The following is a 57,067-nucleotide window of genomic DNA, read 5'->3' as shown; positions in this document are numbered from 1 at the left end:
GGCCGTCCCCACCAGTTCGGCCACGGCGCGTCGTCCGAGCGAAGGGCTCACGCGGTCACCCCGACGGGCTCGGGAGTGGTCAGAAACGCGCCCAGCCGGCCCAGGGCGCCAGGCACCACCCAGTAGTAGACCCAGGTCCCACGCCGCTCGCAGTCGATGAGTCCGGCCTGGCGGAGCAGCTTGAGATGGTGGGAGATCGTCGGTTGCGACAGCTCGAACGCGGGCGTCAGCTCACACACGCACACCTCGCCGCCCTCCCGCGAAGCGATCATCGAGAGCAGCCTCAGCCGCACCGGGTCCCCGAGCGCCTTGAACGCCTTCGCCAGTTCGACGGCCTGGTTCTCGGTCAGCGGGGCGGAGGCAAGCCCTTGGCAGCAGGCGCCGTCCGCCTCCCGACCGATCACCTCAAGCTCTTGTTTCGACATGCCTCTATGTTGACGTTCCTCGATCCAAGGCGCAAGGTTGTATTGATGGACGTCAATGCAAGAACGTCAATGCAAGAACGTTGATGCAAGCCGTTCCGGGGCCTGACATGCCCCGTCATCCAGGAGTGAGTCAGGAGTGAGTCATGAGTGAGCAGTCCACCGAACTGCGCGAGACCGTCCGTCGGCGGTACGCCGCCGCAGCCGTGAAGGTGACCGAGGGTGGTACCGCGTGTTGCGGGCCGCAGCCGGTCGAGACGGACGAGAACTTCGGCTCCACCCTCTACGCTTCCGACGAGCGCGACGCCCTGCCCGCCGAAGCCGTCGCCGCCTCACTGGGCTGCGGCACCCCGACCGCCGTGGCCGATCTCCACGAAGGCGAACGCGTCCTCGACCTCGGCTCCGGCGGCGGCATCGACGTTCTGCTCTCCGCCCGCCGTGTCGGCCCCACGGGCAAGGCGTACGGCCTCGACATGACGGAGGAGATGCTCGAACTCGCCCTGGCCAACGCCGAGAAGGCGGGCGCGACGAACGTCGAGTTCCTCAAGGGCACCATCGAGGCCATCCCGCTCCCCGCGAACACCATCGACGTGGTGATCTCCAACTGTGTGATCAACCTGTCGACCGACAAGGCGGCGGTGTTCGCCGAGACCTTCCGTGTCCTGACGCCGGGCGGCCGCATCGGCGTCTCCGACGTGGTCGCCGACGACAACCTGACATCCCGGCAGCGAGCGGAGCGCGGCGACCACGTCGGGTGCGTCGCCGGCGCCCTGTCCTTCGCCGAGTACCGCGAAGGCCTTGAGGCGGCGGGGTTCGTGAACGTCGAGATCACCCCCACGCACCCGGTGGCCGACGGCATGCACTCCGCCGTCGTCCGCGCCACCAAGCCCCGGACCGGGGGGCGGCCGTCCCGTGCGACCGGTTCGGCCGACACGTGCTGCGGCGCCAACGCCTGCTGCACACCCGCCGAAACCTCGGTCGACCCCGGCGTCCCGGTCGCGGAGGCCAAGTCCGCTTCAGGCTGCGGTTGCGGGAGCTGAAGAACCGCACCCTGCCGCGGCCGTCGGCTGCTGATCCGTAGGAGCGGGCATTTACCGACCGCGGGTCACCCGTCGGCCGGCCTACGCCACTTCCCGTTCCCGCCTGGGGCCCGAGCGGATGCAGCCCTCACGGGGAGCGCGCAGCATGAGGGCAGGAACGAGTCGGCGGCTGCCCGCGGGGTCTTCGCGGCGCGGCCGCGCCCATTCGCCGTGGTCCGCCGAGCATGGCGAGCGCAGACGGGAGAAATGTCATGGCCAAGCCCGACGCAGTCTTCATCTACATCGGCACGTACCCGAGCGAAGCCGCGGCGCGAGCCGACTACGAGGTCGTCAAGGACCTTCACACAGCCGGTGCGGTCGGCACCTACGACGCCTCCGTGGTGACCAAGGACGAGGCCGGCAAGGTCCATGTGAACAAGGACGAGACGGCCACTCGGCACGGGGCATGGGGCGGAGCCGCCGCCGGGGCGGTCGTCGGCCTGCTGTTCCCGCCGGCGGTCATCGGCACCGCCCTCGTCGGCGCCGCCGTGGGAGGTGTGAGCGGCCACCTGTGGCGTGGCATGTCGCGGGCCGACGTCAAGGAGTTCGGCGAGATCATCGACGAGGGACAGGCCGCCCTCGTCATTGTCGGTGCGAGCACGCTCTCGCACGCCCTGGAGAAGGCCGAACTCAAGGCGGAGAAGCAGATCGCCAAGGAACTCGACGTGAGCACGAACGACGTCGACAAGGCCGTCCAGCAGGCAGCTGCCGAGGTCGCCTGATCCGCCCGGTTCCGGACCGCGGAGCCGGGTCGGCAGGGCGTGCCGCACCACGTGGAGCTGCGGCGATCCGCGTTGCCGTGCGGGGTGCCCCGGGCGGATCTAGGGTTGAGGGGACGCCGGCGCTCGCGGAGACCGGATGCTCCGCCACCCTCGCGCTCTCGGCGTCGAAAGCACACGGGAAGGCACCCGAACATGGCCACTGCGTCGGAAACCCCTGTTCTGGACACTCTCGCCGCGATGACGATCGACTCGATCGAACGGTGCGGGCTGGCCCCGGACATGCTTCTGCTCACGCGTATCGCAGCCCTCGCCGCCTCGGACGCTCCGCCGGTCTCCTATGCCGCCCATATCGGCCCCGCCGTCGAGACAGGTGTCACCGCCGAGCAGTTGCAGGACGTCCTGGTCGCCATCGCGCCCATCGTCGGTACAGCCCGCGTCATGACGGCGGCGGGCAACATCGCCGCGGCGCTGGGCATCGCCATCGCTGTCGCCGACGCCGAGATCGAGGCCCAGGGCTGAGGACGGACTGCCACCAGGAACGACGATCGGCGCGGCCCGCACAGAACACAGGAAGGGGACACGGCAGCACTCCGGCTGCCGTGTCCCCGGGCGAACCCGGGGGCCGCAGGGCCAGGCAGGAGAGCCTTCGATGCCCCAGTACGCGACCACCGCGATGCGCACGTCACCCCACGCGACACCCGAGGAGCGCGTGGCGCTCGGCAAGGAGGCGCGGCGCCGCTCTCCACGGTCGGGACACGCGGTGTACAAGCCCGGTCAGAAGAGACCGGACCCGCTGGCGATCCTGGAGGAGCAGTCCGCGGCCCGGGTGCAGGAGTTGGTGCCGATCCGGTACAGCCGGATGACCGAGTCCCCGTTCCGGTTCTACCGGGGCGCCGCGGCGATCATGGCGTCCGACCTGGCAGGAAGTCCCGACTCGGGCATCGCCGCCCAACTGTGCGGGGACGCCCATCTGCTCAACTTCCGGCTGCTGGCCTCGCCGGAGCGGAAGTTGATGTTCGACATCAACGACTTCGACGAGACCTTGCCGGGCCCGTGGGAGTGGGACGTCAAGCGACTGTCGGCGAGTTTCGTCATCGCCGCGCGGGCGAACGGCTTCGACGACGCCGAGCGCGCCCGCATCGTGAGCGGCACCGTGCGCTCGTACCGAGAAGCGATGATCCGCTTCGCCGGCATGAGCAACCTCGATGTCTGGTACGCGAAGATCGACGCCGAGCGCCTCAAGGATCTCACCACGGGCCGGCTCCGCAAGGGTGGGCAGAAGAAACTGGACCAGGCCCTGACCAAGGCCCGCTCGCGCGACACCTTGCAGGTGTTCGAGAAGCTCACGCGCCGGGTCGACGGACGACCGGTGATCGCGGCGGACCCCCCGTTGCTCGTACCCCTCGCCGACCTGCTGCCCAAGACCGAACGGACCACGCTGGAGCGCCAGTTCCGAGGGCTCATCGAGCGGTACGGGATCACGTTGCCGTCCGACCGGCGCGCACTCCTGGACGACTACCGGCTCGGGGACGTCGCCCGCAAGGTGGTCGGGGTCGGCAGCGTCGGCACCCGCTGCTGGATCATCCTGCTCCTCGGCCGCGACGGCCGCGACCCGCTGTTCCTGCAGGCCAAGGAAGCCGACACCTCGGTCCTCGCCGACCACATCGGAGCCAGCCAGTACCGCAACCAGGGCGAACGCGTCGTCGCGGGGCAGCGGTTGATGCAGGCGGCCAGCGACATGTTCCTCGGCTGGGAACGGGTGGACGGTATCGACGGCAAGCGTCGCGACTTCTACGTCCGGCAACTGCGCGACTGGAAGGGCATCGCGATGCCGGAGACGATGTCGCCCGGTCAGCTGGAGACATTCGGCGCTCTCTGCGGCGGGACCCTCGCCCGCGCGCACGCACGGTCCGGCGACCGGATCGCGATCGCCTCCTACCTGGGCAACAAGGACTCCTTCGACCGTGCCCTCGTGACTTTCGCGGAGGGGTACGCCGACCAGAACGAGCGCGACCACCAGGCGCTCGTCGACGCGGTGAGGGCGGGGCGGCTGCCCGCGGAGGACGTTCCCGCTGACTGACCGGCCCAGCCCCTCGGACGCCCGGCGTGTCAGGTCGGGCGGCTGTTCCGCCCGCCCTGCGCTCGCCGGCGCCGGCCCTCTTGGACCGCGTTCACCAGGACCCGGGCGGCCACACCGAGCAGCAGAAGGTTGGCTGTGATCTGTCCCGTGACAAGCAGCCGGGCCGTCTGGCTGCGCGGGCTGATGTCGCCGAATCCGACCGTGCTGAACACGGTCATCGTGAAGTACAGGGCGTCGGTCCTCGACATCGCCTCACTGAAACTGCCGGGGGCGCTGCGGTCGAGCAGGTAGTCGGTCGTGGCGAAGAGCAGCAGAAACAACGGAACCGCCGTCGCCAGAGCCGCCATCGCGCGCAGCCCGGGGCGCTCGGAACTCAGGATCCCGCGAACGTGCCACCCGAGAAGGAGCGTCACCGCCACCAACCCGCCGATGAGTACGAGGACGGACGTCGCCGTGAACGCCGAGTCCAGCGGCAGCAGGTAATAGGCGGCGACCAGGGCGGTCACGACAAGGAGGCAGCGGACCGTGGTGAGGACGACCGCCCGACGTCCAACGCGCGGCTCTCCGTCCACCGTCCCCGCCCCTCTCGGACGCACCGCTGCCGTGACGACCCCGCTGCCGTGCCCGCTCGTGGACAGTCACTCTCCCCGAGCGGTCCCGGGGTCGTACGGACGGCGCACCACAAACTCACCGAAATGGCTCGCGCGGTGAGCTCAGTGCGACAGTGTCGCCGGGCTTCCGCCGTTCGCCTCGTATCCCGCCACCGCCAGGGCGCGGTATATCGCGTAGTCAGCGGCCGGGTCGTGGGTCAGGGTCCAGGGCAGGGCGCCCACGTGCCCGTCGACGTGCACGAGCTGGTCCATGGCCTCGGACCAGCGCTCGCCGCGGACGAGGAAGAAGACCAGCAGGTGACGTACGTGGGCGAGCATCGGGTCGTCGGGGCGGGCCGCGTGCACCGCGTACAGCGCACCGTGGACGGCCTTGGTCACGACCTCGCTCTGGTAGAAGCTGCGGACCAGGTTCACCTCGGGGAGGTGCTCGAAGACCGCGAAGAGCGGCATCGCGGCGAGGAGGGAGCCCCGCGGCGCGCGGGCCGCCGCGGCCTCGGCGAAGGCGTACGACGTCTCCCGCGAGCCGTGCCACTTCTCGCACCAGTAGTGCAGGGCCGTCAGATGCGCGCCCATGTGGGCGGGCGCGCGGTCCAGGATCTTCAGCCAGAGCTTCTCGAACTCCGGCTGGGAGTAGGCCAGTCCACGGGCCACCGACAGCTCGACGATGTACGGGATCGGGTCACCGGGGGACAGCAGCGCCGCCTCGCCGCACGCGGCCCGCGCCTCCTCCATGATGATCCGGAAGTCGTCGGTCCCCGGCGTCGACGTCCGCCACGCCTGCTGCACCAGGAACTCGGCGTGCACCGCCGCGCCGCCCGCGTCCTTGGGGGCCTCGGCGCGCCACACCCGCAGCCACTGCCCGCCGGGGGTCTCGCTGACCCCGCCGGGGCGCTGCTGAAGCTCCAGCGACGCGGCGCCCGCGAAAGCCTGCACCCGCTGCCAGCGGGTCTCGCCCTCGATCTCCGTGCCGGCCAGCAGCTGCGAGGCCGCGCGGTAGTCCTGGGTCCGCTGCACCACGTCCAGGACGTTCAGCAGGTCCGCGTCCGGGCCGGGCATGCGGATGTCCAGCTCTTCCTGGCGCAGGAAACCGTAGTTCGCCGGGTCCGCGGCGTCCGGGTCACCGGGCGAGACCAGCTGTACACCGGTGCGCCGGCGCCGGAACACCGGCAGCAGGACCAGGCTGAACATGGCCAGCGCCATCAGGACCCAGAGAATTTCCATGCCTCAAGCGAACCAGACGGGTCCGACAATTGGCCAACCGGTCCCGTATCCGCTCCCGCCACGGCCCGTATCCGCTCCCGCCACGGCCCCGAAATCGCTCCCGCCACGGGCCGGCCCCGTCCCTCCCTGCCCGGGCCGCGGCCCCCGCTTCCGCCGGTTCGGGCGTGCCCGGTGAGGGGTGTGCGCCGTCATGAACCCCGGCGGAGCACTACGCTCGGGACTCATGAGCGACAGGCACATCAGTCAGCATTTCGAGACGCTCGCGATCCACGCGGGCAACACCGCCGATCCCCTCACCGGCGCGGTCGTCCCGCCGATCTACCAGGTCTCGACCTACAAGCAGGACGGCGTCGGAGGGCTGCGCGGCGGCTACGAGTACAGCCGCAGCGCCAATCCCACCAGGACCGCTCTGGAGGAGAACCTCGCCGCCCTGGAGGGCGGTCGCCGCGGCCTCGCGTTCGCGTCCGGACTGGCGGCCGAGGACTGCCTGTTGCGTACGCTGCTCAGCCCCGGTGACCACGTGGTGATCCCCAACGACGCGTACGGCGGCACCTTCCGACTCTTCGCGAAGGTCGTCTCCCGCTGGGGCGTGGAGTGGTCGGTGGCCGACACCAGCGACCCCGATTCGGTACGGGCCGCACTCACCCCGAAGACCAAGGCGGTCTGGGTCGAGACCCCCTCCAACCCCCTCCTCGGCATCACGGACATCGCCGCGGTCGCGCAGATCGCGCGCGAGGCGGGCGCCCGGCTCGTCGTCGACAACACCTTCGCGACGCCGTACCTCCAGCAGCCGCTCGCGCTCGGCGCGGACGTCGTCGTGCACTCCCTGACCAAGTACATGGGCGGCCACTCGGACGTCGTGGGCGGTGCTCTGATCGTCGGTGATGAGGAACTCGGCGAGGAGCTGGCGTACCACCAGAACGCGATGGGCGCGGTCGCCGGGCCCTTCGACTCCTGGCTGGTGCTGCGCGGCACCAAGACGCTCTCCGTGCGCATGGACCGGCACAGCGAGAACGCGGGCCGGGTCGCCGAGATGCTCACCCGGCACGCGCGCGTGACGCGTGTGCTGTACCCGGGTCTCCCGGAGCACCCCGGTCACGAGATCGCCGCCAAGCAGATGAGGGCGTTCGGCGGCATGGTCTCCTTCCAGGTCGAGGGTGGCGAGGAGGCGGCCGTCGAGGTCTGCAACCGCGCCAAGGTGTTCACGCTCGGTGAGTCGCTGGGCGGTGTGGAGTCCCTGATCGAGCACCCGGGACGCATGACGCACGCCTCGGCGGCCGGTTCCGCCCTGGAGGTCCCCGCCGACCTCGTCCGCATCTCCGTGGGCATCGAGAACATCGAGGACCTGCTCGAGGACCTTCAGCAAGCCCTGGGTTAGGAAGAGCCGTCGTCCGGCCGGAGGGGCACGCCTCTCCGGCCGGAGGTGCATGGCCGCAGCAGGCCCGCGGGCAGGCGAGAACCGGCGGTCGGTCGGCGAAGCACCAGGCCGACCACCAGCCCGATCACCAGCCCGATCACCAGCCCGTGAGCGGTGGAGTCGTCTCCGACGGCGGCTCCACCCACGGACGGGCCATCGTCGCCCAGACGACGAAGGCGACGGCCGCGGCGAACAACAGCAGCCACAGCAGCCGCCGGGCCGCGGTCCTGCGGCGCAGCATGCGCCCGCCGCGGCGTACGACCTCGGCGTACAGGTCGGGCGGCACCGGGGGCGGCGCCTGCTCCAGCAGCCGTCGTACGGCCGCCTCGCGCTCCGGCAGGTTCATGACGGCGCCACCTCCACCCTGGTCGGCGCCGGGCCGCGTGGCGGGTGCAGCAGCGTCGCCATCGCCCGGGCGCAGATCGCCCGTACGCGTTCTGTGGGGAGCCCGAGCAGGGCCGCCGTCTGCTCCTCGGCGACCCCCTCGTACAGCCTGAGGACGAGGATCAGCCGTTCCTGGGGTGTGAGCCGGGCCAGGACGCTGTCCGGGGAGGGGCGCAGCCGCCCGAAGCTCCCGTACTGGTGCCAGGCGGAGCGCTGGAAGCGCACGGCCAGTTGCCGGCGGGCGCTGTCGTAGGGATCCTCGCCCTGCAGCCGGTCCCAGGAGGCGTACGTGTGGGCGAGGGCCAGCGTCAGCAGCCGCCGCGCGCGCGGGTTGGCGTCCCGGGGTTCCGCCGTGAGCAGCGTGGCGGCGTGCAGCAGCCGTCCTGCCGCGCCCGCGACGAACGCCTTGAACTCCCGGGCCCGGCGGACGCCTTGGGACGCACGCCGTTCTCGCACCACGCCTCCCGCCTGAGCGACCCTGAGTGAACGGGCCCGCGGCCGCGGTGCGACCCGTCGCACCGTGTACGACGAGGACCCGGTCTCATATGAGGCCAGGTGCCGCCTTCCGGTCAAGAGCCCGGCGCACATGCACGCGCGCGTGGAGGCACACGGAGGGCCGGGGCACCAGGGACGGAACGCGGGAGCGACCAGGGACGGACCCGGGACGGACCCGGGACGGACCAGGGTCGGACCCGGGACGGTGAGGGAGCGAGGAGAGTCCCCGTTCGGCTCAGGAGGCCTGCTCGGACTCCGTCACCGGCATGCCCTGGGCCGCCTGGCGGGCGGAGAGCGCGCCGTTGAAGCGCGTGAGGAGCGCGCAGAACACCTCGCGCTCCTCCGGCGCCCATTCGTGTGTCAGCTCGGCCATCAACTGACGCCGGGAGGCGCGCACTTCATCCAGGCGGGACTGACCGCGCGGGGACAGCTGGAGCACGACCGCGCGTCCGTCCTCGGGGTGCGAGGTGCGCTTGACGAGCCCGGTGTCGACCAGCGGCGCGACCTGCCGGGTGACCGTCGAGGAGTCGATCCCCATGCTCGCCGCAAGCGCCTTGACGCCCATCGGGCCTTCCTTGTCGAGGCGGTTGAGCAGCAGGTAGGCGGCACGGTCCATGGAGTTGCGCACCTGCCCCACCCCGCCGAGCCGGGTCTGTTCCGCACGGCGCGCGAAGACCGCGACCTCGTGCTGAAGGGCTTCGAGAAGACCGGTGTCACCGACGGTCGTGTCCATCGACATTTCTGGTGTTGTGGGCATGGCCGGGGGCTCAATTCATGCGTGGGGAGCTGGGTTGGGGGACAGGTTACGCGGCCGGGGCGCGGGCCGTACCGGCGCTGCGCAAACCCGGTCTCGGAGCGTGGTCACGACGGGAGTGCGCCCGCGTGAACTGCGAGACTGGTGGTCATGAGCTACAGCACGGCTGACTCCTTTCCCAGCGTGACACTCGACGACGTACGCGGCGCGCAGAAGATGCTCACGGGTGTGGCGCGGGTGACCGCGATGGAGGGCAGCAGGTATCTGTCCCAGCTGGTGGGCGCGCCGGTGCAGTTCAAATGCGAGAACCTCCAGCGGACCGGCTCGTTCAAACTGCGCGGCGCGTACGTGCGGATCGCGGGCCTGCTGCCGGAGGAGCGTGCCGCGGGTGTCGTCGCCGCGAGCGCCGGCAACCACGCGCAGGGCGTCGCGCTGGCCTCCGCGCTGCTCGGCGTGCGGTCCACGGTGTTCATGCCGAACGGCGCCCCGCTGCCCAAGGTCGCGGCCACCCGCGACTACGGGGCCGAGGTGAGGCTGCACGGGCAGGTGGTCGACGAGACCCTGGCCGCCGCGCAGGAGTACGCGGAGAAGACGGGCGCCGTGTTCATCCACCCCTTCGACCACCCCGACATCATCGCGGGCCAGGGCACGGTCGGCCTGGAGATCCTGGAGCAGTGCCCCGAGGTGCGCACGATCGTCCTGGGGATCGGCGGTGGCGGGCTGGCGGCGGGCGTCGCCCTCGCGGTGAAGTCGCTGCGGCCTGACGTACGGATCATCGGGGTGCAGGCGGAGGGCGCGGCGGCGTACCCGCCCTCGCTGGCGGCCGGGCGGCCGGTGTCGATCGAGAACCCGGCCACGATGGCCGACGGCATCAAGGTCGGCCGACCCGGCGACGTGCCGTTCCGCCTGGTCGAGGAACTGGTCGACGAGGTCCGTACCGTCTCCGAGAACAACCTGTCCAGCGCGCTGCTGCTGTGCCTGGAGCGCGCCAAGCTGGTCGTCGAACCGGCCGGCGCGAGCTCCGTCGCGGCGCTGCTGCGCTCTCCCGGGTCCTTCGAGGGCCCGGTGGTGGCACTTCTGTCGGGCGGGAACGTGGATCCGCTGCTGATGCAGCGCATCCTGCGGCACGGCATGGCGGCGGGCGGCCGCTACCTCGCGGTCACCCTGCGGCTGACCGACCGGCCCGGGGCCCTGGCCACACTTCTCGGGGTGTTGTCAGTGGCGGACGCTAACGTCCTCGATGTGAGCCACGTACGGACCGATCCACGGCTCGGGCTCACGGAGGTGGAGGTCGAGCTGCACCTGGAGACGAAGGGGCCCGAGCACTGCGCCGAGGTGAATCTGGCGCTGCGCGAGGCGGGTTACACGGTCATCGACTGAGGTCGGAGCCGCCGTCACAGCCCGGTCGTCCCGTGCAGGGATAATCCATTGAGCAACGCGATACATCGCGTTATGGTGTGTGCGTCTCGGTCGGCGCCCGAGTGGGGTCGAACCGGAAAACTATGCTCTTTGCGTGAAAATCCGAAAATTCCCCAACGACGTGGAGAACTCTCATGCCAGGCGCCATCTACGCCGAAGGCCTGGTGAAGACCTTCGGTGACGTAAGGGCTCTGGACGGCGTCGACCTCGATGTCCCGGAAGGCACCGTGCTCGGCCTGCTCGGGCCGAACGGCGCGGGCAAGACGACCGCGGTCCGCTGTCTGACGACCCTGCTGCGCCCCGACAGCGGCAAGGCCGTCGTCGCGGGCATCGACGTGATCAAGGACCCCGACGCGGTACGCCGCAGGGTCGGCCTCTCCGGACAGTTCGCGGCGGTCGACGAGTACCTGACCGGCCGCGAGAACCTTCAGATGGTCGGTCAGCTCTACCAGATGAAGGCCAAGGCCGCGAAGGTCCGCGCGGAACAGCTCCTGGAGCAGTTCCACCTCACCGACGCCGCCGACCGCACCGCGAAGACCTACTCGGGCGGTATGCGCCGCCGCCTCGACCTGGCGGCGGCCCTGGTCGTGTCACCCCCGGTGATGTTCATGGACGAGCCGACGACCGGCCTCGACCCGCGCAACCGCCAGCAGCTGTGGGACGTCATCAAGCAGCTCGTCTCCGGCGGTACGACGCTGCTGCTGACCACCCAGTACCTCGAAGAGGCCGACCACCTCGCGCACGACATCTGCGTGGTCGACCACGGCCGCGTCATCGCCCGCGGCACCGCCGACGAGCTCAAGGCGCAGACCGGCGGCGAGCGTGTCGAGGTCGTCGTGCACGAGCGTGAGCACATGGCGACCGCCTCCGAGGTGCTGCGCGGCTTCGGCAAGGGCGAGACCACCGTCGAGGAGCACACCCGCAAGCTCACCGTGCCGGTCACCGGCGGCGCGAAGCTCCTCGCGGAGGTGATCCGCGAGCTGGACACCCGCGGCATCGAGATCGACGACATCGGCCTGCGCCGCCCCACCCTCGACGATGTCTTCCTCTCCCTCACCGGCCACGTGGCCGAGGAGAGGGCCGAGGAGAACGGCCTGATCGCGGACGCCAAGACCGACAAGCGCAAGAAGGAGGCCGCGAAGTGAGCGCCGTCACCGACGCCGTGCAGGTCACGGCGCCCTCGAACCCCGTCTACCAGTCCATCCGGGATTCCCTGGTCATCGCCAAGCGGAACCTGATCAGGATGTCCCGGATCCCCGAGATGGTGATCTTCGGACTGATCCAGCCGATCATGTTCGTGGTGCTGTTCACCTATGTGTTCGGCGGGTCCATGAAGATCGGCGGCAGCACCAGCGCCGAGGCCTACACCAACTTCCTGATGGCCGGCATCTTCGCGCAGACGGTCACCTTCGCCACCGCGGGCGCCGGCGCGGGCATCGCCGACGACATGCACAAGGGCCTCATCGACCGCTTCCGCTCGCTGCCCATGGCGCGCGGCGCGGTGCTGACCGGCCGCACCCTGGCCGACCTCGTGCAGACCGCGCTGACCCTGCTGGTCCTCGCGGTGGTCGCCCTGATGGTCGGCTGGCGGGTCGGCACGACCGGCAGCACCAACGGTCTCCGCGTCCTCGGAGCCTTCGGGCTGCTGCTCCTGCTGGGGTACGCGTTCACCTGGATCGGCGCGCTCATCGGCCTGTCCGTGCGGACGCCCGAGGCGGCCACCTCCGGCGGGCTGATCTGGCTCTTCCCGGTCACCTTCATCTCGAACGCGTTCGTGGACACCGCGAACATGACTCCCTGGCTGCGGCACGTCGCGGACTGGAACCCGTTCAGCGCCACCGTGCAGGCCTGCCGTGTGCTGTTCGCCAACCCCGGGGTGTCGCAATCCGAAGCCTGGCCCATGCGGCACTCGATCTGGGCCTCGGTGATCTACTCCGTCCTGATCGTGCTGATCTTCCGGACGCTCGCGGTCCGCAAGTACCGCTCGGCGACGGCGTGAGCACGGACAGGGCCTGACCAGGGCAGGTCCGGATCCGACGAAGACCCGGACCTGGCGAAGGCCCGGACCTGACGAAGATCCAGACATGACGATGCCCCCGGCGCTCGGCCGGGGGCATCGTCGTCGGCTGGTCCTGGGCTCAGCCCTGGTACGGCACGGCCTTGAGGATCTTCACCGAGGCGAGCTTGCCGTTCGGCAGCTCGTACTGGGCGTCCTCGCCGACCTTCTTGCCGTTCACGCCGGAGCCCAGCGGGGACTGCGGAGAGTACGTCTCGATGTCGGAGCTCGCGTACTCCCGCGAGCCGAGCAGGAAGTCCAGGGTGTCGTCCTCGTCGCCGTCGAAGGCGATGGTGACGAGGCTGCCCGGTGCGACCACGCCGTCCGCCGCGGGAGCCTCGCCGACCTTGGCGTTCTCCAGGAGCTGGGTCAGCTGGCGCACACGGAGCTCCTGCTTGCCCTGCTCTTCCTTGGCCGCGTGGTACCCGCCGTTCTCGCGCAGGTCGCCTTCCTCGCGTGCGGCGGCGATCTTGGCGGCGATCTCCGTGCGCGCAGGACCAGACAGGTACTCCAGCTCGGCCCTGAGCTGGTTGTACGCCTCCTGGGTCAGCCAGGTGACGTTCTCGCTGGTCTGGGTCACAGGTGCTCCTCGTAGGTACTGGGATACAAAGCATCGCCCTACCCAGAAGCATGTTCTCTCACGGGTGGGCGAAACCACGAGCCTAACAATTCAGCGGCTCGGAGGGGAGGACATAAGGCATCAGAATTACATCAATGCAGGTCAGTCACCGGTTGCTGAGGGTGATGCCGACGGTGTCGATGCCATCAGGCCCGGGCGGGCGGTGTCGCTCAGCCCGAGTGACAGCCGAGGAGTTCCGCCGTGGAACCCCGGGCCGTCGTACGCAGGGTAACCACCTTGTCGACGCGGGAGGAGTCCTGGTCGAAGCGGAAGTCGGCGCGGCCCACCTCGGCGCCCTCGGCGCTCTGGGAACGCAGCGTGCAGTAGCCGCTCGCGCCCGAGTCCTTGTGCACTTCCAGGTGCACCTCGACCGCGCCGTCCGAGACCGCCTTGAAGGTGATCACCTGGGCGCTGATCTTGGTCCCGCCGATGTAGTCGTAGCCGAACCAGCCGGTCAGGGTGATCAGGGCGACGCCCAGGACGCCACCGATGATCTTGAGCTTCCGGTCGGCGCGCTCGTCCGCGGAGCGGCCGTACCGGCCCTCGGGCAGCTGAGTGCTCGCCGTACTCATGATCGTCCTCTCGGCTGGGGCCCGTAAGGGAGGACCCCGGAATTATTCGCCCCCCGATTCCGTCACTATAGAAGCCGCCCATCGCGCTGATTCACGCCGGGCGCCGACAGCCGACTTACTGAGGCGACAGCCGACTGACCGAGGATTGAGTCTTGACTGACCAGCTGCGACTGATGGCCGTTCACGCCCACCCCGACGACGAGTCGAGCAAGGGCGCGGCCACCATGGCGAAGTACGTGTCCGAGGGGGTGGACGTGCTGGTCGTGACCTGCACGGGCGGGGAGCGCGGCTCCATCCTCAATCCCAAGCTTCAGGGCGACAAGTACATCGAGGAGCACATCCACGAGGTACGCAAGAAGGAGATGGACGAGGCCCGCGAGATCCTCGGCGTCAAGCAGGAGTGGCTCGGCTTCGTCGACTCGGGCCTGCCCGAGGGCGACCCGCTGCCCCCGCTCCCCGAGGGGTGCTTCGCCCTGGAGGACGTCGACAAGGCGGCCGGCGAGCTGGTCAGGCAGATCCGCTCGTTCCGCCCGCAGGTGATCACCACGTACGACGAGAACGGTGGCTACCCGCACCCCGACCACATCATGACCCACCAGATCTCGATGGTGGCGTTCGAGGGCGCGACGGACACCGAGAAGTACCCGGAGTCGGAGTTCGGCACCGCGTTCCAGCCGCAGAAGCTCTACTACAACCAGGGCTTCAACCGCCCGCGCACCGAGGCACTGCACCACGCGCTCCTGGACCGCGGCCTGGAGTCGCCGTACGGGGACTGGCTGAAGCGCTGGAGCGAGTTCGAGCGCACCGAGCGGACGCTGACCACGCACGTTCCGTGCGCGGACTTCTTCGAGATCCGTGACAAGGCGCTCATCGCGCACGCCACGCAGATCGACCCCGACGGCGGCTGGTTCAAGGTCCCCATGGACATCCAGCGGGAGGTCTGGCCGACCGAGGAGTACGAGCTCGCCAAGTCCCTCGTCGACACATCCCTCCCCGAGGACGACCTCTTTGCGGGCATCCGCGACAATGCCTGACATGAGCGCAAGCCTGGCACTGACGCACCTCGTCCCCCTCGCCAAGGAGGTCGACGAGAACAAGGTCACCCCCGGCGTCCTCGGCTTCATCGTCTTCGCGGTGATGGCCCTGGCCGTCTGGGGTCTGATGAAGTCCATGAACCGCCACATGGGCAAGGTCACCTTCGAGGAGGACCCCGAGAACAAGGCGGCTGCCTCCGGCGGCGCGGAGCGGTCCGTCTCCGGCACGACGGCGCCGGGCTCCGGCACCGGCTCCGGTGGGAAGGCCGCCCCCGCGAAGGGCTGAGCGAGCGCCCGCGGGGGGCCCCGGTCCGCACCGGCCCCCCGCGGGAACGTCAGCCGCGGCCGAGCCCCGGCGTGAGCCCCTTCACACCCCTCACGCCACGGCCGCACGCCACCACCCTCAGGTCGCCACCGTCACGCCCATCACATCGCGCGCGTGGCGTCCCGGCACCATGCCCAGGCGCCAGGCCTGCCAGCCGGCGTCCAGGTCCACTCCCCGCTCCAGCAGCAGCTGGTACGCCTCGATGAAGTCGTCGAGCCTGCCGTCGCGGGTGCGGTGACCGGAGCGCGAGAGCTGCGACAGTTCCTCCTGGGCCACCGCGGCACCCACCTCGTGGCCGCCCGGGGCCGCGTAGGGGAGCAGGGTGCAGCGCAGGAAACGGGCCCAGTCCTCCCCGCGATGGTCGCCGTACGAGGCGAACAGGTCGACAGCCTCGTCGCACAGGGACAGAGCCTGCCGGCTACGGGCGTTTCCGGCGTCGACGACGGCGAGCTCCAGGCACGTCCACGCCTCGCCGTGAGCCACCCCGATGCGCTGGAAGTCCGCGCGGGCGTCGACCAGGAGCTGGCGGGCGAAGCCCGAGTTCCGCAGCGAGCCCGTCTGCGCGGCGCGCTGGTCGCGGGTCACACGGGCCGAGTGGTGGCGGGCGCAGGCCAGACCGTAGACGTCCCTCATACGGGAGAACATCGTCCGGGACCGCTCCAGCTCGCGCACCGCCTGGTCCAGGTTGCCGGTCTCCTCCAGGGCCTGGCCGAGGTAGTAGACCGTCCAGGCCTCGCCGCGCGCGTCCTCGTTCTCGCGGTGGCGCGAGGCCGCCTGGCGCAGCCCGTCGACCGCGGAGGACGGGTCGCCCTCGACGAGCCGGGCGCGGGCCAGCTGGGTGAGCGCCCAGGCCTCACCGCGGGCGTCGCGCGTACGGCCGTACAGATCGAGCGCCTCGCGCAGTTCACGCTCCGCGCGCGGCACGTCGCCCATCCGCAGGCCCAGCTGGCCGAGCTGGAAGTGGGCCCAGGCCTCGCCGTGCACCGAGCCGCTCTCGCGGTGCAGGACCAGGGCATCGGTGAGGAGGTCGAGGGCCTGGGCGAGCCGGGACCTGTCGCGCTCCACCGCCGCCAGCGCGTGCATCGTCCAGGCGCGGTCGGCCGCCAGCTCGGGGGAGGCCTGGAGGTCCATGGCCTCCTGGAGCTTGGCCGACGCCTCGATGAGGTTGCCCTGATGGTGCAGCGTGATGCCGAGGGAGCACAGCGCCCTCGCAGCGCCCGCGTCGTGGTGGGCCTCGAAATAGAGGTCCACCACCGAGGCCAGGGTCGTCCGCGCCTTGTCCAGCTCGCCCAGCTGGCGGGCCGCGATACCGGTACGCCACTGCACCGAGCGGACGAGGAGGCCCTGGTCGACAGCCTGGGTCAGTTCGCTGATCTCGCCCAGGCGGTAGAGGTCACCGCGCAGCAGGCAGTAGTCGCACAGCGCGCCCAGGAGGTGCAGCACCGCGGCCTGGTTCACCCCCTCCGCGTGCCGCAGCGCCGCCGTGATGAAGCTCGACTCGTCGTCCAGCCAGCGGAGCGCGGCGTCCAGGGAGGTGAAGCCGTGCGGCCCGAACTGGTCGGCGCGCGTCGACGTCTTGCCGTCCACCAGACGGATCACCGAGTCGGCGAGCTCCGCGTAGTTCACGATCAGGCGTTCCTGCGCCGCCGTGCGCTCCGAGGGTTCCTCCTCGTCCAGGAGGCGGGCCGTGGCGAAGGCCCGTACGAGATCGTGCAGGCGATAGCGGCTGCCGCGCACATGGTCGATCAGGCCCGCCTGGGAGAGGGCGGTCAGATGACGGGTGGCCTCGGGTTCGTCCGTCGCGAGGAGGGACGCCGCCGCGGCCGCGCCCAGCGAGGCACGACCGGCCAGTGCCAGCCGGCGCAGCAGCCGGCGCGCCATGTCCGACTGGTCCGTGTAGCGCAGCCACAGGACCCGCTCGACGGGTTCCACGGGGCCGTACGCCGCGAGGTCGGTGGCGAGCCCGCGCGGGGTGCGTGAGCCGAGCGAGGAGCCCGCGACGCGCAGGGCCAGTGGCAGGCCGCCGCACAACTCCCGCACCCGGTCGGCGGATTCGGCGTCGTAGGGGCCGGAGGCGTCCTGGGCCGCCGCGGTCAGCAGCTCCTCGGAGCCCGCCGCGTCCAGCGCCTCGACGGGGAGCTGGTGCACCCAGGCGGGGAGGTCGGCGGGCAGGTCGAGGGGTTTGCGCGCGGTGACCAGGACCAGGCTGTCCGAGCGCTCGGGGACCAGGGTTCGGACCTGCTCGGCGTCGCTCGCGTCGTCCAGCACGATCGTCACGGGCAGGCCCGTCAGATGCTGGTGGTACAGCTCGCTCAGCCGTCTGACCTGCTGGTCCTGTGAGGCGCGCTCCCGGAAGAGGAGCTGTTCGCGCGGGGCGCCGAGCCGGTTCAGCAGGTGGAGCAGCGCGTCGCGGGTGGTGAGCGGCGGGTCGTCCGGGCTGTCGCCCCGCAGGTCCACCACGCACGCGCCGCGGAACTGGTCCTTGAGGGCGTGCGCCGCCCGGACCGCGAGCGTGCTGCGGCCGGAGCCGGGCGCGCCGTGCAGCACCACGACCGTCGGCTTCGTCTCCGTGCTCGCCCGGGCCGCGTGCACCCACTGCGCGACCCGCGACAGCTCGGTTCTGCGCCCGGTGAACGGGCCGTCCGGCTCCGGCAGTTGCCCGAAGGACTGCTCAAGGACACTGCGCCTGCGGGCCGCCGCGCTCTTGTCGGTGCGCCGCAACTGGGGCGCGCCCGGCTTGGCTCCGGTCGAGGCGTTGAGAACACGCTGCTGATCGAGGAACGGGCGGATGCCCCGTACCTCCAGGGCCGTCAGCCATTGCAGACGCAGTTGCTCGGGACCCCCGGGCTGCCCCAGGGCTCCGGCCCGGCGGCTCGCGGCGGGCACGTGCGAGGCCGTCACCTTCAGGACGGTGGCGACGGCGCCCGCCACGGCGACCGTCGCGCCGGTGCCGACGGCCGTGCCTGCGCCGGTGCCGAGGGCCAGGTCGGCGGCGACGGCCGCGAGTGCGCCGACAGCCGCCACCAGCAGGGGAGTTCCGGATCCCTCGCGCGCGAACCGCTGCCCGAAGGTCTGCCGCCCCGCCTCCGACTCGTCCCGGGCCAGGGTGTACGCCGTGTACTCCTCGGCGGCGGTCTCCGCCATCGCGTCGAGCGCGCCCCGCGCCCGCGACAGCAGCACACCCCCGTCCAGGCGCCCTCCGGACCGCCGCACCTCCTCCTCGACGGCCCGGGCCAACAGCCGCTCGGCCTCCGCCCGATGGCTGTCCCGCATGTCACGTCCCCCTCCGGCAGCAACTCCTTGGCCTATGAGTGTCCTTCGGCGAGGACGCGAACGCGAGAGGGCAGACGATCAATCCAGTCGTACGGGACGCGCGACGGCCCGGGCGGGTCCGTTGCTTCCGCCGCCCCTGCCCCCTCGGGCGGCGCGGGAGGCGCGCGCACGCCGGCGTGCGGCATCGACGATGTACATCAGGACCGCACCCCGCCCGGCCGTACCGCCGCCCTCGTGAAGCTGTCCCGAAGGGGCACGCCCGGTGCACCTGCGCTTCTACGCCGTCCCGGACACCGTGGCAGAGTGGAAGGGTGAACCGACTGGCCCATGAGACGTCCCCGTATCTGCTCCAGCACGCCGACAACCCCGTCCACTGGTGGCCCTGGTCGGCCGAGGCCTTCGACGAGGCCCGTCGGAGCAACCGACCCGTTCTGCTGAGCGTCGGGTACAGCAGTTGCCACTGGTGCCATGTCATGGCCCACGAATCCTTCGAGGACGACGCGACAGCCGCGTACCTGAACGACCATTTCGTCAGCATCAAGGTCGACCGGGAGGAGCGGCCCGACGTCGATGCCGTCTACATGGAGGCGGTGCAGGCGGCGACCGGGCAGGGCGGCTGGCCGATGACCGTGTTCCTCACGCCGGACGCCGAGCCCTTCTACTTCGGCACCTACTTCCCGCCCGAGGCCCGCCACGGCATGCCGTCGTTCCGGCAGGTGCTGGAGGGTGTGTCCGGTGCCTGGACCGACCGGCGGGACGAGGTCGCCGAGGTCGCGGGGAAGATCACGCGGGATCTCGCCGAGCGGGAGCTGTCCTTCGGGGACAGCGAGGTGCCGGGCGAGGAGGAGCTGGCCGGCGCGCTGCTCGGCCTCACCCGGGAGTACGACGCCACGCGCGGCGGATTCGGCGGGGCGCCCAAGTTCCCGCCGTCCATGGTGATCGAGTTCCTGCTGCGCCACCACGCGCGGACCGGCTCCGAGGGCGCTCTCCAGATGGCGGTCGACACCTGCGAGCGGATGGCGCGCGGCGGCCTCTACGACCAGCTCGGCGGCGGCTTCGCCCGGTACTCCGTCGACCGCGAGTGGGTCGTGCCCCACTTCGAGAAGATGCTTTACGACAACGCCCTCCTCTGCCGGGTCTACGCCCATCTCTGGCGTTCCACCGGGTCCGAGCTCGCCCGGCGGGTGGCTCTGGAGACCGCGGACTTCCTGGTGCGCGAACTCCGTACGAACGAGGGCGGGTTCGCCTCCGCTCTCGACGCGGACAGCGACGACGGCACCGGCAGGCACGTCGAGGGCGCGTACTACGTGTGGACGCCCGCGCAGTTGCGTGAGGTTCTCGGGGACGCGGACGCCGAGCTCGCCGCCCAGTACTTCGGGGTCACCGAGGAGGGCACCTTCGAGGAGGGCGCCTCCGTGCTGCAACTCCCGCAGCAGGAAGGTGTCTTCGATGCCGAGAAGGTGGCCTCCCTGCGGGAGCGGCTGCTCGCGGCGCGGGCCGGGCGGCCCGCGCCCGGGCGCGACGACAAGGTGGTCGCCGCCTGGAACGGTCTCGCGGTGGCCGCCCTCGCGGAGACCGGCGCCTACTTCGACCGCCCCGATCTGGTGGAGGCCGCGATCGGCGCCGCCGACCTCCTCGTACGGCTGCACATGGACGACCGGGCGCGGCTGGCCCGCACCAGCAAGGACGGCCGAGTCGGCGCCCACGCCGGAGTGTTGGAGGACTACGCGGATGTCGCCGAGGGCTTCCTCGCGCTGACGTCCGTCACCGGGGAAGGGGTCTGGCTGGAGTTCGCCGGGTTCCTGCTCGACCATGTCCTGGCCCAGTTCACGGACGACGGGTCGGGTGCGCTGTACGACACGGCGGCCGATGCCGAACGGTTGATCCGCCGTCCGCAGGACCCCACCGACAACGCCACGCCCTCGGGCTGGAGCGCCGCGGCCGGAGCCCTGCTGTCGTATGCCGCGCAGACTGGTGCGGAGCCCCATCGCACCGCCGCCGAACGGGCGTTGGGCGTCGTGAAGGCGCTGGGGCCGCGGGCGCCCCGCTTCATCGGGTGGGGGCTCGCGGTGGCCGAGGCGCTGCTCGACGGCCCCCGGGAGGTTGCGGTGGTGGGGGAGGGGAGAGATCCGGCCACAACGGCCTTGCGGCGCGCGGCACTTCTGGGGACCGCACCGGGTGCCGTGGTGGCGGTGGGAACGCCGGAGAGTGACGAGCTCCCGCTGCTTTCCGGCCGACCTCTGGTCGACGGCAAGCCGGCCGCGTACGTCTGCCGTAACTTTGCGTGCGACGCCCCGACGACCGATCCTGACCGACTTCGTACGGCCCTGAACGGCCGAAACGTGTGATCCCCAACCGGTCCAAACGCCCCTAGAGTGCGGATTGTTCAGGAAGTCGACCGAGTGTGATGAAACACGCTCTTCACCAGAACAACCTGTGGGCTTCACAGATCACCCATAGCCTCTGCACGGTGACGCGACAGCGGTAACACGCTGTCGCGACTGGGGGTTTTTGGGGATCTGGGGGGATCTGTTGCTCACGTCTGTCTTCATCGCTGCCGTTTCACTGGCGCTCTTCTGGATGGCGGCCTTCACTCTGTGGTGGCAGATGCACGCGTGGCGTACGCCCGAAGTGCTGGCCTCCACCCGGTTCAGCAGTCCGGACGGGGGTGAGAGCCTGTCCTTCTCGCTGCTGCTGCCCGCGCGGCACGAGCAGGCGGTGCTCGACCACACCATTCAGCGACTGCTGGAATCCAGCCACACCGACTTCGAGATCATCGTCATCGTGGGGCACGACGACCCGGAGACCACCGAGGTGGCCCGGAGCGCCGAAGCGCGCGATCCACGGGTGCGGGTCGTCGTCGACCACCACGAGAAGAAGAACAAGCCGAAGGCCATGAACACGGCCCTGCCGCACTGCCGCGGTGATGTGGTCGGGGTCTTCGACGCCGAGGACCAGGTCCATCCGGAACTGCTCGCCCACGTCGACCACGCGTTCCGCACGACGGAGGCGGATGTCGTCCAGGGCGGGGTGCAGCTCATCAACTTCCACTCCAGCTGGTACAGCCTGCGCAACTGCCTGGAGTACTTCTTCTGGTTCCGCTCGCGCCTTCATCTGCATGCGCAGAAAGGGTTCATCCCGCTCGGCGGCAACACCGTCTTCGTCCGGACGACGGTCCTGCGGGAGGCCGACGGCTGGGATCCCAACTGCCTCGCGGAGGACTGCGACCTCGGCGTGCGGCTGTCCAGTGTCGGCAAGAAGGTCGTCGTCGCGTACGACTCCGACATGGTGACCAAGGAGGAGACGCCCGGCTCCCTGATGTCGCTGCTCAAGCAGCGCACCCGGTGGAACCAGGGCTTCCTGCAGGTCTACCGCAAGCGCGACTGGAAGCAACTGCCGGGCTTCGGACAGCGGTTGCTCGCCCGGTACACGCTGATGACGCCGTATCTCCAGGCGATCTCCGGTGTGATCATCCCGCTCAACGTGGCGGTCGCGCTCTTCCTCGACGTGCCCGTCGGGATCGCCTTCATCACGTTCCTGCCGGCCGTGACCGCTCTGGTCACCTTCGTGTTCGAGCTTGTCGGACTGCACGACTTCGGTAAGCAGTACGGGCTTCGGGTCCGCCCGGTGCACTACCTGAAGCTGGTCGTCGGCGGTCCCTTCTATCAGGTGCTGCTCGCGGGTGCCGCCGTGCGCGCCGTCTGGCGCGAGCAACGGGGGCGCAACGACTGGGAGTTGACCAGTCATGTCGGCGCGCATCTCACCGAAGTGATCCGAGAGGACGTTCCTGCGTGACCTCCACCCTTCCCGCGGCGACCACACCCACGGTCCCCGCGCAGCGGCCTCGTGCGCCCAAAATCGTCCCGACGACCCGTCCGGTCTTGCGTTTTCGCAGCTCGCGCTCCGATCTGATCCTCTGCGCGGTCCTGCTCACGGCGATCCTCGTCGTGCAGGGCTGGAACATCGCCGCCTACCCGACCCTCAGCGACGACGAGGGCACCTACCTCGCCCAGGCCTGGGCCGTCCAGCAGGGCAAGGGCCTGGCCCACTACACGTACTGGTACGACCATCCGCCGCTCGGCTGGATCCAGATAGCCCTGCTGACCTGGATTCCCGCGCACTTCAGCCCGTCGCTGATGACCGTCGGCTCGATGCGCGGCGCGATGCTCGTGGTCAGCGCGGCGAGCGCGGTCCTGCTGTACGTCCTCGCGCGCCGGCTGTCGCTGCCGCGGTGGGCGGCCGGCCTCGCGATGGTCCTCTTCGGGCTCTCCCCGCTCTCGGTCGTGCTCCAGCGGGAGATCTTCCTCGACAACATCGCGGTGATGTGGACGCTGCTCGCGTTCTGCCTGGCCGCGTCGCCGAGCCGTCACCTGTGGCACCACTTCGGCGCGGGCCTCGCGGCCGCCACCGCGGTGCTGACCAAGGAGACGATGCTGGTCATCCTGCCCGCGCTGTTCATCACGATGTGGCGGCACAGCCATCGGGACACGCGCAAGTTCGCGATCACCGGCGCCGTCACCGCGTGCGTCCTGATCGGCACCGCGTACCCGCTCTTCGCCCTGCTGAAGGGCGAGTTGTTCCCGGGCGGCGGACATGTCTCGCTCTGGGAGGGCATCACCTACCAGATGAGCCGCCCCGGCTCCGGCTTCATCCTGGAGCGGGGCACCGGCTCGTACGGCGTGCTCCAGTCCTGGCTGTACTACGACCGGGTCCTGCCGATCGGCGGACTCGCGGGCGCCCTGCTGCTCCTGGTCACCTTCCGCTGGTCGGTGACCGCGCGCGCCCTGGCCGGACCCGCGCTGACGGTGGCGATCCTCGCCGTGGTGGCCCTGCGCCCGAACGGCTACCTGCCCGCGATGTACGTCATCCAGGCACTCCCCTTCCTCGCCCTCGTCCTCGCCGGAGGCACCGCGAGCGTCGCCCACGCGGTACTGCGCAGACGGCGGACCGACGAGGAGAGGACGTATGTGACGTGGGGGCGCCGCGGGCTGGCGGCGGTGCTCGTGGTGGCCGCCGGTGCCTATGTCGTGCCCCGCTGGTACGACGGTGATCACACGGCCGTGACCGCCGACGCCAACGCTCCCTACCGGGCGGTCTCTTCATGGCTGAAGACCGAGGTCCAGGACCCGAAGGACACCCGTGTCCTGGTCGACGACGCGCTCTGGCTCGACCTCGTGCACGACGGCTACCGGCCGGGCCTCGGCGCCATCTGGTTCTACAAGGCCGACCTCGACCCCGCGGTCACCAAGACGATGCCGCGGGGCTGGAAGGACCTCGACTACGTGGTCGCCTCCCCGACGGTACGGCGCGACGCGGTCGACCTGCCCAATGTGAAGGCCGCGATCGAGCACTCCACGCCGGTCGCCACCTTCGGCAGGGGCGAGGACCGCATCGAGATCCGGCGGATCGACGCTTCCGACGGCAGCAACGGCAGCAACGGCAGCAACGGCATCACCACCACCACCAACAACACAGCCCGTTCCGGAGGCAGTCGATGAGCAGCTTCGAGAGCACTGTCCCCGGCGAGCTGGGCGATCCGGCGGTACGCGCCGTCGAGGTCCCGGAGCCCGGTGCCGTCACCATCGTCGTACCGACGTTCAACGAGTCCGCGAACATAAGGCAGTTGCTGCACCAGATAACCGAGTCGGTGCCTGCCCGGCTGCCCTGTGAGGTGGTGTTCGTGGACGACTCCACGGACGACACTCCCGAGGTGATCTCCGAGGTCGCGCAGGACTGCCCGTTCCCGGTGACCGTGCTGCACCGCGATGTGCCCGAGGGCGGGCTCGGCGGCGCGGTCGTGGAGGGGCTGAAGGCGGCGTGCTCCGACTGGATCGTCGTCATGGACGGGGACTGCCAGCATCCGCCGTCCCTGATACCGGAGTTGGTCGCCTCCGGCGAGCGGGCGAACGCGGGTCTCGTGGTCGCCAGCCGGTACATCAAGGGCGGCAGCCGGGAAGGACTGGCGGGCGGCTACCGGATCGCGGTGTCGCGGGGCGCGACCTGGCTGACCAAGACGCTCTTCCCGCGCAAGCTGCGGGGCATCAGCGACCCGATGAGCGGCTTCTTCGCGATCCGCCGCAGCGCGGTCACCGCCGAGGTCCTTCAGCCGCTCGGCTACAAGATCCTTCTCGAACTGGCCGTACGCAGCAGGCCCCGCCAGGTCACCGAGGTGCCCTTCGTCTTCCAGGACCGCTTCGCGGGCGAGTCCAAGTCGACCGCGCAGGAGGGCTTCCGGTTCCTGCGCCACCTCGTCGGGCTGCGCACCGCCTCGCCGGTCGCCCGCATGGTGGTCTTCGGGCTGATCGGCGCCACCGGCTTCGTGCCGAACCTGCTCGGCCTGTACGCGCTCACGGCCGCCGGACTGCACTACGTACCGGCGGAGATCCTCGCCAACCAGCTCGGCGTGGCCTGGAACTTCCTGCTCATCGAGCATCTGCTGTTCCGCGAGCGCCGCAAGCACCGCAACTGGTGGGACCGGGCCGGCCGGTTCGCGCTGCTCGCCAACGCCGATCTGGTGCTGCGCATCCCGCTGATCGCGCTCTTCGTCGGCCACTTCGGCATGGGTGCCCTGTCCGCCACGGCCCTGGCCCTGGTGACGACCTTCGTTCTGCGCTTCGCCGGGACCGAAGCGCTGGTCTATCTGCCGCGCCGCAGCAGCCAGAGCGGGCGCGGGAGCCGCGACCGCGACCGCGAACGCACAACAAGGAGAGCCGCGTGAAATTCCGGGTGAGACCACGACGGAGAACCGCCCTGCTGGCCGTGACGGGCCTCGCCGCCGGGCTGCTGCTCGTATCGCCGCAGCCCGCGTCGGCCGTCAACCTCGTCACGAACCCGGGCTTCGAGACCGCCGGTACGGACGGCATGCCGTCCTGCTGGGAGAAGTCCGGCTGGGGCGACAACGACTTCAGCTTCGCGACCGTGACCGACGCCCATTCCGGCTCCAAGGCCATGAAGGTGACGCTGACCCGCCGGGTCGACGGCGACCGCAAGGCGCTGATCACCGAGTCCGCCGCCTGCGCGCCGGTGGTCACCGTGGGCAAGCAGTACGACCTCGGGCTCTATTACAAGACGACGACCCCCGACGCGGCCATCACGCTCTTCCGGCACGACACCGCGGCCGGCTGGCAGTACTGGACCGACCTCAAGACCCTGGACATGGCGGCGGCCTGGACGCAGGCGACGGTGCGCACCCCGGCCGTCCCGGCGGGCACCGACCGCATCACCTGGGGCGTGTCCGTGTACGGCACGGGGTCCGCGACCACCGACGACTACACGATGGAGCAGGTCTCCGACCCCGTTCCGCCGGCCACCTGCACGGGCACGGCCGAGGAGTGCGCGAACGGGAAGTGGACGGTCCTGCCCACGCAGAACCCGGTGCGCTCCATGCACTCCGTCGTCCTCAACAACGGCAAGGTGCTGCTGATCGCGGGCTCCGGGAACAGTGAGGAGAACTTCGACGCGGGCACGTTCACGTCGGCGGTCTACAACCCGGCGACCGGCTCGTACAAGGTGATCCCCACACCCAAGGACATGTTCTGCGCCGGACACGTCCAGCTCGCCGACGGGCGGGTACTGGTGATGAGCGGCAACAAGGCGTTCCCGGTCGCGGGCGGGCACGGGTACGAGGGGTACAAGGACTCGTACATCTTCGACCCGGTCACCGAGACGTACAGCAAGACGAACGACCTGAACGACGGCCACTGGTATCCGTCCGCCACCGAGCTGGGCAACGGCGACATCATCTCGTTCGGCGGACTGCGCGAGGACTCCTCGGGCTCGGTGACCGCCGAGCGCTGGTCGAACGCCCAGCAGCAGTGGCTGCCGCTGTGGCAGGTCAACCAGACGTGGTCGTTCTGGGGCCTGTACCCGTCGATGATCCTGATGCAGGACGGCCGGCTCTTCTACTCGGGCAGCCATGTCTTCGGCAACGGCACCCCGGGCACCGGCTCGGCGATCTACGACTACGACGCCAACACCACGACCGCGGTCCCCGGCCTGCAGAACAAGGACCAGCGGGACCAGTCCGCGAGCGTGCTGCTGCCTCCCGCGCAGGACCAGAAGGTCCTGACCATCGGCGGCGGCAACATCGACTCGAACCCGGACGCCAACCGGCTCACCGACATCATCGACCTGAAGGCCGCCGACCCCTCGTACACCGTCGGCCCGCAGATTCCACAGGGCACGGTGGACCTGGGCAACGGCAAGGTGGCCCAGACCGGAGCCCAGGGCAAGATGTACGTCTCCGCCGTCCTGCTGCCCGACGGCAAGGTCCTGGAGACGGGCGGCGGACTGCACAACCGCGCCAACCCCGTCTACGAGGCGTCGATCTTCGACCCCGCCACCTCGACCTTCGACCCGGTGGCAGCCGACCCGGAGGCCCGCGGCTACCACTCGTCCGCGTTCCTGCTGCCGGACGGCCGTGTGATGGCCACCGGTGACAACCCGGGCAACGGCACCTGGAACCACAACGTGTCCATCTACACCCCGCCGTACCTCCTCAAGGGCACCCGCCCGACGATCACTTCGGTGATCGACAACGAGTGGGTGTACGGGGACACGCAGCGCATCACCGTCGACCGGCCCATCGTGAAGGCGGAGTTGATCCGGCCCGCCGCGGTGACGCACTCGTCCGACCCCAATCAGCGGTTCGTGGACCTGCCGCTGAGCGTGGACGGCAACAACGTCGACCTCAACGTGACGAGCAACCCCGACATGGCGCCGCCCGGCTGGTACATGCTCTTCGCGGTCGACGCCAACGGTGTTCCGTCGGTGGCCAAGTGGGTGCATCTCCAGGGTCCGTCCGCGCTCGCCGCGGACACCGCCTCGGCGCACGTCCACTCCTTCGCCGACTCCCTGGAAGGCACCGTCACGGAGCCGGGCAGGAAGCGGACCTCCCAGAAGGTGTCCACCACCATCTCCGGCTGCGACCGCCACTACGGCACGATCAACGTCTGCGTGCCGACGGTCTTCCCGGACGGGGTGAAGAAGACGACGGCCTCACGCTGCGCCTGGCTGAAGAAGAACGACTACGGGCGTCTGAGGATCAACGGCAAGGACGATCCGCTCGGACTCGACCCCAGCAGGGACGGACTGGCCTGCGGGGCAAAGGATCTGATCAAGCGTTAGAACGCTTCGGGCCGGCACCGGAGGAGACCCCGGACCGGCCCGTCAGGTCCCGAACTCCGCGAGGGCGCGCTCCACGACGGTTTCCAGCCGGTCGTGGTGCGCGCCCTTCCAGTAGGCGCGCCCGCACTCCGCGCACTGGGCGAAGACGTCGTACGACCGCTCGGTGCCGCTCTCCAACTGCTCCGCGACCTGCTCCTTGGTGGCCCGGTGGAGCAGACCGTTGCACGCGGTGCAGCGCGTCCAGGGTTTCAGCTCGGGCGCGAACCGGCCCAGCACGTCCCGGAGTTGGTCGTCGGGACGGGTGCTGTAGACGAAGCCGCCCGCCCACAGTTCGCGGCGCCGCAGCAGTCCGCGGTCGCGGCTGAGCAGCACACGCCGCTCGGCCGCCGAACGGGCGGCCAGAGCCGGGTCGCCGATGTCGGTGGACTCGTACGCCGTGTCGACGCCGAGGAGGCGCATCCGGCGGGCGAGGGTGCCGAGATGGACGTCGAGGAGGAAGCGCAGCGGCGCGCCGGGGACCCGCTGCGGGCGTTCGACCGCGCGGACCTGCACGGACTCGTCCGCCGCCGGGAGGTGCGAGAAGGGCACCTCGCGCCCGTCCACGACCAGGGCGCCGACCTCCGTCAGCGGGACGCCGAGCGACTCGACGACATGTCCGAGGGTGGAGGAGCCGTCGGTGCCGACGGCGGTGACGCCCGCCCGGCGGGCGTGCGGGACGAACAGCCCCAGTTCGGGGGCGAATTCGATGTGGATCTCCGGTCCGTTCACGCGGTCAGGATGTCACGCGGGGCGCACCCGTGGCCTCCGGGTTTCCCGGCGGCAGACCGTGCTCCAGGACGTTCACGGCGCGCTCGACGAGGTCGGCGAAGTCGTCCCCCTGGCCGGTCTCGGCCCAGTACAGGGACGTCTCCATCAGCCCGCCGATCAGCGACATCGCGAAGACACGGACCTCCAGACTGTCCGGGTCCCAGCCGGCGCGCTCCCCGATGGCCCGGCTCAGCAGCCGCCCGGTGACGGACATGCTCTCCATCATCCGGGACCGCACCGCGGGGACCTCGACCATCAGCCGCGTCCGGAGCCGGGTGATCTCGGGGTCCTCCGCGCTGCTGACGCCGATGGCCTTCCTGAGCACATGGCGCAGGGACTCGAACCAGGGCTCGTCCGCGGGGCGCTCGCGCAGTTCCTGTTCCAGGAGCGGGTCGTACTCGTCCGTGAGGACGATGTCCTCCTTGGTCGGGAAGTAGCGGAACACCGTGGACGGGGAGACCTCGGCCGCCTCCGCGATCTGCTCGATCGTCGTCGCGTCGTACCCCTGCGCCTCGATCAGCCGGTATGTCGCCTCGCGGATCGCGACGCGGGTCTTCATCTTCTTCCGCTCGCGGAGCCCCGGCTGGGGCTCCGTCGCGGGAGTGGAACTCTGTGCGGTGGCGGCCATGGTCCTCATTGTCCGGCATCGGCGGGGGCCGGGGCCATGTCGGTGTCCTCCTTCGACTCCGGGGCGGGCTGCTGGGCGCTCGGCAGCAGCGCCGCCGCCAGCAGAGCGGTGACCAGGGCCGCGATCCCGCTGACCAGCAGGACCAGGTCCATGCCGTGGATGTACGCGGAGTTCGCGGAGGCGGCGAGGGCGGGGTCGCCGAGCCGGCCGGCGATCACATGGGCGCCGACCACCGAGTCGCCGGCGACCTTCGCGGCGGCGGGCGGCAGAGCGGAGGTGACGAGGCGGTCGGCGTACGTGCTCGCCAGCAGGGAGCCGAGCAGGGCGATGCCGATCGCGCCGCCCACCTGGCGCACCGTCATCAGCAGCCCGGAGCCGCTGCCGGCCCGGTCGCGGGGGAGTGCGCCGAGGGCGGCCGACATCGCGGGGACGACGGCGAAACCGAAGCCGAGTCCGGCGATGGACAGCCACAGGGCGGTGACGCCGTACCCGTCGTCGACGGTCGTACGACTGCCGAGGAACGCGGCGAAGGCGAGGACGACGAGACCCGCGCTGATCACCGCGCGCGCCCCGAAGCGGGCGACCAGCGGCTGCGCGCCCCTGGAGGCGACCAGCAGTCCGCCCATCATCGGCAGCATCCGCACCCCGGTCCCGAGCGCGTCGTGTCCGAGCACCGCCTGGAGGTACTGCGGCAGCACGAACATCAGGCCGGACAGGACGAACATGACGAGCGTCGCCGCGAGGGTGTTGAGCAGGAAACCGCGCTGGGCGAGCAGGGAGAGGTCCAGCATCGGGCGGGGGCTGCGGCGTTCGCGGACGACGAGCAGCGCGATCAGGACGACCGAGGCGGCGAAGCAGCCGAGGACGAGCGGGTCGCCCCAGCCGCGGGTCGGGGCCTCGATGATGGCGTAGATCAGGACGCTGAGGCCGACCGCGGTGAGCGCGGTGGAGACCGCGTCGACCTTGGGCGATGCCGGGTCCCGGGTCTCGGGGAGCAGGAAGACGCAGGCGGTGATGCCGATGGCGGCCATCGGCATGTTGACCAGGAAGACGGAGCCCCACCAGAAGTGGTTCAGCAGCCAGCCGCCGATGATCGGGCCCAGCGGCAGGCCGAGGGCCGAGGCGGCGGAGACGGCCCCGACCGCCTTGGTGCGCTCGTCGGGTCCGAACAGCGAGGGCAGCACGGCGAGCGCGAGTGGCATCACCAGCGCGCCGCCGACACCCATCAGGGCGCGCGCGACGATCACCCAGGTGACGTCGTCGACGAGCGAGCCGGCCAGGGAGCCGGCCAGGAAGACGCCGAGGCCGGCGATGAGCATGCGGCGCCGTCCGAAGCGGTCGCCGAGCAGGCCCGCCGGGAGCATCAGCGAGGCGAAGACGACGACGTACGCGTCCGCCATCCACTGCTGCTCCCCGGTGGACGCGCCGAGGTCACGGGCCATCGTCGGCAGCGCCACGTTGAGGATCGTCATGTCGAACCCGAGCACGAGCATGCTCGCGACCAGGGCCCCGAGGGCCCACCAGCGCCGGGGGTCGCGCCGAACGGCGCCGTCTTGCGTGAGAGTCACCATGAAATGAGAGTAACTCTCAAAAGATGGGTACTGTCAATGCGGTGTGGCTTTCAGTTCACGGGTTCGCGGGTTCGCGGGTTGGCGGGTTGTCGCCGTTCGCCGTTCGCCGTTCGAGGGTTCGCAGGAGAGCGCCGTCGCCGCGCGGGCGTTGGCGCCGGCCGGTGTCGCGTGCCGGAAACGCGTCATGGCCGCGGCTCGAGAGCCGCGGCCATGAAGGAGGAGGAGGGAAGGGTCGGTGGGGAGGGTCAGCCGTGCTGGTAGGCCACCAGCGAGATGCCGACGTAGTGCACGATGAACGCCGCGAGGGTGAGGGAGTGGAAGACCTCGTGGAATCCGAACCAGCGCGGTGACGGATTGGGGCGCTTGATCCCGTAGATCACTCCGCCCGCGCTGTAGAGCAGACCGCCGACGATCACCAGGACGAGGACGGCGATGCCTCCGGTCCGCATGAAGTCGGGCAGGAAGAAGACGGCCGCCCAGCCCATCGCGATGTAGCAGGGCGTGTAGAGCCAGCGCGGGGCGCCGACCCAGAACACCCGGAAGATGATGCCCGCCGCCGCGGCGGCCCAGATGCTCCACAGGAGCCACTGCCCCTTGGCCTCCGGCAGGAGCAGCATCGTCAGCGGTGTGTAGGTGCCCGCGATGATCAGGAAGATGTTCGCGTGGTCGAGCCTGCGCAGGACGCCGTCCATGCGCCGGCTCCAGTTGCCGCGGTGGTAGAGGGCGCTCACCCCGAACAGGAGGCAGGCCGTCAGGGCGAAGATTCCGCAGGCGATGCGACCGCGGGTCGAGTTCGCCAGCGCGGTGAGGATCAGTCCGGAGATGAGGGCGGCCGGAAACATGCCGAGGTGGAGCCAGCCGCGGAGCTTGGGCTTGATCTCTTCCGACAGGGAGTGCGCGACAGACGCGTGGCCGGCGGCCGGCGTGTCCGTGGGCGCGTCGGGGACGGACGCAGTCATGCGCCGCATCGTACCTACGGAACCGTAAGTTACGTGTCAGTCCCGCGTAAGCGAACCGCAATAGTTGCCATGATCTCACGCGGGTGGGCGGGCGGCGCGGGGGTACGCGCGGTGAATCCGGAGCGAGCGGGGGGAAACCTTCCGGCGAGTGGCGATGCTCACTCCGCTCAGGTGTGAGGCCCTATGGACATATGCGCGACTCAGTCGGATCATCAAATGAGTGTGGTCGGCACCGGATGAGCGCCAGGGGTTCAATCACCGTGAAGCATCCGGGTCGCAGCCCCCACGGGGCACCAAAACAAAACCCCTCATTTAGGAGCAATCGTGGCGCGCGACATCGCGGCTCCCGTCCCGACCAACCACAAGGAACTGATCTCGTGGGTCAACGAGATCGCCGAACTGACCGAGCCGGACAGTGTGGTCTGGTGTGACGGATCCGAGGCCGAGTACGAGCGACTGAGCGAGGAGCTCGTCCGCAAGGGCACCTTCAAGAAGCTCGACCCGATCAAGCGCCCCAACTCGTACTACGCCGCTTCCGACCCGACCGATGTCGCGCGGGTCGAGGACCGGACGTTCATCTGCTCCGAGAAGGAAGAGGACGCGGGCCCGACCAACCACTGGAAGGCCCCCGCCGAGATGCGGGACATCTTCACCGGTGAGCAGGGCGTGTTCCGCGGCTCGATGAAGGGCCGGACGATGTACGTCGTCCCGTTCTGCATGGGCCCCCTCGGCTCCGACCTCTCCGCGATCGGCGTCGAGATCACCGACTCCGCCTACGTCGCCGTGTCCATGCGCACCATGACCCGCATGGGACAGCCCGTCCTGGACGAGCTCGGCACCGACGGCTTCTTCGTGCGTGCAGTGCACACGCTCGGAGCGCCGCTGGCCGAGGGCGAGGCCGACGTGCCGTGGCCGTGCAACTCCACGAAGTACATCTCGCACTTCCCCGAGACCCGCGAGATCTGGTCGTACGGCTCCGGCTACGGCGGCAACGCGCTCCTCGGCAAGAAGTGCTACGCGCTGCGCATAGCGTCCGTGATGGCGCGCGACGAGGGCTGGCTCGCCGAGCACATGCTGATCCTCAAGCTGACGCCGCCGCAGGGCGAGTCGAAGTACGTCGCCGCCGCCTTCCCGAGCGCCTGCGGCAAGACCAACCTCGCCATGCTGGAGCCCACGATCTCCGGCTGGACGGTCGAGACGATCGGCGACGACATCGCCTGGATGCGGTTCGGCGAGGACGGCCAGCTGTACGCGATCAACCCCGAGGCCGGCTTCTTCGGCGTCGCGCCCGGCACCGGTGAGCACACCAACGCCAACGCGATGAAGACGCTGTGGGGCAACTCCGTCTTCACCAACGTCGCGCTCACCGACGACAACGACATCTGGTGGGAGGGCATGACGGAGGAGACTCCGGCCCACCTGACCGACTGGAAGGGCAACGACTGGACGCCGGAGTCCGGTACGCCCGCCGCGCACCCCAACGCCCGCTTCACGGTGCCCGCCTCGCAGTGCCCGATCATCGCGCCCGAGTGGGAGGACCCCAAGGGTGTGCCGATCTCGGCGATCCTCTTCGGCGGCCGCCGCGCCTCGGCCGTACCGCTCGTGACGGAGTCCTTCGACTGGAACCACGGTGTCTTCCTCGGCGCGAACGTCGCCTCCGAGAAGACCGCCGCCGCCGAGGGCAAGGTCGGCGAGCTGCGCCGCGACCCCTTCGCCATGCTGCCGTTCTGCGGCTACAACATGGGCGACTACATGGGTCACTGGGTCGACGTCGCCAAGGGCAAGGACCAGGCGAAGCTCCCGAAGATCTACTACGTGAACTGGTTCCGCAAGAACGACGCGGGCAAGTTCGTGTGGCCCGGATTCGGCGAGAACAGCCGCGTCCTGAAGTGGATCGTCGAGCGTCTCGACGGCAAGGCCGAGGGCGTCGAGACCCCGATCGGCGTCCTGCCGACCCGGGAGGCCCTCGACACCGACGGTCTCGAACTGGCCGACGCCGACCTCGACTTCCTGCTCACGGTCGACAAGGAGGTCTGGCGCGAGGAGGCCGCCCTGGTCCCCGAGCACCTGAACACCTTCGGCGATCACACGCCCAAGGAACTGTGGGACGAGTACCGCGCGCTGGTGGAGCGCCTGGGCTGACGCCCCCTATGGCTCCGCGGCCGACCGGAGTTGCCCTGACCTGCGACCGTTGCGGAGGTCGGCCGCGGTGACAACACCCCGCCGGGGTCCCGCGCACATCTGTGCGGGGCCCCGGCTTTTTTCGTCCGCTCCGCCCTGCCCGTGCCGGAACGGCTGAAAAAGCGCGGATTTCGAGGGACACTCCTGACATCCTGCAGTGAACCCCGAAATGAGGTGGGCGGGGTGCGTACGCCTGTCAGTGACCCCATGAAGATCGGTCCGTACCGCATTGTGGGGCGGCTCGGCTCCGGTGGCATGGGATGGGTGTATCTCGGCCGTTCGCCCGCCGGACGCGAGGTCGCGGTGAAGGTGGTGCGGCCCGAACTCGCGGCGGAGGGCGAGTTCCGGGAGCGCTTCGCGCGCGAGGTCGCGGCGGCGCGCGTGGTCAGCGGCGCCTACACCGCGGCCGTCATCGACGCCGACACCGAGGCCGAACTGCCCTGGCTGGCCACGCTGTACGTGCCCGGCCCCTCGCTCGCCGAGGCGGTCCAGACCGACGGCCCCCTGCCCGAGCCGCAGGTACGACAGCTCGGCGCGGGCCTGGTCGAGGCGCTCCAGGCCATCCACGCCGCACGCGTGGTGCACCGCGACCTCAAGCCGGCCAACGTACTGCTCGCCGCCGACGGCCCGCGTGTCATCGACTTCGGGATCTCCCGTGTGGACGGTGCCCCCGGCCTCACCCAGGTCGGCGTCGTCGTCGGCACCCCGCCCTTCATGTCGCCCGAGCAGATCAAGGGAGCCACGGTGGGCCCGCCGAGCGACGTCTTCTCCCTCGGCGGGGTCCTGGTGTACGCGCTCACCGGACGCGCGCCGCACGGCAGCGGAGCGGCGGTTCGCTACCGGGTCGTCCTCGCCGAACCCGAACTCGACGGCATATCCGGGCCGATGCGTGACCTGGTCGCCCGATGTCTGGCGAAACGGCCCGAGGACCGGCCCCGACTGGACGATCTCCTCGCCGCACTGCTGGAGCAGGAGCCCCGGCAGGCCGCCTGGCCGCCGCCCACGGTGGCCCACAGCATCAAGGCGCGCACCCAGGACCTGAAGAAGCGCCGCAAGGAGAGCAGCAGCGTGTCCGTACCCTCCTGTCTGCTCCTGCACGCCCAGGCGCTGCTCGACGCCGGGCTGACCGACGCGATGGTCGCCGAGGCGGTGGGCCGTGGCGACGCCTGAGTCCTTTTCCGGCCGGGGCCACGAGATCCTCGAAATCGGGACCCACTGGCGTCAGTTGGTGCAGAACTGGGTGACCAGGCGGAATTACCACACCGCGACCGACACCGTTTCCGTCTCCATGCAATTCGACCTCGAGGAAACGGGTCGGATGGTCACCGTGCGCTTCATGACGACCAAGAGACTGCTGGTCGCCTTCGCGACCGACGGGCATTTCCTGCGCCAGGACCAACTGGCCGTCGCCGCAGCCGCGTCGAACGCGTGGAATACCGAACAACTGAACCCCATGCTGTCGGTGTGGGACGTGCGGGGGCCGCGTCCCTGCCTCGCGGGGGTGTGCGACCTCCCCCTGACCTGTCGCATCACGCAAACAGATTTCGATGCTTTGGCCAGCGATTGGGTGGAACGGGCGAGACAGATGTTCACCCGCTGCCATCAGGTGTTCGAGTTGTAGAAGATATGCCTGTCGAATGCCTCAAACCCTTTCGGGAGCAGGCCGGTTACCGCCACTATGGGCGAGTGCCTTTCAGGGCCGCGGGGGTGTTTTTCTTTGGCCACGGGGGGTTTCGATGCGGCGTCGGCTTTCCTTCATCATGTGTTCCGGACTGCTGGTCGCGCTCGCCCCGGCGGGGCCCGCCGCGGCCGACGGGTCGTGCGGCGTCCCTTTCGACAAGCGTCTCCAGTGCTGGTCCCGGGCGATCGGACAGGGCACGGTTCACGTCACCCTCGACCGGACGCTTCGGTTCGACGGCGACGCCGAGGGCCGCAAGGGCGCCGAACGGACGCTGCTGGGCGGGCGCGCGAGACTCGTGGTCGAGGTACCGCCGGGCGTCCACACCGGACCGGGCGGAACGGCACTCCTCGTACTGGCGGACCCCAGGGCCAGGCTCGTCGCGGAGGACGCCGTCATCGACCCGCTGTCGCGCGAGGCGCTGAAAGAGCTGAGGGACCTCGGGGCCTGCGCCCCCAAGGACGGCAAGGACCCCTGCGCCCCGCTCGGCGACGGGCACCGGCTGAGCGGCGGTGAACTCGTCGGGCAGAGCCTGGCCGTCGACCTCTCCCGGCACGCGTACGCCGTCAGTGGCTCTCCGGGCGGAGCAACCGTCACGTCGATCCCCACCGGCTCCGCCTCCGGCAAGGAGGGCCGGAACAAGGAGTCCGAGAGGGCCGGCCACGCCCGACCCGACCCCGACGCGACCGTCGGCCCGACCTCCGTCCCCGACCCGGTCGCCGAACCCGGCTGGGACACCGCCACCCAGGTGCTCGCCGTCCTCTGCGCCGTGCTCGTCCTCCTCCTCGGCCTGCTCCTCTTCCTGATCCGCCGTTCCTCCCGCGCCGTCGGCACCCTGTCCCGGCGTGCGCTCGCCGCGCCGGGCATCGGCGCCGTACCGGCCGCCGCCGTGGCGCCCCGTCCGCGTACCCGGGCGCCCGACGAGGCCACCACCCGCCTCAGGGTCACGCCGACGCCCCGCCACGGACGGCGGGTCGGCAACGTGCCGGGACCCGTCAGGGCCGCCGTCGTCCGCACCGAACTCCACCCGCAGGGCTATGTCGAGGTCGACCACGTGCTGTTCCGGGCGGTGTGGGCCGAGCCGGGCCGCCCGCCGCCCGCGCCCGGCGGACTCGTCGACGTCACCGACGCACGGGAACGGGACTCCGACGTCCTCTACGCGTTTCCGCCGACGGCCGGACGGCACGCCAAAGCCGGCCGGCCCTGAGACCAGGAGAGATCCGCATGCACAGCGAATACCCGCCCACCCTGCCGGCGGAGTACGCCGACATCGAGTTCGAGAACAACGCCCAGCGGCTGCCGCTCGTGCTCTGTCTCGACATCTCCAGTTCCATGGCGGGTCAGCCCATCCAGACGCTCAACAACGCGCTCGCGGAGTGGACCCGGGAACTGCACGACGACGTCAGCCTCAGCTACAGCGTCGAGGTCGCCGTGGTCACCTTCGGCGGCAACGGCGTCGCCGCCTGGCGCGGGCCCCAACTCCTCGCCCCGCGCGCCCCGGTGAGCCCCTTCGTGCCCGCGCACATGTTCCAGCCGCCGCAGCTCGCCGCCGCCGGGGTCACCCTGATGACCGAGGCCCTCGAACTGTCGATGCACATCGTCGCCGCCCGCAAGGCCGAGCTCCGTGCCTCCGGACTCCAGTACTACCGGCCGCAGATCTGCCTGGTCACCGACGGACTGCCGACCGACGCCACCGGCCATCTCACCGACACCTGGCACCGGTTGATCCCGGTGCTCGCCGACGAGCAGCGCGCCCGCCGCTTCCGGCTGTACGCGATCGGCGTCGGAGGCATCACGGACAGGGGCGAGCAGGTGCTCCAGGCGTTCGCGCCGAAATTCAACGCCCGGCTGCAGGGATTCCCGTTCCGTGAGCTGCTCCAGATGATGTCCGCGAGCGCCAACGCCGAGCAGAAGGGCGCTGGCGACGAGGTCTTCGAGAAGATCTTCAGCCAGTTCAAGACGCAGCGCCCGGCCTGGGAATCGTGACCGATGACCGGATGGGAATCCTGAGTGATGACCGGAGTCGACGAGCGGGAGACGCCGTGGCGGATCCACGGAATGAGCGTCGAGGGCTACCGCCACCGCCGCCAGGGGCAGCCCTGCCAGGACGCCTGCGCCTACACGGTGACGGCGTCCGTGGCGGTCCTCGCGGTCGCGGACGGCGCGGGCAGCAGGCCGCGCTCCGAGGAGGGCTCGCGGCTCGCGGTGGAGCTGGCCGCCGAGCACTTCGCGCGCAGGGCCGCCACCGCGGCGGACCGCCGTCCCGGCGCGGCCGTGCACCAACTGCTGGAGGACGCCTTCCACGATGTCAGCAAGGTGTTCCTGGACCGGACGGGCGCCGACGCGGCGGACTTCGCCACGACGCTCACCGTGGTCGTGCTCGCGCGGGGCTGGCTGGGCCATCTGAGCGTGGGCGACGGCTTCGTCGTCCTGCGGGCCGGTACGGAGGACGGTGAGCGGCAGTTCCATCTTCTGCCGCAGCCGGCGCCGGCCAGCGAGTACAGCAATGAGACGGTGTTCCTCACCTCGCCGGACGCGGCCCGCTGGGTGCACACCGACTGTGTGTCCGACGAGGGGATCGACGGGGTGCTGCTGTCCACCGACGGACTGGCGCAGGCCGCGCTCAACCGGTCCGGAGGCGGTGCGCTGTCCCCGAACACGTCGTTCGCCGAGGCTGTCTTCCGCTCCCTCGACGTGCCCGGTCCGGTGACCGACAGCGCCCACGAGGGCCTGGCGACCCTGCTCCGGTCCGACCGGCTCACCGCCCTCAACGCCGACGACAAGACCCTGCTGCGTGCCGTGCTCAAGGCGCGGCCATGAGCGGCCTCACCGTGTTCCTGGACGGCAAGCCGGTCACCCTCGCCGAGCTGCCCCTGAAGGGCGGCGGCCAGGCGGCCGTCTTCCCGGTCGTCGGCGACGACGGCATCGTCGTCAAGCTGTACCGCGAGCCGCCTGGGCCCGAGCAGGAGCGGCGGCTGATGCGGATGCTGACCATGTCCCCGCTCGCGGCCCGCCCCACCGACGCCTCACAGCCGCCCGAACTGGCCTGGCCGACCGCCCTCGCCCGCAGCGCGCAGGGCGAGTTCCTCGGCTACGCCATGCGCCGCTTCGGAGAACCCCAGCACGTCCAGCTGATCGGCCTGTTCACCCGCGCCCAGCGCCTCAAGCTCTTCGCCGACCGGGCCGACTGGCGCTTTCTGCTCGGCGTCGCCTGGAACCTCGCCTTCATGACCGCCCGCATGCACTACGACAACCTCGTCATCGGCGACTTCTCCAGCAGCAACGTCGTCGTCGACGCCAACGGCTTCGTCACCTTCCTCGACTGCGACTCCATCGCCTTCAACGACCCGGTGACCGGGGAGCTCTTCCCCTGTCTGATGCACACCACCGACTACTCGTCCCCCGAGCGGCAGGCCGGCGGTCCCGCCACCCGGGCCACCGACGACTTCGCCCTCGCGGTCCTCGTCTACCAGCTCCTGACCGCGGGCAACCACCCCTTCGGCGGCGTCCCGCACGACAGTGCCTCCGAGTCGACCGTCAAGGACAACATCGCCGCGAGCTGCTCGTACGTCGTGCGCCCCGAGCGGGTCGTCATCCCGCGCGGCACCATCGACCCCTCCGTGCTCCCGCCCGAACTCCTCGCCCTGGCCCGCTCCGCCTTCGGCCCCGGCGTGCACGACCCCGCCACCCGGCCCCCGGCGGAGGCATGGCTGCGCGCCCTGGACAAGGAGCGTGCCCTGGTACGGGTCTGCCCGGGCCGCCCGCTGCACGCGTTCGGCTCTCATCTGACCTCGTGCCCCTGGTGCACCCGGGCGGCGCTCACCGGGCACGACGTGTTCAACGGGCCGGCGGCGGTCCCGGTGCCGGGCGCGCCGCCGCAGCCGCCCGCCCCGGGCGAGCCGTGGCCCGCGGCACTGAAGGTGGCGCTGCTGATCCTGGTGGTCGTGATCCTGGTGGTGATCGCGGCGAACGCGTGAACCGCGGGCACTCAGAGCGATGGCGGTCACCACGAGCGATGGCGGTCACCACGAGCGATGGCAGTCACCGCGGGCGGCCCGCGGTTACTGCGAGCGTCCGCGGTCCTCCAAGTACCGTGTGTGCGACTCCTGGCGGCGCGCCTCCGTCTCCCGCAGTGCCGCCGCGAGCCGCTCCGACTCCTCGTGCAGCAGGCCGAGTTGACGTTCCAGGTGACGCTCCGGCGGTTCGGTTCCGGGAGTCAGCCGGGTCCACCACCGGGTGCGGACGAAGGTGTCGACCGCCTCGGGGATGTCCTGCCGTACGGCCCGCGAGAGGGCGTGCACGCCTTCCGGGTCCTGGGCGAGGACCTCGGCGACCCAGCCGGGGTCGAGCAGGGCGGCGAGGACCTCGGTCAGCTCGGTGAGCCGGCCGGCGGCCGCCGGAGGCAGCTCGACGCCGTCCAGGTACTCCCGCAGCTTGCCGAAGTCGGCGCGCAGTTCCTCGAGTTGGGCCGAGGGGTCCGGGAAGTCCGGAAGGGCCGGGCGCTCCGGCGGGGCGATCAGCGCGCCCGCGCCGTACAGGCCCGCGACGACGACCGGCCAGTACGGGCCCGCCACCCCGGCGAAGGTCAGCGCGAGTCCGGCGATCCCGCACGCGCTGCCGGTCAGGTTCTTGCGGGACTCGAGGAAGCCGATGAATCTACTGGTAGCCACGGATCTCCTCGAAGGCGCCGTCGAGCGAGCCCTTCTGGGCGTCGAAGAGACGGCCGCCGGTCAGGTCGGCGATGTGCTGGAGTTCGCCGCGGTCGGAGTCGCCGAACAGGATGGGGAAGACGGGAATCTCCCGCTGTCCGCCCGCCAGCCGGCCGTAGAAGTCGTCGAAGTCGGAGGGGCTCGCGCCCTTGGTGTTCTCGCCGTCCGTCATCAGCACGATCGAGGTGAACGTGTCGTCGTCGGCGCCCAGATGCTCGTACGCCTTCTCCAGCGAGGTGTAGATCGCGGTGTCGCCGTCGGCGCTCAGCGCGCGGGTGTCCTCACGGATGTCGTCGAGCCCGGCCTTCGGGTTCTCGGGGCGGACGACGTGCGTGCGGACGCTCTTGACGTCCGAGCCGAACGGCATCAGCGTCACTTCCTCGCGGTCGCGGAAGTCGCCGGTCAGATCGCCGAGCGACTTCTTCAGCCGGTCGAGGCGGTCGCCGTCCATCGAGCCCGAGGTGTCGAGGACGTATACGGTCCTGGACGGCCGGCGCAGCTTGTTCTCGTAGGAGTCGAGGAGTCGGTCGGCGACGGACCGGCTTCCCGGGAAGGGGAGTTCACGCCGTCGTCCGGTGTCGAGTCCGGCTGCCGGGGCCACGGAGGCGACGACCGGGCGGCGATGGGTCTGTTCGGTGATTCGCTTCTGGGCGGCCGGCGCGCGCAGTGCCTCGGTGAGACGCCGGACGGTCTCGCGGGTGTCCTTGGAGGATGCCGAGAGGGAGGAGAGGGGATAGTCGGCGGTCACCACGCCGTCGCGCGGGCGGATGACCGTCAGGCCCTTCACGCCCTTGAGGACGGACTCGTAGTTGAGCAGGGCGTCCACGGTGCCGCGGCGCCGGTAGGCGGTGGCCAGCCAGCCCGACGAACCCGACGTCAGCTTCTGCCCCTTGAAGAACTCCCGCAGTTGGGGCGTCGCCTTGTCCACGTCGGCGTCCGTGAGCGCCGACTGGGCCCCGGACAGTCCGGAGGCCACCGAGATCAGCGTGGAGAAACCGGAGTTGGAGCGTGCCGGATCGGTCATGCCGTACGTGAGCTTTCCGTCCGCCACGGCCTTCTCCACCTGCGACCAGGTGACGTCGTCCGGCTTCCAGCCGAGGGTGCTCACCGTCGCCGGCTTGACTCCGATGGCCACCGGGCTCGACATGACCGGCGTCTGGGACACGACCTTCTTCGCGGCGTCCGGGCGTAGATGCAGATAGTCGTTGGAGGAGAGCCACAGGGCGTCGAACCGGTCGTCCGCCGTGCCCCGCGCGATCAGGTCCACGGCGGCGAGGGTGCCCATGTAGGTGGGCTTGACGGTGATGCCGGTGTCCCGTCGGATCCGGTCCAGCACCGGCTTCATGTCGCTGAGTTCACTGGAGGCGAGGACGCGGAGGGTGCCGGGCTCGGCTGCGGCGTCGTCTTCGGACTTCCGCTCTCCCTGGGCCGTGCAGGCCGTGACGGCGAGCAGGGCCAGGACGGCGCAGGCCGCCTGTCGGACCGTTCTCATCCGAGCCCGCCTTCCAGGGCGCCCTGTGAGCGGCTGCGCTCCAAGTAGGTACTGGCGTGCTGGAGTTCGGACGTGAGGGACTCCACGGTCGCGGCCATCGTCTCGGTCGCCCGGACCTTGTAGGTGTCGATGGCGTCGAGGGTGCGGTAGATCTGCTGGAAGGCGTTGCGGAGGGTCTCGGCGCCGACGGCCGGGTCGGCGGCGATGCGCTGGATCTCTCCGCTCTGGGTGGAGAGCATCTCGGCATTGCCGCGGATGAGGTCCTCCGTCGTGCCGCGCAGGGCGTTGACCTGGTCGACGACCTTGCGCTGGTTGTCGAGGGCGGAGGCGAGCATCACGGAGATGCGCAGGGCGGAGACCGTGGTGGTGGCCGCGCGGTCGACGCCCTTGATGAGTTCCTCGTTGTTGCGCCGGACCACGTCCATCGCCAGATAGCCCTGGGCGCACACCGCGAGCTGGGTGAGCAGGTCCTGCTGCTTCTGCCGGACCGGGAAGAGCACGTCGGAGCGGAGGGTGTCGGCCTGCGTGGGGTCGGCGGCGTCGACGCCCGCGATGTGGTCCTCGACCGCGGTGTCCAGGGCCTGGGTGAGCACGACGTACTCCTGGAGCTTGCCCATCGTCTCCCAGAGCCGGACGCGTTCGGTCTGCAGCGCCGCGTTGTCCCGGCGCAGTTCGTCCTGGCCGCCGCGCAGCGAGCCGACGATCTTGTTCAACGTGCCCTGTGCGGAGGCGTACTTGGCGACGTGGTCGCGCAGCTTGTTGCCGCCCGGCAGCTTGGACAGGAACTTGCGTCCCTTGCTCGCGGACAGGTCGCGGGGGTCCAGGTCCTCGACCACGCGCCGGAGTTCGACGAGCGAGCCCGCGACGTGCGACTGGGCGTCCTCGCCCTTGGAGGGCAGGCTGCGGATCGTGCGCTCCAGCATGCGGTTGGACTGGGCGGCGGCGCCGCGCATCTCGCTCGACCCCAGACCCGCGATCTCCCCGACCTTGCCCGCGAATTCGGGTGAGCGGGCGTCCAGGACGGCGAGTCCGTCGATGTACTCCGCGGCGCGTCGCGCCATCTCGTCCTGCACACCCGGGTCGACGGGGACGAGCCCGCCGGCCTTCTCACGGGGCACGGGGGCAACGGCCTCGGGCGGCGTGAGGGTGAATGTGTCGTCAGTGGTCACTTGCTCTTCCCCCTAGTTCCCGGCCCGGCGCGCCATCTCGTGCAGCACCTTGGAGGCGGGCACGGGCGCTTGCCGGAGGCCGGTCATCTTCTGGTTGAGATATGTGGCGTGGGCCGCGGTCGCCGCCGTGAACTCGGCGGTGGCGCCCTGCGGCCGGAACCCGTACCGGACGGCGAGCTTGCGCAACGTCGGGTCGTTGCTGAGGAGTTCACCCAGCGCGCGGCCCTCGGGCGTGAGCGGGACGACCGTGTGGTCGCTGATGGCGGTGGTGTCCGGGTAGAGGACCGTGAGGTCGCCGGTGTCCTGGCCCTCGGCGAGCAGCGCGGCGACCTGCGACTCGTAGACGAGGACGAGCGGATTGCCGACGCCGCTGATGAAGTCGCCGAACTCGGCCTCGCTGCTGGGCTGCTGGGCGCCCTGGACGCTGATGAGGCGGTGCATCAGGGGCGCCGTGCGGTCGACGGCGGCGCTGTCGGCGGCGACGCGCCCGCCGTCGGCGACATAGGACGCGGCGGCCAGATAGAGGGCGCCGGAGTTGGAGGTCTCCGGGTCGGTGGTGGCGATGTACAGCGTGCCGGTCAGTTCACCGTGCGCCTTCGCGCCCTTGAGCTGTTGCCAGGTCCGCTCGTGCCGGGCCGCGTCCAGATAGGCGGCCATCTTCAGCGTGCCGGTGTTCTTGCCGAGGGTGGCAAGCCCGTTGCCGGCGAGGATCTGGGCCGCGCTGTGGTGGGCCACCACGACGAGGGGCGAGTAGAAGGGCCGGGGCAGCGGCTTTCGGACGTGGTACTTGTCCGCGAGCTCGTCGGCCGGTGCCTGGCTGGAAGGGAAGGCGAAGTCGTACCCCTTGAGGTCGAGGCCCTCCATGGCCCAGGACCCCGAGGTCTCCGTCTTCACGGTGTAGCCCTTGGCAGCGAGGGCCTTCACCACGTCGGGATCGGCGAAGAACTCCGCCTTCTCCGAACCGATCACTCCTCGCACGGTCTTCGTTGCCGTGCCCTTGTCCTGATCATTGCGGCCTGCGACGACGGCTGCTGCCACTCCGCCGATCAACAGGATCGCCAGGACGATTCCTGCGATGCGTCTCACGCCTGGAGCGTGCACCTCGGAATCCAACGTTCCCCGTCTCGGGGGGTGAACACGAGGTGACCACCGGGTCCCGGTACGCAACCGGAGGGGTGACCGCCGCTACGCGGGGGCGTGGAGCGGCGTGGCGGGCGTACGCGGCGTGTGTGGCACCCGGTCCGCGCGTCGCATCGGAGCGCGCGGACCGGGGCCGTACGAGGGGCCTCGGGCTCGGGGAGCCCGGGGCTCAGCGGGTGGCCAGCTCGCGGGGTTCGACGGCCAGGGCGTGCGCGTCCATGCGCTCGGCCGAGAGGATCGCCGCGGCCGTGTCGGCGCGTGAGGCCGCCACGACGAGGGCGCGGCCCGCGAGGGCGTGGGCGCGCCGGTGAAGCGCCACCAGGTGCGTCGTGCGGGGAGCCGGGGCGGCCGGGATCGCCGGGGCACGGACCGGCGCGGAGCCGCCGCGCAGCCGGGTCACCTGCTCGGCGAGCCGCTCGGAGCCGGCGTCCAGGTCCGCGGAGGGCGCGAGTGCGCGGATCTCGTCCGTCACGGCGAGCAGTGCCGCGAGGTGACCGGCGAGCTGGATGTCCAGCTCCTCCTCGCGCGACCGGTGGGGGAAGTCGGAGGAAGGGGCGCCGGCCATCGTGTGGACCGACTTCGTGCGGATCGGTTCGTACATGGGATGGCCTCCTGTGCCTGACAGGAAGCCATCCTAGCTTGGATTTCGTCTAAAGTTGAGCCGGTTCGCGGAATGGGACACGGCGCGTACACACGGTGAGCGCGCCGCCGGCGTCACGGCTGGCCGTAGCCGTCCAGGAACGTGCCGATCCGGGTCACCGCGTCCGTCAGGTCCGCGACCGTCGGCAGGGTGACCACCCGGAAGTGGTCCGCTTCGGGCCAGTTGAACCCCGTGCCCTGCACGACCATGATCTTCTCGCGGCGCAGCAGGTCGAGCACCATCTGCCGGTCGTCCTTGATCTTGAAGACCTTCGGGTCGAGGCGCGGGAAGAGGTACAGCGCCCCCTTCGGCTTCACGCAGGTCACGCCGGGGATCTGCGTCAGCAGCTCGTGCGCGACGTCCCGCTGCTCCTTCAGGCGCCCGCCCGGCAGGACCAGGTCGTCGATCGTCTGCCGCCCGCTGAGCGCCGCCACCACTCCGTGCTGCCCCGGCATGTTCGCGCACAGCCGCATGTTCGCGAGGATCGTCAGTCCCTCGATGTAGGAGGCCGCGTGCGCGCGCGGACCCGAGACCGACATCCATCCGACGCGGTAGCCCGCCACCCGGTACGCCTTCGACATGCCGTTGAAGGTGAGGGTGAGCAGATCCGGGGCGATCTTGGCGGTCGCGGTGTGCGTGACGCCGTCGTAGAGGATCTTGTCGTAGATCTCGTCGGAGCAGACCATCAGGTTGTGGCGCCGGGCGATGTCCGTGAGCCCCTGGATCATGGCCTCGTCGTACACCGCGCCGGTCGGGTTGTTCGGGTTGATGATGACGATCGCCTTGGTGCGGTCGGTGACCTTCCGCTCCACGTCCGCGAGGTCCGGCATCCAGTCCGACTGCTCGTCGCAGCGGTAGTGCACGGCCGTGCCGCCGGACAGCGAGACCGCCGCGGTCCACAGGGGGTAGTCCGGGGCCGGTACGAGGACCTCGTCGCCGTCGTCCAGCAGTCCCTGCATCGCCATCACGATGAGCTCGGAGACGCCGTTGCCGATGAAGACGTGCTCGACGTCCGTCTCGATGCCGAGGGTCTGGTTGTGCATCACGACCGCGCGGCGGGCGGCGAGCAGGCCCTTGGCGTCGCCGTAGCCGTGCGCCGAGGAGACGTTGCGGAGGATGTCCTCGAGGATCTCGGGCGGACACTCGAACCCGAAAGCTGCCGGGTTGCCCGTGTTGAGCTTGAGGATGCGGTGACCGGCTGCTTCGAGCCGCATCGCCTCCTCAAGAACCGGACCCCGGATCTCGTAGCAGACGTTGGCGAGCTTCGTGGACTGGATCACCTGCATGTCCGTGAGCTTACGGCCGCGTAACGCACACCGGGGCGTGTTATTCACCACGTGAGACGTGGCGGATCGGGTCTCTTTGTACACTCGCTACGCCGTAAGGCCTGGTGGTCCCTACAATGCGCGATCATGTCCTGGCAGTCCGGAGATCCCGAAGCCCGGCCGAAGGTGTACCTCCCGCAGAGCGATGGGGAGACACCTCCGGCCTATGAGACGTACACCGATCCGGCCGAGGCGCACGGCTGGCGGAAGGCTTACACGGACGGTGGCGACACCGCCGTCCTGAACGCCGTGTCCGCCGACCCCGCGGGGCGGCACGAGCGGCTGCTGCGCCGCCGGCGTGCCCGGCTGACCCGGCGGCTGGCCGTGGCCGGGGGCGCGGCGGGTGTCGTCGTCCTCGGCGTCGTCGTCGCGGGGGCCTTCGACTCGGGGGCCGCCGACGGACCGGGCGGCACGCCCCTGAGGACGAACGGGCCCGTGCGCCTGGCCACGGGACCCGCGGAGCCGGACGAGGGATCCACCGGGGCCTCGTCCGCGCAGCCGTCGGCCACCACGTCGGCGTCGACCGCTGCCGCGTCCGCGGGCGACGCCTCCCCGAGTGCGACCACGACCGCGGGCGCTTCCAAGGCCCCCGCGCCCTCCGCCTCCACCGCGCCCACGACCTCCGCGGCCCCCACTCCCACCGCCTCGGCGACGGGCGGCCGCGGGCACGGGCACGGGCGAGGCGGCAGCTGGCCCAAGTAGCGGCCAATCCCAGTAGGTTGGCCTGGCCGCTAGGGGGAGGCAGGGCATGGAATTCTCGCTGCTGAACGACGAGCCGGTGTCCGGACCGGGTGACGATCTGCTGGGCGCCGGCCGGGCCGCCCGGGAGCTCGCCAGGCTGCTCCACGACTCACGCGCCGCGACCCCGCTCACCCTCGCGGTGGACGCCGGGTGGGGGATGGGCAAGAGCAGCCTGATGCGGCTCGTGGACGCGGAGCTGCGGACCAGGGAGGGCGTCCACACCGTCTGGTACAACGCCTGGACCTCGACGGGCGCCGACGCGCTGGAAGGCCTGATCAAGTCCGTCCTGATGCGGTTCGACCGGCGGGTGCTGCGGCGGGCGCTGCACCGGGTGTCGGAGCAGCGGGCGCTCATCGGTGTGTTCCGGGCGGCGCTGGCGCTGGTGGCCGGGCCACTCGGGATCGCGGCCCTCGTCGACCGGCTCTGGCGGGACCTCTCCGTCGACGCCCGGTCCCGCAACGCCATGCGGGACGCGCTGCGCGAGCTGACGGCGGAGTGGGCCGCGTCCGCGCCGTACGACACCAGGCGCCTGCTCGTCGTCTTCGTCGACGACCTCGACCGCTGCTCCGAGGAGACCGTGCTCGCGGTGTGCGAGGCGGTGAAGGTGTACCTGGACGTGCCGGGGCTCGCCTTCGTGATCGGGTGCGACCGGTCGGCGCTGGGGCCCAGCGGGCTGCTGCGCGATCTGTCGCCGGCCGGATCGGCCTTCATGGAGAAGATCTTCCAGACGAGCTACCGGGTGCCCGTCCCGGCGGTGGCCGACGTCCGCGCCTACGTCGACGAGTGCGCCGGGCGCTCCGGGATCCAGGACCTGCTCGGCGACCACCTCGTCGAGCTGATCGCCCACCGCTCCGCCCGCAACCCGCGCCGGATCAAGCGGCTCATCAACGGCTTCGGCCTCGAGTGCGCGCTCAACCCCGTCTGGGAGTCGTTCAGCGCGGAGGCGGTGATCCGTGTCCTGCTGCTCCAGCAGCTGTACCCCGACTTCTACCGGGTGCTGCTCGCCCGCGACGGCGCCGATGTGCACGCGGCCCGTGAGTTCCTCCGCTACCGCGCGGCCCGACGGGTGCTGAGCCGGCCGTTCGCCCAGCCCGCGGAGGGGGCCTGGCCGGTCGCGGTGGACTGCCTGCTCGCGTACGACCTGGTCGCGCCGGAGCCGGACCGGCCCGAGGACCGGAGCACGCTGCTCGCCCGGCTGGAGGAGTATCTGCCCACCGGATTCCCGGAGTTGGCGCTCGACCAGAATTTCGTCCGGCTCATCGAGGAACTGATGGCACTGCCCGAGGTGGACGACCTGGTGGGGCAGTTGCAGCAGGGCGCGCCCCTGCTCGCGGCGGCTCGCCCGGACGGGGTGCCGGATCCCGGTCCCTCCGTGCCGTCCGGCAGCGCCCGCCCGCCGTACGCCGGGATGCAGGTGCTCTGGATCGACGACCATCCCGAGCGCAACACCCAGTTCGTCGAGCTGCTGGAGGCGCAGGGCGCCCGCGTCTGGGTGGCCACGGACCGGGACCGCGCCGAGCACGTCCTCGGCGTCACCCGGATCGACCTGCTCATCTCCGATGTGCAGCGCGGACTGGACCGGGAGGCCGGACTCACCGATCTGCGCGGCTGGCGGGAGAGCGAGCGGTATCAGGGGCCCGCCGTCTTCTTCACCAGCCGCACCACCCCGAACCGCGAAGCCCGTGCCCGGGCGCTCGGCGCGCAGGTCGCCACGAGCGGCGCGCTGCTCTTCCGCTACGCCGAGGAGGCGTACGAACAAGCCGCCCTCTAGGGCATGTCCGCAAAGTCCCGCCTGCCCCGCGTCGCCTGGCACGCACTCTCGCCGCACCGGGCGAAGGCCCAAGTACGTCCAGTACGAGGGCCTGCGCCCGGCACACCGAGAGCACGCACCAGACGCCGCAGGGCCCGCCCTCCGGGCGGACGACGGGACTTTGCGGACACGCCCTAGGCCGGAAACGGCTCCTTGTTCACTTTCCCCTCCCCCCTCACAATGCACATGACAAACAGATGGCCGGAAGACCTCCGGTCAACAGAAGGTGACCGGATGACCTTCGGTCGCCCCACGTCGCAAGAGGGGACCCCCACATGAGAAAGCCTCTCGTCGCCGCTCTCTTCGCCCTGGTGATATCCGGGGCGGGCGCGGCACCCGCGGTCGCCGCACCGGCGCCCGAGTCCGCCCCCACGCACCTGTCGGCCACGGCCGCCCCGGCCGACACCAGGGCGGCGGCGCCCACGCTCCAGGCCGTCAGCCTGGCCGGGACCGTGGCGCTCAGCAACTGCTCCGGCTCGGTCATCCGCTTCCCCAACTCGGCGGACACCGACCCGGCGCTCGTGCTCTCCAACGGCCACTGCCTGGAGACCGGCTTCCCGGACCCCGGTGAGGTGATCGTCGGCCAGGCGTCCAGCCGGACCTTCAGTCTGCTCAACTCGGCGGGCACCAAGGTCGCGACCCTGCGCGCAAGCAAGGTCGCGTACTCGACGATGACCGACACGGACATCACGATCTACCAGCTCACCAGCACCTACACGACCATCAAGAACTCGTACGGCATCACCGCGCTGACCGTGCAGAACACGCACCCGACCGCCGGCACCGCCATCACGGTGGCCTCCGGCTACTGGAAGCGTCTCTACAACTGCAGCATCGACGGGTTCGCGTACCGCCTCAAGGAGGGCGACTGGACCTGGAAGGACTCGGTCCGCTACACCTCCGCCTGCAACACCATCGGCGGCACCTCGGGCTCGCCCGTCATCGACCAGTCCACCGGCAAGGTCGTCGCCGTCAACAACACCGGCAACGAGGACGGCGAGCGCTGCACGGTGAACAACCCCTGCGAGGTCGACGCGAGCGGCAACGTCACCGTCCGCCAGGGCATCAACTACGCCGAGGAGACCTACCAGATCCCGGCCTGCTTCACGACCGGCAACCAACTCAATCTGAGCGCGAGCGGGTGCGTCCTGCCCAAGCCGTAGTACGGCGGGAGGGGCGGGCGGTCACGCCGTGCGGCGGACCGCCCGTCCCGCCAGCACGTCCGTCCTGCGCCCGTCCTCGACGACGAAACGGCCGTCGATCAGGACGTGCGGGATGCCGGTCGGCAGGGTGCGCGGCGCCGCGAAGGTCGAACCCGCCGCGACCGTCGCCGGGTCGAAGAGGACCAGGTCGGCGCGGTACCCCTCGCGGACAAGACCGCGGTCGGGCAAGCGCAGCCGGGCTGCCGGGCGGCCGGTGAGATGGGCGACGCACTCCTCCAGCGAGAGGACCCCCAACTCCCTTACGTACCGGCCGAGATAGTGCGGGAACGTGCCGTAGGCGCGCGGATGCGGCTTGTCGCCGCGCAGGATGCCGTCCGAGCCGCCGGTGTGCACGGGGTGCCGCATGATCGTCCGGACGTTCTCCTCGTGGCCGACGTGCTGCAGGATCGTCGGGCCGAGCCGGTCCTCGACCAGCAGCCGGCGGGCGGTGGTCCAGGGGGCCTCGCCGCGCAGGTCGGCGGATTCCCGGACGGTCCGGCCGACGTACGGCCCGAGCCCCGGGTCGCTCACCCCCGAGATCTCGATCGTGTCCCAGTCGATGGGGACACCGTGGCAGCCGTCCGCGCCCACGACCTCCAAGTGGTGCCGCACGCGTTCGGCGGTCGCGTCGTCCCGCAGCCGGGCGAGAACCGCCTCCGGGCCGCCCTCGCCCGCCCAGCTCGGCAGCATCGCCACGAGGGTGGTGCACCCCGGGGTGTACGGATAGGTGTCGAGGGTGATGTCCGCGCCCCGCGCCAGCGCCTTGTCCAGCAGGGCGAGGAGATCCGGCGCCCTGCCCTCGTTCACGCCGAAGTTCATGGTGGCGTGGGCGAGATGGAGCGGGCAGTCCGCCTCGCGGGCGAGAGTCACCATCTCCTCGTACGCCTCCAGGGCACCCGCCCCGTAGGAGCGGTGGTGCGGGCAGTAGTAGCCGCCGTGATCCGCCACCACCCGGCACAGGGCGGTGAGTTCGGCGTCCTTCGCGTACATCCCCGGGGTGTACGTCAGCCCTGAGGACATGCCGACCGCGCCCTCCCGCAGCCCGTCCGCCACCAACTGCCGCATCCGGTCCAGCTCCTGGGGGGTCGCCCCGCGGTCCTCCCAGCCGACGGCGAGCATGCGGACGGTGCCCTGGGGGACGAGATAGGCGGCGTTCACCGCGATGCCCGCGCCGTCGAAGCCGTGGTCGAGACGGTCCAGGTACTCGCCCACCGAGCGCCAGCTGAAGTCGATGTCGTCGCCGTGGCCGTTCCAGCCGGTGATCGTCCGGCGGACCTCGGCGAGCGTACGGTCGTCGACCGGGGCGTACGACAGACCGTCCTGGCCGATGACTTCGAGCGTCACGCCCTGGGCGGCCTTCGCGCTGTGGTCCGGGTCCCGCAGCAGCGCGAGGTCGCTGTGCGCGTGCATATCGATGAAGCCGGGGGACAGGACGAGCCCCTCGGCGTCCACCTCGCGGGTGCCGCGCGGCCGCTGGCAGCCGGCCGCCGCGGCCTCCTTGACGATCGCGACGATCCGGCCGCCCTTGACGGCCACGTCGGCGCGGTAGGTGGGGGCGCCGCTGCCGTCGGCGACGTCCACGTCCTGGATGACGAGATCGGCGTGATCCATGGGGCGTCTCCCGCTTCTAGAAGAACGTGCGGATGTAGTCGACGACCGTGCCGTCCGCCTCGACCAGCGGGATCAGCTGCCACTTGTCGAAGGACGTGCACGGGTGGGACAGGCCCATGCCGACCCAGTCGCCCACCTCCAGATCAGCCTCGGGCGTCGTACGCAGCCACGCGTGCTGGTCGGAGAGCCCGCTGACCTCGATGCCCGTCGCGGGGCGCTCCTCGCCGCTCCGGCGCACCACCTGGGCGAAGGGCAGGTCGAGGTCGTGGGCCGCGTCCCGCTTGCCCGCGTTGGTGAAGGCCTGCTCGGGGGAGGGCCGGGAGACGACCTGCGACCAGAGGCGGAACGCCGGGTGCAGGGCGCCCTCCTCCGGGACGCGGGCGAAGGGGGTCAGCTTGCGGTAGTGGCCGTCGTCGTGCGAGACGTACGCGCCCGAACGCAGCAACTTCAGTACGGGGAGGGAGAGTTCCGGGATCTCCGCGAAGACGTCGGCGACCGCGTCGAACCAGGCGCTGCCCCCCGCGCTGACGACGATCTCGTCGAGGCCCTTGAAGCGCCCGGCACCGTCGAACTCCGCCGCGAGCGCGGTCAGCCGCCGCAGCCAGGCGTGCACCCGCTCGGGGTTCGCGTCCGGGACCTCGCCCTCGTAGCCCGCGACCCCGGCCAGCCGGAGCGTCGCCGTCGCCGCCACCGCGTCCGCGACCGCCGCGCACTCCGTCTCCGTCCGCACGCCGGTACGGGCACTCTCACCGGCGGCGAGTTCGACGACGACGTCGACCCGGCGGGCGCTCCCGCGCAGCGCGGCGTCCATCAGCTCCACACCGCGCACCGAGTCGACGTAACAGACGAACCGGAAGTCCGGGTCCGCGGCGAGCTCGGCGGCGATCCATCGCAGGGCCGCAGCGTCGACGAGTTCGTTCGCGAGGAAGATCCGGTCGATGCCGAACTCCCGGGCCACGCGCACCTGGTGGGGCACCGCGAGGGTGATGCCCCAGGCGCCGTGCTCGATCTGCCGCCAGAACAGCCGCGGGGCCATGGACGTCTTGCCGTGCGGGGCGAACGCGAGGTTGTGCCGGCCGGCGTACGTCTCCATGAGTTCGAGGTTGTGCGTCAGGCGCTCGGCGGAGAGGACGAGGACGGGGGTGGTGAAGCCGTCCGTGAAGAGGTTGCGGCGCTGGGCGGCCAACTCGCCGACGGTCAGGCCGTTCGCGTCCGGGGGGAGGCCCTTGAAGCGGTGGTCGACGCGGTCCGCCGCGAGAGCGGCCAGCGGTGCGGCGGCGGTGTCGGCGCTCATGGTGCCTCCTTGGTCTGCCGAGTGCGTTGCGTGCTGTGCAACGCTCATTGCGTATGTCGCTTGCTGCTGTCTAACATCCCAGCCAACGCAGGGTCAACGGTGCCGTTCGCCGCCGTCGGCCGCCAGAGCGAGGAGCCCCGACCGACGTGACCAGCAACGGACCCGCAGGTGCCGCGTCCCCCGACGCCGACGCCGACGCCAACATCAACATCGATGTCGATGTCGACACCGGCACCCTTGACGTGGTGGCGCTCGGCGAGTCCATGGTCACCTTCCTTCCCACCCGGGCCGGACGCCTCGCCGACGTGCCCTCGTTCGAGCGCGGGATCGGCGGTGCCGAGTCCAACGTGGCGTGCGTGCTCGCCCGTGCCGGTCACTCCGCGCGCTGGGTCGGCAGGGTCGGCGCCGACGGGTTCGGCGACCACCTGGTGGAGGCGATCGCCGCGTACGGGGTCGACACCTCCGCCGTACGCCGGGACCCCCACCGCCCGACCGGCGTCTACTTCCGCACCGCGGGCGACCGGGCGACCGACGCCCACGAAGTCGCCTACTACCGCGCCGGATCCGCCGCCTCGGCCATGACGGCCGGCAACGTGGACCTGGCCGCCGCCCGGTCCGGCCGCGTGCTGCACCTGTCCGGCATCACCGCCGCACTCTCCGACGACTGCCTGGCCCTGATGCGCGAACTGACCGCCCCACGGCCCCGGCGCCCCCTCGTCTCCTTCGACGTCAACCACCGCCCGGGGCTGTGGCACGACCCCGAAGGACCGCGCGTCCTGCTCGACCTCGCGCGCGGCGCCGACATCGTCTTCGTCGGCGACGACGAGGCCCGCGAGGCCTGGGGGCTGCGCGGGGCGCGGGCCATCCGCGACGCACTGCCCGAACCGGACGTCCTGGTCGTCAAGTACGGCAAGGGCGGAGCCGCCGTGTTCGACAAGGACGTCCCCGAGGGGACCGAGGACGCCACCGGCACCGCCACCTTCGTCCGCGCCCTGCGGGTCGACGTCGTCGCGGCCGTCGGCGCCGGTGACGCCTTCGCCGCCGGATTCCTCTCCGCCACCCTCCGCGGCCTCCCCGTCCGCGACCGGCTGCGCCACGGCCACCTGATGGCCGCCGCCGCGCTCACCGTGCCGGGCGACCTCGCCGAGCCGCCCGCCCGCGGGCACGCCGACCGGCTGGCCGCTCTGGACGACCGCGCGTGGGAGACACTTCGTCTCGGCCCCGGCTGGACCGAAGCCGACGCACGGGCCGCGGAGGAGGTACGCACGCCATGAGCCAGACCGTCGACCGAGCGCTCAGCATTCTGCCGCTGCTCGCCGAGGGCCCCGCCGACCTCGGACAGGTCGCCGACCGTCTCGGCGTCCACAAGTCCACGGCGCTCCGTCTGCTGCGCACCCTGCACGAGCACGGCCTCGTCTACCGCCAGTCCGACCAGCGCTACCGCCTCGGCGCCCGCCTCTTCGCCCTCGCCCAGGAGGCCGTCGAGAACCTCGACGTCCGCGAGATCGCCCACCCCCACCTCGTCCGTCTCAACGAGCAGTGCGGTCACACCGTCCACCTCGCCGTGTACGAGGAGAACGAGGTGCTCTACATCGACAAGGTGGAGAGCCGCTACCCGGTGCGCATGTACTCACGGATCGGCAAGCCCGTCGCCATCACCGTCGCGGCGGTGGCCAAACTGCTCCTCGCCGACCTGCCCGAGGCCGAGCGCCGCGCCGTCGCCGACAAGCTCGACTACCCCATGTACACAGCCCGTTCGACCCCCAACGCCCCCGCGTTCCTCAAGGAACTGGCGACCGTACGCGAACAGGGCTGGGCCACCGACCTCGGTGGCCACGAGGAATCCATCAACTGCGTCGCCGCCCCCATCCGCGGCGCCGACGGACGCGTCGCCGCCGCCATGTCGGTCTCCGCGCCCAACGTCGTCGTCACCGCCGACGAACTCCTCACCCTGCTCCCGCTGGTGCGCCGTACGGCTGACGCCATCAGCCACGACTACTCCGGCAAAGCCCCCACGAAGGAAGACCCGAAGGATTGATCGCCGCATGACCGACAAGATCGCCATCACCCCGAAGACCCACACCACCCCGCCCGCCAGGTTCTCGCACGGCGTGCGGAAGGGGAACATCCTCCAGGTCGCCGGCCAGGTCGGCTTCCTGCCCGCCGAGGAGGGCAGGCCCCCGACGCCCGCCGGACCGACCCTGCGTGAGCAGACCCTCCAGACCCTCGCCAACGTCAAGGCCATCCTCGAAGAGGGCGGCTCCGGCTGGGACGACGCGATGATGATCCGCGTCTACCTCACGGACACCGGCCACTTCGCCGAGATGAACGAGATCTACAACCAGTACTTCGACGAGCAGGGCCTCACCGCGCCCCCCGCCGCCCGCACCACGGTCTACGTCGGCCTGCCGGCCGGACTCCTCGTCGAGATCGACGTGCTCGCCGTTCTCGGCTGACGTCGCCCGTGCGGGCCCCTGCCCGTACACCGCTCCTCCGGGCCCACGCCCGCGCAACTCCCGCACCGCGTACGACGTCACGGTGCGGCACCCGCAGAACCCGGGGTGCCGCACCGCGATTCGCCCTGCCCGAAAGCCCCATGGACCCACGAAAACGAGGCCCCCCGACATGTCGTCGTATCCGCTCGCAGCGACAGCCCCGGCCCCGGAGACACCACCTCACACCGGTGGTCTCCTGCTCCTTGTCGATGGCACGGCCGGACTGCTCACGGTCGCCGCCCTCGGTATCGCGCTCCTCCTCTTCCTGATCATCAAGGTCAGGCTCCAGCCGTTCGTCGCCCTGCTCGCCGTCTCCATAGCCGTCGGCCTCTCCGCCGGACTCTCGGTCACGGAACTGTTCGGCACGGTCCAGAAGTCCACCGCCGTGTCGGTCATCGAGACCGGCATGGGCGGCATTCTCGGCCATGTCGCGATCATCATCGGCCTCGGCACGATGCTCGGGGCGATCCTCGAAGTCAGCGGCGGCGCAGAGGTGCTGGCGACCCGGCTGCTCACCCTCTTCGGCGAGAAGAGGGCCCCGCTCGCCATGGGCCTGACCGGCCTCGTCTTCGGCATCCCCGTCTTCTTCGACGTCGGTATCTTCGTCCTCGCGCCGCTGGTCTACGCCGCCGCCAAGCGCTCCGGCAAGTCGATCCTGCTCTACTGCCTGCCGCTTCTCGCCGGCCTGTCGATGACCCACGCCTTCCTGCCGCCGCACCCCGGCCCGGTCGCCGCCGCGGGACTGCTGCACGTCCAGCTCGGCTGGGTCATCCTCATGGGCATCGTCTGCGGCATCCCCGCCGTGCTGGCCGCCTGGGTCTACTCCGCCTGGGTCGGCAAGCGCATCTTCGTCGCCGTACCGCAGGACATGGTCGAGGCGGCCGCCGAGGCCAAGCGGGCCGTCGTCGAGGAACAGCGCGCCGCGGGCACCCTCCGGCCGGGCGGAGCCGGGAGTGCGGAGGAAGGCGCCGAGCCGCAGGAGAAGCCGGTGCCGCTCGGTACGGTCCTCGGCATCATCGGTACGCCCCTGGTGCTGATCCTCGCGGCGACGTTCTCCTCGATCGCCCTCGATCCTCCCCCAAGCTCTCCGACAAGCTCCGAGCAGGGGGGACCCCCATCCCCGCGTTCGGTCATCGAGTTCTTCGGCAGCCCTTTCGTGGCCCTCACGATCGCGCTGCTCCTCGCCTACTACCTGCTCGGCATCCGGCGCGGCTGGTCCCGCAAGTCCCTGGAGACCGTGTCGACTTCGTCCCTGAAGCCGGTCGGCAACATCCTGCTGGTGGTCGGCGCGGGCGGGGTCTTCGGCGCCGTGCTGAAGGCGAGCGGAGTCGCCCAGGCCCTCTCGGACACCTTCAACGACGTCGGCCTCCCGGTGATCGTCCTGGCCTACCTGATCTCCCTGGTCCTGCGGGTCGCCCAGGGCTCGGCGACGGTCGCGATCGTCACCACGGCCGGCATCGTCGCGCCACTGCTCGTCGAGGGCCACCACTCGCAGGCCTTCGTCGCCCTGGTCATCATGGCGATCTCGGCGGGCTCCATCTTCGCCTCGCACGTCAACGACGGCGGCTTCTGGATGGTCGCCAAGTACTTCGGCATCAGCGAGCGCGACACCCTCAGGACCTGGACCGTTCTGGAGTCGGTGCTGTCCGTCGCGGGGTTCGTCGTGGCCGCCGCGGTCAGCGTCCTCGTGTAACAGAGGCATAGCTAAGTAGGGGCTGGCTGTGCCCGGCACAGGATCTTCGACCATACTGCCCGCTGTGGAGCAGCGCATAGGTTCGAAGAGTCAGCCCCTGGACGCCGCCGCGGTGAACCCGGCGTACATCCCCGGGCTCACGTCACCCGTGCCGGCGGAGCCGAAGGACGCGGTCGAGGAGACCGACGAGGCCGCCGCCGAGGAGACCGTCTCTGACGAGACGGTCTCCGACGACGCGGCGTCCGACGAGGCGCCCGCCGCCGAGACCCCGAAGGAGTCCGTGACCGAAGAGGAAACCGACTCCGGGACCGAA

At 70.7% G+C, this 57,067-nt stretch carries 51 protein-coding genes and 1 pseudogene (2 of these 52 cut by a window edge); 30 read left to right on the top strand and 22 right to left on the bottom strand.

All coding sequences use genetic code 11. The features are described from left to right. A pseudogene (locus ABZX90_RS16655) lies at positions 1–51 on the bottom strand (aquaporin family protein) (its annotated part extends 72 nt beyond the left edge of the window); the annotation flags it as partial. Further along, positions 48–425 (bottom strand): metalloregulator ArsR/SmtB family transcription factor, encoded by a 378-nt coding sequence (locus ABZX90_RS16650; RefSeq protein WP_351126153.1) that lies wholly within the window; start codon positions 423–425, stop codon positions 48–50. The pseudogene ABZX90_RS16655 and the gene ABZX90_RS16650, both read right to left, overlap by 4 nt. A 143-nt stretch (positions 426–568) precedes the next feature. Here ABZX90_RS16650 and arsM point away from each other — a divergent pair, with 143 nt between their 5' ends. The 4 genes from arsM (at position 569) to ABZX90_RS16630 (ending at position 4,303) form a co-directional block, all read left to right on the top strand. Further along, positions 569–1,462, top strand: a complete 894-nt coding sequence (arsM, locus tag ABZX90_RS16645) for an arsenite methyltransferase (protein ID WP_355205449.1) — start codon at positions 569–571, stop codon at positions 1,460–1,462. Positions 1,463–1,713: 251 nt separating this feature from the next. Then, positions 1,714–2,223 carry a DUF1269 domain-containing protein gene (locus tag ABZX90_RS16640; protein ID WP_355205446.1) on the top strand — a complete coding sequence of 170 codons (510 nt, stop codon included), beginning with the start codon at positions 1,714–1,716 and terminating at the stop codon, positions 2,221–2,223. 192 nt (positions 2,224–2,415) lie between these two features. Continuing rightward, on the top strand, positions 2,416–2,742 hold the full coding sequence (locus ABZX90_RS16635; RefSeq protein WP_351126147.1) for a carboxymuconolactone decarboxylase family protein: 327 nt from the start codon (positions 2,416–2,418) through the stop codon (positions 2,740–2,742). 130 nt (positions 2,743–2,872) lie between these two features. After that, positions 2,873–4,303 (top strand): DUF2252 domain-containing protein, encoded by a 1,431-nt coding sequence (locus ABZX90_RS16630; RefSeq protein WP_355205442.1) that lies wholly within the window; start codon positions 2,873–2,875, stop codon positions 4,301–4,303. A 29-nt stretch (positions 4,304–4,332) separates the two neighbouring features. On the opposite strand, the gene ABZX90_RS16625 is transcribed toward ABZX90_RS16630, so the two are convergent. Continuing rightward, on the bottom strand, positions 4,333–4,875 hold the full coding sequence (locus ABZX90_RS16625; RefSeq protein WP_355205439.1) for an ion channel: 543 nt from the start codon (positions 4,873–4,875) through the stop codon (positions 4,333–4,335). Positions 4,876–5,016: 141 nt separating this feature from the next. Next, the gene (locus ABZX90_RS16620) at positions 5,017–6,135 is read right to left on the bottom strand and encodes a hypothetical protein (RefSeq protein ID WP_351126141.1); all 1,119 of its coding nucleotides are present in this window, start codon (positions 6,133–6,135) and stop codon (positions 5,017–5,019) included. A gap of 223 nt (positions 6,136–6,358) precedes the next feature. On the opposite strand from ABZX90_RS16620, the gene ABZX90_RS16615 reads away from it, so the two are divergent. Next, a complete protein-coding gene (locus tag ABZX90_RS16615; RefSeq protein ID WP_351126139.1) occupies positions 6,359–7,513 on the top strand; it encodes a cystathionine gamma-synthase in 1,155 nt (384 codons plus the stop codon). 136 nt (positions 7,514–7,649) lie between these two features. Here ABZX90_RS16615 and ABZX90_RS16610 read toward each other — a convergent pair whose 3' ends face one another. The 3 genes from ABZX90_RS16610 to ABZX90_RS16600 form a co-directional block, all read right to left on the bottom strand. After that, on the bottom strand, positions 7,650–7,898 hold the full coding sequence (locus ABZX90_RS16610) for a hypothetical protein (RefSeq protein ID WP_351126137.1): 249 nt from the start codon (positions 7,896–7,898) through the stop codon (positions 7,650–7,652). Further along, complete coding sequence (locus ABZX90_RS16605) at positions 7,895–8,392, bottom strand: sigma factor-like helix-turn-helix DNA-binding protein (protein WP_351126135.1); 498 nt, start codon at positions 8,390–8,392, stop codon at positions 7,895–7,897. Before ABZX90_RS16605 ends, ABZX90_RS16610 begins: the two co-directional genes overlap by 4 nt. 274 nt (positions 8,393–8,666) lie before the next feature. Further along, the gene (locus ABZX90_RS16600) at positions 8,667–9,170 is read right to left on the bottom strand and encodes a MarR family transcriptional regulator (RefSeq protein WP_351126133.1); all 504 of its coding nucleotides are present in this window, start codon (positions 9,168–9,170) and stop codon (positions 8,667–8,669) included. Between the two features lie 165 nt (positions 9,171–9,335). Between ABZX90_RS16600 and ilvA the strand changes: the two genes are divergently transcribed. The 3 genes from ilvA (at position 9,336) to ABZX90_RS16585 (ending at position 12,603) form a co-directional block, all read left to right on the top strand. Then, a complete protein-coding gene (ilvA, locus tag ABZX90_RS16595; RefSeq protein WP_355205433.1) occupies positions 9,336–10,565 on the top strand; it encodes a threonine ammonia-lyase in 1,230 nt (409 codons plus the stop codon). Between the two features lie 173 nt (positions 10,566–10,738). After that, entirely contained in the window at positions 10,739–11,749 is a 1,011-nt protein-coding gene (locus tag ABZX90_RS16590; RefSeq protein ID WP_351126129.1) for an ATP-binding cassette domain-containing protein, read from the top strand. Further along, positions 11,746–12,603 (top strand): ABC transporter permease, encoded by an 858-nt coding sequence (locus ABZX90_RS16585; RefSeq protein WP_351126128.1) that lies wholly within the window; start codon positions 11,746–11,748, stop codon positions 12,601–12,603. Before ABZX90_RS16590 ends, ABZX90_RS16585 begins: the two co-directional genes overlap by 4 nt. A gap of 139 nt (positions 12,604–12,742) precedes the next feature. Here ABZX90_RS16585 and greA read toward each other — a convergent pair whose 3' ends face one another. Together greA and ABZX90_RS16575 are read right to left on the bottom strand one after the other, a co-directional pair. Further along, a complete protein-coding gene (gene greA / locus ABZX90_RS16580; RefSeq protein WP_351126126.1) occupies positions 12,743–13,240 on the bottom strand; it encodes a transcription elongation factor GreA in 498 nt (165 codons plus the stop codon). Between the two features lie 209 nt (positions 13,241–13,449). After that, a complete protein-coding gene (locus ABZX90_RS16575; RefSeq protein ID WP_355205429.1) occupies positions 13,450–13,851 on the bottom strand; it encodes a DUF4307 domain-containing protein in 402 nt (133 codons plus the stop codon). Between the two features lie 173 nt (positions 13,852–14,024). On the opposite strand from ABZX90_RS16575, the gene mca reads away from it, so the two are divergent. Together mca and ABZX90_RS16565 are read left to right on the top strand one after the other, a co-directional pair. Then, positions 14,025–14,885, top strand: coding sequence for a mycothiol conjugate amidase Mca (mca, locus tag ABZX90_RS16570; protein ID WP_351126197.1), 861 nt, complete (start codon positions 14,025–14,027; stop codon positions 14,883–14,885). Continuing rightward, positions 14,878–15,171, top strand: coding sequence for a hypothetical protein (locus ABZX90_RS16565; protein WP_355205425.1), 294 nt, complete (start codon positions 14,878–14,880; stop codon positions 15,169–15,171). Before mca ends, ABZX90_RS16565 begins: the two co-directional genes overlap by 8 nt. A 117-nt stretch (positions 15,172–15,288) precedes the next feature. Here ABZX90_RS16565 and ABZX90_RS16560 read toward each other — a convergent pair whose 3' ends face one another. Then, a complete protein-coding gene (locus tag ABZX90_RS16560) occupies positions 15,289–18,483 on the bottom strand; it encodes a tetratricopeptide repeat protein (RefSeq protein ID WP_355205422.1) in 3,195 nt (1,064 codons plus the stop codon). A 311-nt stretch (positions 18,484–18,794) separates the two neighbouring features. On the opposite strand from ABZX90_RS16560, the gene ABZX90_RS16555 reads away from it, so the two are divergent. The 5 genes from ABZX90_RS16555 to ABZX90_RS16535 all read left to right on the top strand — a co-directional run bounded on the left by ABZX90_RS16555 (position 18,795) and on the right by ABZX90_RS16535 (position 27,609). Then, on the top strand, positions 18,795–20,831 hold the full coding sequence (locus ABZX90_RS16555; RefSeq protein ID WP_351126118.1) for a thioredoxin domain-containing protein: 2,037 nt from the start codon (positions 18,795–18,797) through the stop codon (positions 20,829–20,831). A 184-nt stretch (positions 20,832–21,015) separates the two neighbouring features. After that, positions 21,016–22,278 (top strand): glycosyltransferase, encoded by a 1,263-nt coding sequence (locus ABZX90_RS16550; protein ID WP_351126116.1) that lies wholly within the window; start codon positions 21,016–21,018, stop codon positions 22,276–22,278. Beyond that, positions 22,275–23,981 carry a phospholipid carrier-dependent glycosyltransferase gene (locus tag ABZX90_RS16545; protein ID WP_355205419.1) on the top strand — a complete coding sequence of 569 codons (1,707 nt, stop codon included), beginning with the start codon at positions 22,275–22,277 and terminating at the stop codon, positions 23,979–23,981. Before ABZX90_RS16550 ends, ABZX90_RS16545 begins: the two co-directional genes overlap by 4 nt. Then, positions 23,978–25,201, top strand: a complete 1,224-nt coding sequence (locus ABZX90_RS16540) for a glycosyltransferase family 2 protein (protein WP_355205416.1) — start codon at positions 23,978–23,980, stop codon at positions 25,199–25,201. The genes ABZX90_RS16545 and ABZX90_RS16540 overlap by 4 nt, the downstream gene beginning before the upstream one ends. Positions 25,202–25,344: 143 nt before the next feature. Further along, positions 25,345–27,609: a galactose oxidase early set domain-containing protein gene (locus tag ABZX90_RS16535; protein WP_351126196.1), complete on the top strand. Its 2,265-nt coding sequence runs from the start codon at positions 25,345–25,347 to the stop codon at positions 27,607–27,609. Between the two features lie 42 nt (positions 27,610–27,651). On the opposite strand, the gene ABZX90_RS16530 is transcribed toward ABZX90_RS16535, so the two are convergent. From ABZX90_RS16530 to ABZX90_RS16515, 4 genes are all read right to left on the bottom strand, one after another. After that, positions 27,652–28,377 carry a Mut7-C RNAse domain-containing protein gene (locus ABZX90_RS16530; RefSeq protein WP_355205413.1) on the bottom strand — a complete coding sequence of 242 codons (726 nt, stop codon included), beginning with the start codon at positions 28,375–28,377 and terminating at the stop codon, positions 27,652–27,654. A 4-nt stretch (positions 28,378–28,381) separates the two neighbouring features. Continuing rightward, positions 28,382–29,044, bottom strand: a complete 663-nt coding sequence (locus tag ABZX90_RS16525; RefSeq protein ID WP_355205411.1) for a TetR/AcrR family transcriptional regulator — start codon at positions 29,042–29,044, stop codon at positions 28,382–28,384. Between the two features lie 5 nt (positions 29,045–29,049). Continuing rightward, positions 29,050–30,615 carry an MFS transporter gene (locus ABZX90_RS16520; protein ID WP_355205408.1) on the bottom strand — a complete coding sequence of 522 codons (1,566 nt, stop codon included), beginning with the start codon at positions 30,613–30,615 and terminating at the stop codon, positions 29,050–29,052. A 245-nt stretch (positions 30,616–30,860) separates the two neighbouring features. Beyond that, positions 30,861–31,574, bottom strand: coding sequence for a hemolysin III family protein (locus ABZX90_RS16515; protein WP_351126104.1), 714 nt, complete (start codon positions 31,572–31,574; stop codon positions 30,861–30,863). Between the two features lie 324 nt (positions 31,575–31,898). On the opposite strand from ABZX90_RS16515, the gene ABZX90_RS16510 reads away from it, so the two are divergent. From ABZX90_RS16510 to ABZX90_RS16480, 7 genes are all read left to right on the top strand, one after another. Next, positions 31,899–33,716, top strand: coding sequence for a phosphoenolpyruvate carboxykinase (GTP) (locus ABZX90_RS16510; RefSeq protein WP_351126102.1), 1,818 nt, complete (start codon positions 31,899–31,901; stop codon positions 33,714–33,716). Positions 33,717–33,962: 246 nt separating this feature from the next. Next, entirely contained in the window at positions 33,963–34,925 is a 963-nt protein-coding gene (locus ABZX90_RS16505; RefSeq protein ID WP_355205404.1) for a serine/threonine-protein kinase, read from the top strand. Further along, positions 34,912–35,376: a hypothetical protein gene (locus ABZX90_RS16500; RefSeq protein ID WP_355205401.1), complete on the top strand. Its 465-nt coding sequence runs from the start codon at positions 34,912–34,914 to the stop codon at positions 35,374–35,376. The genes ABZX90_RS16505 and ABZX90_RS16500 overlap by 14 nt, the downstream gene beginning before the upstream one ends. A 115-nt stretch (positions 35,377–35,491) precedes the next feature. Beyond that, positions 35,492–36,640: a hypothetical protein gene (locus ABZX90_RS16495; protein WP_355205398.1), complete on the top strand. Its 1,149-nt coding sequence runs from the start codon at positions 35,492–35,494 to the stop codon at positions 36,638–36,640. Positions 36,641–36,657: 17 nt separating this feature from the next. Further along, entirely contained in the window at positions 36,658–37,419 is a 762-nt protein-coding gene (locus ABZX90_RS16490) for a hypothetical protein (RefSeq protein ID WP_351126094.1), read from the top strand. 27 nt (positions 37,420–37,446) lie between these two features. Next, the gene (locus ABZX90_RS16485; RefSeq protein ID WP_351126092.1) at positions 37,447–38,253 is read left to right on the top strand and encodes a PP2C family serine/threonine-protein phosphatase; all 807 of its coding nucleotides are present in this window, start codon (positions 37,447–37,449) and stop codon (positions 38,251–38,253) included. Beyond that, the gene (locus tag ABZX90_RS16480; RefSeq protein WP_351126090.1) at positions 38,250–39,410 is read left to right on the top strand and encodes a hypothetical protein; all 1,161 of its coding nucleotides are present in this window, start codon (positions 38,250–38,252) and stop codon (positions 39,408–39,410) included. Before ABZX90_RS16485 ends, ABZX90_RS16480 begins: the two co-directional genes overlap by 4 nt. Before the next feature lie 84 nt (positions 39,411–39,494). Here ABZX90_RS16480 and ABZX90_RS16475 read toward each other — a convergent pair whose 3' ends face one another. The 6 genes from ABZX90_RS16475 to ABZX90_RS16450 form a co-directional block, all read right to left on the bottom strand. Next, positions 39,495–40,103 carry a hypothetical protein gene (locus ABZX90_RS16475; RefSeq protein ID WP_355205394.1) on the bottom strand — a complete coding sequence of 203 codons (609 nt, stop codon included), beginning with the start codon at positions 40,101–40,103 and terminating at the stop codon, positions 39,495–39,497. Next, positions 40,090–41,634: a VWA domain-containing protein gene (locus ABZX90_RS16470; protein WP_355205391.1), complete on the bottom strand. Its 1,545-nt coding sequence runs from the start codon at positions 41,632–41,634 to the stop codon at positions 40,090–40,092. The genes ABZX90_RS16475 and ABZX90_RS16470 overlap by 14 nt, the downstream gene beginning before the upstream one ends. Then, complete coding sequence (locus ABZX90_RS16465; protein ID WP_355205388.1) at positions 41,631–42,803, bottom strand: toxic anion resistance protein; 1,173 nt, start codon at positions 42,801–42,803, stop codon at positions 41,631–41,633. The genes ABZX90_RS16470 and ABZX90_RS16465 overlap by 4 nt, the downstream gene beginning before the upstream one ends. Positions 42,804–42,815: 12 nt before the next feature. Beyond that, positions 42,816–43,889, bottom strand: a complete 1,074-nt coding sequence (locus ABZX90_RS16460) for a substrate-binding domain-containing protein (protein WP_351126083.1) — start codon at positions 43,887–43,889, stop codon at positions 42,816–42,818. Positions 43,890–44,112: 223 nt separating this feature from the next. Next, complete coding sequence (locus ABZX90_RS16455; protein ID WP_355205385.1) at positions 44,113–44,544, bottom strand: hypothetical protein; 432 nt, start codon at positions 44,542–44,544, stop codon at positions 44,113–44,115. Positions 44,545–44,657: 113 nt separating this feature from the next. Continuing rightward, positions 44,658–45,869 (bottom strand): pyridoxal phosphate-dependent aminotransferase, encoded by a 1,212-nt coding sequence (locus ABZX90_RS16450; protein ID WP_351126080.1) that lies wholly within the window; start codon positions 45,867–45,869, stop codon positions 44,658–44,660. 126 nt (positions 45,870–45,995) lie between these two features. On the opposite strand from ABZX90_RS16450, the gene ABZX90_RS16445 reads away from it, so the two are divergent. From ABZX90_RS16445 to ABZX90_RS16435, 3 genes are all read left to right on the top strand, one after another. Next, complete coding sequence (locus ABZX90_RS16445) at positions 45,996–46,610, top strand: hypothetical protein (protein WP_355205383.1); 615 nt, start codon at positions 45,996–45,998, stop codon at positions 46,608–46,610. A 46-nt stretch (positions 46,611–46,656) separates the two neighbouring features. After that, positions 46,657–48,420: a P-loop NTPase fold protein gene (locus ABZX90_RS16440; protein ID WP_355205380.1), complete on the top strand. Its 1,764-nt coding sequence runs from the start codon at positions 46,657–46,659 to the stop codon at positions 48,418–48,420. Positions 48,421–48,734: 314 nt separating this feature from the next. Then, a complete protein-coding gene (locus ABZX90_RS16435) occupies positions 48,735–49,622 on the top strand; it encodes a serine protease (protein ID WP_351126075.1) in 888 nt (295 codons plus the stop codon). 21 nt (positions 49,623–49,643) lie between these two features. Here ABZX90_RS16435 and ABZX90_RS16430 read toward each other — a convergent pair whose 3' ends face one another. Both ABZX90_RS16430 and ABZX90_RS16425 read right to left on the bottom strand, forming a co-directional pair. Next, complete coding sequence (locus ABZX90_RS16430) at positions 49,644–51,272, bottom strand: D-aminoacylase (RefSeq protein WP_355205377.1); 1,629 nt, start codon at positions 51,270–51,272, stop codon at positions 49,644–49,646. Between the two features lie 16 nt (positions 51,273–51,288). After that, entirely contained in the window at positions 51,289–52,566 is a 1,278-nt protein-coding gene (locus ABZX90_RS16425; protein ID WP_355205374.1) for an amino acid deaminase, read from the bottom strand. 203 nt (positions 52,567–52,769) lie between these two features. On the opposite strand from ABZX90_RS16425, the gene ABZX90_RS16420 reads away from it, so the two are divergent. The 5 genes from ABZX90_RS16420 to ABZX90_RS16400 form a co-directional block, all read left to right on the top strand. Further along, complete coding sequence (locus tag ABZX90_RS16420; RefSeq protein ID WP_355205493.1) at positions 52,770–53,840, top strand: sugar kinase; 1,071 nt, start codon at positions 52,770–52,772, stop codon at positions 53,838–53,840. Continuing rightward, the gene (locus tag ABZX90_RS16415) at positions 53,837–54,604 is read left to right on the top strand and encodes an IclR family transcriptional regulator (protein WP_351126070.1); all 768 of its coding nucleotides are present in this window, start codon (positions 53,837–53,839) and stop codon (positions 54,602–54,604) included. The genes ABZX90_RS16420 and ABZX90_RS16415 overlap by 4 nt, the downstream gene beginning before the upstream one ends. A gap of 7 nt (positions 54,605–54,611) precedes the next feature. Further along, positions 54,612–55,022 carry a RidA family protein gene (locus tag ABZX90_RS16410; protein ID WP_355205371.1) on the top strand — a complete coding sequence of 137 codons (411 nt, stop codon included), beginning with the start codon at positions 54,612–54,614 and terminating at the stop codon, positions 55,020–55,022. A gap of 169 nt (positions 55,023–55,191) precedes the next feature. After that, entirely contained in the window at positions 55,192–56,754 is a 1,563-nt protein-coding gene (locus ABZX90_RS16405; protein WP_355205368.1) for an SLC13 family permease, read from the top strand. Positions 56,755–56,818: 64 nt separating this feature from the next. Beyond that, positions 56,819–57,067: the beginning of a hypothetical protein gene (locus ABZX90_RS16400; protein WP_355205365.1), read on the top strand. Its footprint extends 528 nt past the window's final position; only the first 249 of its 777 coding nucleotides appear in the window; its start codon is at positions 56,819–56,821; its stop codon lies off the right edge, out of view.

The organism is Streptomyces sp. NPDC002935, assembly GCF_040611295.1.
Classification (GTDB): Bacteria; Actinomycetota; Actinomycetes; order Streptomycetales; family Streptomycetaceae; genus Streptomyces.
Note: the sequence above shows the minus strand (reverse complement) of the source record. Positions and strands in the feature narration are given on the sequence as shown.

Bases quoted from the DNA above. Each gene is read 5' to 3' on its own strand.
- ABZX90_RS16650 (WP_351126153.1), bottom strand. From the start codon at position 425: ATGTCGAAACAAGAGCTTGAGGTGATCGGTCGGGAGGCGGACGGCGCC.
- arsM (WP_355205449.1), top strand. From the start codon at position 569: ATGAGTGAGCAGTCCACCGAACTGCGCGAGACCGTCCGTCGGCGGTAC.
- ABZX90_RS16640 (WP_355205446.1), top strand. From the start codon at position 1,714: ATGGCCAAGCCCGACGCAGTCTTCATCTACATCGGCACGTACCCGAGC.
- ABZX90_RS16635 (WP_351126147.1), top strand. From the start codon at position 2,416: ATGGCCACTGCGTCGGAAACCCCTGTTCTGGACACTCTCGCCGCGATG.
- ABZX90_RS16630 (WP_355205442.1), top strand. From the start codon at position 2,873: ATGCCCCAGTACGCGACCACCGCGATGCGCACGTCACCCCACGCGACA.
- ABZX90_RS16620 (WP_351126141.1), bottom strand. From the start codon at position 6,135: ATGGAAATTCTCTGGGTCCTGATGGCGCTGGCCATGTTCAGCCTGGTC.
- ABZX90_RS16615 (WP_351126139.1), top strand. From the start codon at position 6,359: ATGAGCGACAGGCACATCAGTCAGCATTTCGAGACGCTCGCGATCCAC.
- ABZX90_RS16610 (WP_351126137.1), bottom strand. From the start codon at position 7,898: ATGAACCTGCCGGAGCGCGAGGCGGCCGTACGACGGCTGCTGGAGCAG.
- ABZX90_RS16600 (WP_351126133.1), bottom strand. From the start codon at position 9,170: ATGTCGATGGACACGACCGTCGGTGACACCGGTCTTCTCGAAGCCCTT.
- ilvA (WP_355205433.1), top strand. From the start codon at position 9,336: ATGAGCTACAGCACGGCTGACTCCTTTCCCAGCGTGACACTCGACGAC.
- ABZX90_RS16590 (WP_351126129.1), top strand. From the start codon at position 10,739: ATGCCAGGCGCCATCTACGCCGAAGGCCTGGTGAAGACCTTCGGTGAC.
- ABZX90_RS16575 (WP_355205429.1), bottom strand. From the start codon at position 13,851: ATGAGTACGGCGAGCACTCAGCTGCCCGAGGGCCGGTACGGCCGCTCC.
- mca (WP_351126197.1), top strand. From the start codon at position 14,025: ATGGCCGTTCACGCCCACCCCGACGACGAGTCGAGCAAGGGCGCGGCC.
- ABZX90_RS16565 (WP_355205425.1), top strand. From the start codon at position 14,878: ATGCCTGACATGAGCGCAAGCCTGGCACTGACGCACCTCGTCCCCCTC.
- ABZX90_RS16560 (WP_355205422.1), bottom strand. From the start codon at position 18,483: ATGCGGGACAGCCATCGGGCGGAGGCCGAGCGGCTGTTGGCCCGGGCC.
- ABZX90_RS16540 (WP_355205416.1), top strand. From the start codon at position 23,978: ATGAGCAGCTTCGAGAGCACTGTCCCCGGCGAGCTGGGCGATCCGGCG.
- ABZX90_RS16535 (WP_351126196.1), top strand. From the start codon at position 25,345: ATGCCGTCCTGCTGGGAGAAGTCCGGCTGGGGCGACAACGACTTCAGC.
- ABZX90_RS16525 (WP_355205411.1), bottom strand. From the start codon at position 29,044: ATGGCCGCCACCGCACAGAGTTCCACTCCCGCGACGGAGCCCCAGCCG.
- ABZX90_RS16520 (WP_355205408.1), bottom strand. From the start codon at position 30,615: ATGGTGACTCTCACGCAAGACGGCGCCGTTCGGCGCGACCCCCGGCGC.
- ABZX90_RS16515 (WP_351126104.1), bottom strand. From the start codon at position 31,574: ATGACTGCGTCCGTCCCCGACGCGCCCACGGACACGCCGGCCGCCGGC.
- ABZX90_RS16505 (WP_355205404.1), top strand. From the start codon at position 33,963: ATGAAGATCGGTCCGTACCGCATTGTGGGGCGGCTCGGCTCCGGTGGC.
- ABZX90_RS16495 (WP_355205398.1), top strand. From the start codon at position 35,492: ATGCGGCGTCGGCTTTCCTTCATCATGTGTTCCGGACTGCTGGTCGCG.
- ABZX90_RS16490 (WP_351126094.1), top strand. From the start codon at position 36,658: ATGCACAGCGAATACCCGCCCACCCTGCCGGCGGAGTACGCCGACATC.
- ABZX90_RS16485 (WP_351126092.1), top strand. From the start codon at position 37,447: ATGACCGGAGTCGACGAGCGGGAGACGCCGTGGCGGATCCACGGAATG.
- ABZX90_RS16480 (WP_351126090.1), top strand. From the start codon at position 38,250: ATGAGCGGCCTCACCGTGTTCCTGGACGGCAAGCCGGTCACCCTCGCC.
- ABZX90_RS16470 (WP_355205391.1), bottom strand. From the start codon at position 41,634: ATGAGAACGGTCCGACAGGCGGCCTGCGCCGTCCTGGCCCTGCTCGCC.
- ABZX90_RS16455 (WP_355205385.1), bottom strand. From the start codon at position 44,544: ATGTACGAACCGATCCGCACGAAGTCGGTCCACACGATGGCCGGCGCC.
- ABZX90_RS16450 (WP_351126080.1), bottom strand. From the start codon at position 45,869: ATGCAGGTGATCCAGTCCACGAAGCTCGCCAACGTCTGCTACGAGATC.
- ABZX90_RS16445 (WP_355205383.1), top strand. From the start codon at position 45,996: ATGTCCTGGCAGTCCGGAGATCCCGAAGCCCGGCCGAAGGTGTACCTC.
- ABZX90_RS16440 (WP_355205380.1), top strand. From the start codon at position 46,657: ATGGAATTCTCGCTGCTGAACGACGAGCCGGTGTCCGGACCGGGTGAC.
- ABZX90_RS16435 (WP_351126075.1), top strand. From the start codon at position 48,735: ATGAGAAAGCCTCTCGTCGCCGCTCTCTTCGCCCTGGTGATATCCGGG.
- ABZX90_RS16430 (WP_355205377.1), bottom strand. From the start codon at position 51,272: ATGGATCACGCCGATCTCGTCATCCAGGACGTGGACGTCGCCGACGGC.
- ABZX90_RS16425 (WP_355205374.1), bottom strand. From the start codon at position 52,566: ATGAGCGCCGACACCGCCGCCGCACCGCTGGCCGCTCTCGCGGCGGAC.
- ABZX90_RS16415 (WP_351126070.1), top strand. From the start codon at position 53,837: ATGAGCCAGACCGTCGACCGAGCGCTCAGCATTCTGCCGCTGCTCGCC.
- ABZX90_RS16410 (WP_355205371.1), top strand. From the start codon at position 54,612: ATGACCGACAAGATCGCCATCACCCCGAAGACCCACACCACCCCGCCC.
- ABZX90_RS16405 (WP_355205368.1), top strand. From the start codon at position 55,192: ATGTCGTCGTATCCGCTCGCAGCGACAGCCCCGGCCCCGGAGACACCA.